The following is a 57,553-nucleotide window of genomic DNA, read 5'->3' on the forward strand; positions in this document are numbered from 1 at the left end:
TGGCCCTGGGGGTCGGCGGGTGTGCCGGCTGGGGTGGCGGTCCCAGCGGAGGCGGGCCGGACACCATCAACGTGCTGATGGTCAACAACCCGCAGATGGTCGACCTGCAGCAGCTCACCGCGGAGCACTTCACCGCCGAGACCGGCATCTCCGTCAACTACACGGTGCTGCCGGAGAACGACGTCCGGGACAAGATCAGCCAGGAGTTCTCCAGCCAGGCGGGGCAGTACGACGTCGCGACGCTGAGCAACTTCGAGATCCCCATCTACGCGCGGAGCGAGTGGATCGCGCCGCTGGACGAGTACGTCGCGGCGGATGCGGAGTTCGACCAGGACGACGTGCTGGGGCCGTTGACGGCGTCGCTGTCCGGGGACGACGGCCGGTTGTACGGCGAGCCGTTCTACGGCGAGTCCTCGTTCCTGATGTACCGCAAGGACGTCCTGGAGGCCGCCGGCATCGAGATGCCGGCGAACCCGACGTGGCAGGAGGTCGCCGGCATCGCGGCCGAGGTCGACGGCGTCGAGCCCGGGATGGCCGGCATCTGCCTGCGCGGCCAGCCCGGGTGGGGTCAGCTGTTCGCGCCGCTGACCACCGTGGTCAACACCTTCGGCGGCACCTGGTTCACCGAGGACTGGCAGCCCCAGGTCGACGGCGAGGAGTTCCGCGAGGCCACCCGGTTCTACGTGGACCTCGTCCGGGAGCACGGCGAGGTCGGTGCGCCGCAGGCGGGCTTCACCGAGTGCCTGAACAACGTGGTCCAGGGCAACGCCGCCATGTGGTACGACGCGACCTCGGCCGCCGGCTCCCTCGAGGCCGCCGACTCGCCGGTCAAGGGCAAGATGGGCTACGTCGCCGCTCCCGTGGTCGAGACCGACAGCTCGGGCTGGCTCTACGCGTGGTCCTGGAGCATCCAGCAGGCCAGTGCGAAGAAGGACGCGGCGTGGGAGTTCATCTCCTGGGCGTCCAGCCGGGAGTACGAGGAGCTCGTCGGTGCGGAGCTCGGCTGGTCGAAGGTCCCCGCCGGCAAGCGGGCGTCGACCTACTCCAACCCGGACTACCTCGCGGAGGCCTCGGCGTTCGCCGAGCCCACGCTGGCGGCCATCGAGGCCGCCGACCCGAACGACCCCGGCGTGCAGCCCCGTCCCGCACCCGGCATCCAGTTCATGGGGATCCCGGAGTTCCCGGACCTGGCCACCCAGGTGTCGCAGGACGTCAGCTCCGCGATCGCCGGGCGGATGACCGTGGACGAGGCGCTCCAGCGCGGGCAGCAGCTCGCCGAGGACGTGGCCGAGCGCTACCGGGATCGGGAGTCGAAGTGATCGAGCCGGCAGGACGACGCGAGGGGAAGGCAGCGGGATGAGCACCACTCTCGAGACCAGCCGCGGGCGCGGTCAGCAACCGCCGACACCGCCTCCGCCGTCACCCACGCCGTCGCCGGGTGGAGCGCTCCGCCGGTCCTCGGACTGGGCCCGCCGGGCGCCGCTGCTGCCCGCGCTGGTGTTCACGATCATCGTCACCCAGCTGCCGTTCGTGGTCACGCTGATCGTCTCGTTCATGGACTGGAACGCCTACTACCCCGACGAGCGCGGCTTCGCCGGGTTGAGCAACTACGCGAGCGTGCTGACCGACGTCAACATGCGCCAGGCCATCCTCACCACGGTCATCCTGACCGCGGTCGTCGTCCTGGTCAGCCTGCTGCTGGGGATGGTCATCGCGCTGCTGCTGGACCGGCAGTTCCGCGGCCGGGGCGTGGTGCGCACCATGATGATCACGCCGTTCCTCATCGTCCCGGTGGCCGCGGCGCTGCTGTGGAAGCACGCGCTGTTCAACCCCGAGTACGGACTGCTCAACGGAACGCTGACCGCGATCTGGCGGCTGTTCGGCTCCGACAACGCGCCGCAGCCGGACTGGATCACCGCGGCGCCGCTGGTCTCGGTCGAGGTCGCCCTCATCTGGCAGTGGACGCCGTTCATGATGCTGATCCTGCTGGCCGGGCTGCAGAGCCGGCCGCTGGACGTCATCGAGGCGGCGCGCATCGACGGCGCGAGCAGCTGGCAGATCTTCCGCTACATGACCTTCCCGCACCTGCGCCGCTACCTCGAGCTCGGCGGGCTGCTGGGGTCGATCTACATCGTGCAGAACTTCGACGCGGTCTTCACGATCACCTCGGGCGGCCTCGGCACGGCGAACCTCCCGTACGTGATCTACCAGACCTTCTACCAGGCCCACGACTACGGCCGGGCGTCCGCCGCCGGCGTCGTCGTCGTCATCGGCACGATCGTCATCGCCACGCTGGCGCTGCGGACGGTGTCGACGCTGTTCCAGGAGGAGAACGCGCGATGAGCTCCGTCACCGATGTCGCACCCGTCGCCGCCACCCGCACGCCCGAGGGCGCACCCCGCCGGCCGCGCAAGCCGCGGTCCGGTGCCCTGCTGGGGCTGGCCGCCTGGTTGATCGGCTTCCTGTTCGTCGTGCCCGTGCTGTGGATGGTGCTGACGTCGTTCCACAGCGAGGAGGCCGCGGCCACCAACCCGCCCTCGCTGCTCGCGCCGCTGACCTTCGCCGGCTACCGGGAGTTCTTCGGCGTCGGCACGGGCACCAGCCCGTGGCCGTCGCTGCTCAACTCGCTGACCGCCAGCGTGGTCTCGACGATCATCGTGCTGCTGCTGGCCATCCCGGCCGCCTACGCGCTGTCGATCAAGCCGGTGCGCAAGTGGACCGACGTGATGTTCTTCTTCCTGTCCACCCGGATGCTGCCGATCGTCGCCGGATTGCTCCCGATCTACCTGTTCGCCCAGTGGAGCGGCCTGCTGGACAACATCTGGCTGCTCATCGTCCTGTACACGGCCATGAACCTGCCGATCGCGGTCTGGATGATGCGCTCGTTCCTGGCCGAGGTCCCCGTCGAAATCCTCGAGGCGGCCTCGATGGACGGCGCCGGGCTGCTGCTGACCCTCCGCCAGGTGGTGGCGCCCATCGTCCTGCCGGGCATCGCCGCCACCTCGCTGATCTGCTTCATCTTCAGCTGGAACGAGCTGCTGCTGGCCCGGACCCTGACCGGCACCGTGGCCGGCACCGCGCCGGTCTACCTGACCGGCTTCGTCACCAGCCAGGGGCTCTTCCTCGCGCAGGTCTGCGCGGCCGCCTTCGTGGTGTCGCTGCCGGTGCTCGTCGCCGGCTTCGCCGCCCAGGACAAGCTGGTGCAGGGCCTGTCGCTGGGAGCGGTCAAGTGAGCGCAGCGACCGGGACGGTCCCGGGGACCGGGCACCTCGGTCCGGCGGCCACGATGCGCGCCTCGGTCCTGCGCGGGCCCGGCGACGTGGTCGTGGAGGAGCGGGCCGTCCCGCAGCCGGGGCCCGGCGAGGTGGTGGTCCGCGTCTCCTCGGTCGGGGTCTGCGGATCGGACACGCACTACTACGACCACGGACGCATCGGCCGGTTCGTCGTCGAGTCCCCGCTCGTGCTGGGACACGAGGCAGCGGGGGAGGTGGCCGCCCTCGGCCCCGGCGTCTCCACGCTCGCCGTCGGACAGCGGGTGTCGGTCGAGCCCGGGGTCCCGGACCTGACCTGCCCGCAGTGCCTGGCCGGGCGCTACAACCTCTGTCCGAACATGCGCTTCTTCGCGACCCCGCCGATCGACGGCGCCTTCGCCGAGTACGTCGTCGTGCACGCGGCCTTCGCCCACCCGGTGCCCGAGACGATCAGCGACGACGCCGCCGCACTGCTGGAACCCCTGTCGGTCGGCATCTGGGCCTGTCGCAGGGGCCGGGTGGGTGCCGGCTCCCGGGTGCTGATCACCGGGGCCGGACCGATCGGGCTGGTCAGCGTCCAGGCGGCGCTGGCCTTCGGTGCCACCGAGGTCGTCGTGTCCGACGTCAACCCCGCACGGCTGGCCCTGGCCCGTGACCTCGGGGCCACCGAGGTCGTCGACGCCCGGACCGCGAGGGTCACCGACCTGCCCCGCCCGCCCGAGGTGCTGCTGGAGTGCTCCGGTCACCCCGCGGCGACAGGCGAGGCCATCCGCGCGCTCGACCGGGCGGGCCGGGCGGTGCTCGTCGGCATGGGCGGGGACGAGCTGGCCCTGCCGTTGTCGGTGGTGCAGGAGCGCGAGCTCGAGGTGACCGGCACCTTCCGCTACGCCGGGACCTGGCCGACGGCGATCGCGCTGGTCGGCGCCGGACGGATCGACCTCGACCGCCTGGTCACCGGCACCTACCGCCTCGACCAGGCCGAGGACGCCCTGACGGCCGGTCGCCGCGACCCACAGTCGGTGAAGGTCGTCGTCCACCCCCAGACCTGACGTCCCCCTGACCTCTGGCTCCAGCAAGGAGAGATCCCATGGCCTCCGTCACCTACGATCGGGCGAGCCGCATCTACCCCGGCTCCGACAAGCCCGCGGTCGACGCCCTCGACCTCGAGATCGCCGACGGCGAGTTCCTCGTCCTGGTCGGCCCCTCCGGCTGCGGCAAGTCCACCAGCCTCCGGATGCTCGCCGGACTGGAGGACATCGACGACGGCGCGATCCGCATCGGGGACCGGGACGTCACGCACCTGAAGTCCAAGGACCGGGACATCGCCATGGTGTTCCAGAGCTACGCGCTCTACCCGCACATGACGGTGGCCGACAACATGGGCTTCGCGCTCAAGATCGCCGGGGTCGGCAAAGAGGAGATCGCCCAGCGGGTCCGGGAGGCGGCGAAGATCCTCGACCTCGAGACCTTCCTGGACCGCAAGCCCAAGGCCCTCTCCGGCGGTCAGCGCCAGCGCGTCGCCATGGGCCGGGCGATCGTGCGCTCGCCGCAGGTGTTCCTCATGGACGAGCCGCTGTCCAACCTCGACGCCAAGCTGCGCGTGCAGACCCGCACGCAGATCGCCGCACTGCAGCGTCGGCTGGGGACCACGACGGTCTACGTCACCCACGACCAGGTCGAGGCGATGACGATGGGGGACCGCGTGGCCGTGCTGCGGGCCGGCGTCCTCGAGCAGTGCGACACGCCCCTGCGGCTCTACCAGGAGCCGGTCAACGTCTTCGTCGCCGGGTTCATCGGTTCCCCCGGCATGAACATCGCCGAGTTCCGGCTGGACGACGGGCACGCGGTGCTCGGGAGCGCCCGCCTCCCGCTGACCACCACAGCCCTGAGCGCGCTCTCGGCGGAAGGGGCCGACCGCGTCGTCGTCGGCTTCCGGCCGGAGGCCCTCGACCTCGCCACGGAGCACGACGCCGGCGCCTTCGCCGTGGACGTCGGGGTGGTGGAGGAACTCGGCTCCGACGCGTTCCTGCACGGGACGTTGCCGGAACTGGTGGAGGCATCGGGCCCGCTCGGCGAGAACATCGTCGCGCGGGTCGACCCCGCCCGGCCACCCGCGAAGGGGGAGCGGGTGCACCTGCGAATCCAGCCGGGCAAGGAGCACCTCTTCTCCCCGTCGACCGGACACCGGATCCCCTCCTGAACGCGGCAGGAGGACCAGCCGTGCAAGAGCTCAGCACCGCGAACCTGACGGCCCTCGCCGGCTCGCTGCCCGTGCCGTCCTACGACCGGTCGCAGGTGCGGACCGGGATCGTGCACCTGGGGGTAGGGGCGTTCCACCGGTCCCACCAGGCCATGTACGTCGACCGGCTCCTGGAGCAGGGGGAGGCGCAGGACTGGGGCATCTGCGGTGTCGGCGTGCTGCCGTCCGACCGCCGGATGGCCGAGGTGATGGCGGCCCACGACTGCCTCTACACGCTGGTCGTCAAGCACCCCGACGGCGCCATGGAGCCGCGGGTCGTGGGCTCGATCGTCGAGTACCTCCTCGCGCCCGACGACCCCGAGGCGGTCGTGGAGAAGATGGCGGCCGAGACGACGCGGATCGTGTCGCTGACGGTCACCGAGGGCGGCTACAACATCGCCGCGATCACCGACGAGTTCGACGCGACCCATCCCGACATCGTCTCCGACCTCCGGCCGGGCGCTGCGCTGCGGACGTCGTTCGGCCTGGTGACCGAGGCGCTGGTGCGCCGGCGCGACCGCGGTCTGGCGCCGTTCACCGTGGTGTCCTGCGACAACATCCAGCACAACGGCGACGTGGCCCGCCGCAGCTTCGCCGCCTTCGCCGCCCTGCGGGACCCCGACCTCGGTGCCTGGGTGCAACGGGAGGTGCCCTTCCCCAACTCCATGGTCGACCGGATCACCCCCGCGACCACCGACGACGACCGGGCGGAGGTGGCCCGGCGGTTCGGCGTCGCCGACGGGTGGCCGGTGGTCTGCGAGCCCTTCACCCAGTGGGTCCTCGAGGACCGCTTCAGCCTCGGGCGCCCGCCGCTGGAGGACGCCGGTGTCCAGATCGTCGACGACGTGGACCCCTACGAGCGGATGAAGCTGCGGCTGCTCAACGCCGGCCACCAGGGGCTGGCCTACCTCGGTCGGCTCGCCGGCTACCGGCTGGTCCACGACGCGGCGCAGGACCCGCTGTTCCAGGCGTTCCTGCTCGGCTACATGGAGGAGGAGGCGACCCCGACCCTGCTGCCGGTCCCCGGCATCGACCTCGACGACTACCGGCGGGAGCTCATCGCCCGCTTCTCCAACCCCGCCGTCCGCGACACGCTCGCGCGGCTGGCCTTCGACGGCTCGGAACGGCTGACCAAGTGGCTGCTCCCGGTCGTCCAGGACAACCTGGCCGCCGGCGGCGAGGTGCGCCGGTCGGCCGCGGTCGTCGCCGGCTGGGCGCGGTACTCCGAGGGCGTGGACGAGCAGGGCGAGCCGATCGAGATCGCCGACCGGAGGCGGGAGTCGCTCAGGGCCGCCGCCCTCCGCCAGCGGGAGGACCCGCTCGCCTTCATCGCCGACCGGGAGCTGTTCGGGAACCTGGTCGACGACGAGCGGTTCACCGGCCCCTACCTCGCGGCGCTGACCTCGCTGTACGAGCGCGGGGCCCGGGCCACCCTCGAGGCGTTGGTCGAGCAGGGGCGGACGCCGTCGACCGCGCTGGGCAGCACCGGGCGCTGACACCGGTATTCGTCGTCGTCGGGGAGGCGCTGGTCGACCTGGTCGGGGAGCAGGGCAGCCGCGCGTTCGTCGCGCACCCCGGCGGGAGCCCGGCCAACGTCGCCCTCGGTCTGTCCCGGCTGGGCGAGGCCGTCACGCTGGTGACCCGGCTGGGCGCGGATCCCTTCGGGAAGATGGTGTCCGCCCACCTGCGGGCCAGTGGCGTCCGGGTCGACGCGGATCCCCGGCCGGGGACCAGGACCAGCCTGGCCATCGCCACTCTCGCGGCGGGCAGCGCCACCTACGACTTCCGCATCGAGTGGGACGTCGGGGACCTCGGGCCCCTCCCGGACGAGACCCTCTGCCTGCACACCGGCTCCCTCGCCACGGCACTGGCGCCCGGGAGCGGCCGCGTCGTCGAGCTCCTCGAGCGCGAGCGGCAGGAGGGCCGGGTGACGATCTCGTACGACCCCAACGTGCGGCCGGCGCTGCTGGGCGAGCCGGACGACGCCCGACCCGGCATCGAGCACGTCGTCGGGCTGTCCGATGTCGTCAAGGTCAGCGACGAGGACCTGGCGTGGCTCTACCCGGACCGCAGGGACGAGGACGTCGCACACGACTGGCTGGGCGCGGGACCGGGTCTCGTCGTGGTGACCCGGGGCGCGGGCGGTGTCCTCGCGGTGAACGCCGAGGTGCGAGTGGAGCTGCCCGCGAGGCCGGTCGAGCTGGTGGACACCGTGGGGGCAGGGGACTCCTTCACCGCCGGGCTGCTGCACTCGCTGCGCCGTGCGGACCTCCTCGGCGGTCCGCAGCGCGAGGCGCTGGCGGCGGTCGACGAGACGACGCTGACCGGCGTCCTGGCCGAGGCCGGCCGGGTGGCGGCGATCACGTGCTCCCGCCCGGGGGCCGATCCGCCGACCCGAGCCGAACTCGACGCCATGTGACCATTCACCGACTCCCGGGTCGCACAGCGGCGGGGTGCCGGATCCAGCGGTGCGGGAGCCCGGCCGGTGAGGCGCGCGCCGGTGACCGGCCGCAGCGCACGGGGACCCGGGTGCACTCAGTCCCACTGCCACCACTGGGGGGATCGGGGCTCGAACCCACGACCCAGGGATCATGAGGACGTTCAGGCAGCCGGATCGGGGATGGGTCTGCCGTGGGGACGGAGGAGGCCGAGGTGACCGAGACGACGGTCGCTCAGGTGATGGCCGAGCTGGCCGAGCTCGAGGACCCGAGGATCCGCGAGGCCAACGAAAGCACGGTGGCGACCACGGGGTGAACCTCGGCGAGCTGCGCGCGCTCGCAAGCGCCTGAAGACGCAGCAGGAACTCGCGCGCCGGCTCTGGGCGACGGATGACACCGCGGCGAGACTGCTGGCGCTCCTGATCTGCCGCCCCAAGGCGTTCGAGCGGGACGAGCTGGACGTCATGGTGCGCGAGGCGCGCTCTCCCAAGGTGCACGACTGGTTCGTGAACCACGTGGTGAAGAAGCACCCGCACGCCGAGGAGCTGCGCCTGACCTGGTCCGCCGATCCGGATCCGGTGGTCGCGAGTGCCGGTTGGGCGCTGACCACCGAGCGGGTGAGGAGGAGGCCTGAGGGCCTCGACCTCGCCGGACTGCTCGACGTCATCGAGGCGGAGATGAAGGACGCCCCGGATCGCCTGCAGTGGGCGATGAACGAGTGCCTGGGGCACATCGGGATCGAGCACGCCGAGCACCGCGCCCGTGCGATCGACATCGGTGAGCGCCTGAAGGTGCTCGAGGACTACCCGACGTCCCCGGCTGCACGTCTCCGTTCGTGCCCATCTGGATCGCCGAGATGGTCCGCCGCCAGCACGACCAGTAGCAACGTCCGCGCTCATGCTCGTGCCGGATCGGCTGACGGCCTCCCACCGGCGCACGCAGGACGACTGCCGTGGGCGGGTGGGCTCGAACCCACGACCAGGGATCAAGGACCCGCAGAGGTCCAGCATCGGCTCCGCTGGCTGTGGACCCCCGGTCCGGCCCGGCACACGGGGGAGCAGGGACGACACCCGCTCCTCCGTCGTGGATCGTCAGGCCGACGTAGCGCTCCGTCGCGGCGATCGCTCGGACGGGACGGCTGTGGCCGCCGGGCGGGAAGCGTCGTAGGTCTCCCGGTCCAGGAGGACCTGGCCCATGTCCGATTCGGCCCAGTCCTCCGATCCGCGCATGACGTGATGGAGCGACAGGCCGAGGTCGGTCAGCGCGTACGAGACCGTCACCGGCACCCGCGGGGAAGCGGGCAGGAGTGTGGACGCGCCGAGTCGTCGGGACCCAGGACGGGACCACCGACGACGTCCAGCGCGCAAGATCATGATCGGGATGGAGTCATCAGACAGTCGGTGGTCCGCCTCGACCGTTACGCTGGCCTTGCGTCGCAGAATGCGGAGGTAGGTCATGCGGTCACGCATCGGCTGGACTCTGCAGCGGATCGCCGTTCTCGAGAATGTTGCCGACGATGATGTGATCGGTCGTCGGACGTTTCGTCAGGCCGGGCTGAGACTCGATGACGGACCCATCGCGGTACTGAACGAGGGTGAAGGCTGCCACCGGCCCAGCTACTCGACAAGCAGAGGTCCGCCCTGCGCGCCAAGGAGATCGACCTCGAGATAGCTCGCAAACAGCGCAAGCTGGCCGAAACCGAGATCGAGGGCTTCGAACGCCGCCGGCTCGCGGGGCAGGACTCCAGCTCCGCGCAGGACCATCAAGGACCTGCGATCCCATCAGTGACCTGCGATCCACTGATCAAGGAAGTGGCATCATGAAGCGGACCATCATCTGGGCCCTGATAGTCGGCGCCGTCGTGGCACTCATCCTGGTCGTCACGGCCGTCAGCATGTCGGCATCGGGCTTCCGGCTCGACGTGGAGCGCTGGGTGCTCATCGGCGCTTTCCTGGTTGTCATCTCCATGGCGACTGCCGTGATGGTGTCAGTGCTTACCACGCTCCAGGATGTCCGGCAACAGACAGCTGGAAACACCACCGGACGCAGGACTGGAAACGACAGCGGGGACGATGAGTCCGGCAAGCTCTAGGGATGCCCGCGCCCCTTCGGGCGCTCGATGGCGTCCATGAGACAAACGAGTTGCACCGGCAGCTCATGCACATCATCAGGGCTATCAGGTACCGGAAGCGGTCGGTGTGCCGTGTGACTGGCACCAGGCTCGAGTCCGGACCCCTTCTGTGACCCCACCCGCAAGAATTCCTACGCGGCATCGTGGGCCCTGATGGACCCCACGGCCATGATCAGGGCGCCAGGAAGGTGCGCCATCCGTCGGGAGGTGGTTGACCCGGCGAGAGCGTCCGCAGCCGGGCGAGCGTGGTCGGGTCCTGGGCTTCCAGCCAGGCGACGAGTTGGCGGAAGGACACCAGGCGGACGTCAGGCTGTTCGGCCATCTGGCGCAGGGCCTCCTCGACGGCGTCCATGTAGATGCCGCCGTTCCACTGCTCGAAGTGGTTGCCGATGAACAGCGGCGCCCGGTTGCTGGTGTAGGCGCGTTGGAAGCCCGCGAGGTAGGCGTCGCGGGCCTGGGCTCGCCAGGTCGGGTACATGCCCGGGTCGCCGTCCGTATCGCCGTTGGTCTGCTTGTACATGATGTTGTAGTCCATCGCCAGGGCGTGGCGGGCCTTACCGGCGGGGGCATCGGGGAACGGCACAGCCTGCAGTGGGAAGTCCCACAGGCCCGACCGCCGACCGGGCCAGACCTGCACTCCACCGGGTGAGCTGGCGTCGTACTTCCAGCCCAGCGCGGCGGCGGTGGGCAGCAACCCCTCCCGGCCCTGCAGGCAGGGGGTGCGGCCGCCGATGAGCTCACGCTCGTAGTCGAAGGGGAGCGGCGCCACGTCGGGTCGGCCGGTCAGCCCGGTGGTGGTCTTCCAGGTCTGCACGAACCGCTTGGCCTGGGCGATCTCCTCGGCCCAGTCGGCCGGCGTCCACAGCGCGACCCCGTTGTCCCCACAGAAGTGCCCGTTGAAGTGGGTGCCGATCTCGTGGCCGTCCAGCCACGCGGCGCGGACCTCGCTCATGGTGGCGACGACCTCGGCGGTGGACAGGAACTCGATGTCCGAGGCGCCCACCGGATGCCGTGGCGGGGCGTACAGCATCCGGTGTTCGGACGGCAGGGCGTAAATGCCGCTGAGGAAGAAGGTCATCGCCGCGCCGTACTCGGCCGCCAGCGAGCGGAACCGCGGGAACAGCCCGGTCTCCAGGTTGGCGGCTCCGTCCCAGGAGAAGACGACGAACTGCGGCGGCGTCTGTCCTGGCTCCAGCCGCTGGGGCACGGGCTGGTTGGGCTGGGGACCTGTGTCGGCGGTCGACCCGTCGCCGATGAGCCGCTCGGTTCTGCCACTGCTCTCGGCAGCAGGGTGGTGCCCGGTCAAGCCACGACCCAGGCCGATCCCCAGCACTGCTACCGACGCATATTCCAGGAACTCCCGCCGAGACAACCCGCTCATGTGGCCGAGCCCCTTCCGCTTGGCATCGTGTGCGGATGTCGAGTCCGACCGGGCTCGAACGGCATCCGCAGGTCGGCCGCCACCATCAGCGCGGCCAGCTGCTCGTGGACGAAGCGGTCGCGGGGCCATCGTTCACGCGCTCCAGCGTCAGCCGGTGGTGACGCGCCGAGCATCTGGACGACTGTCCACGAACCCGTCACGAGGTGTCCTCGTCGACATGGACCGTTCATCGACGCGTGTCGGCCGTGTCGTCTCAGAACGCGTCTCGGAACTCGCTCACCGTGCTTGCCGATCCAGGCCAGGGTGCGTTCCACGACTCAGCGGTGGGGCATGACCTGGCAGCCGGTCAGGTCATCGGTGCGCTCGACGATGCTGACGGTGAGCGCGAGCACCGTCTGCGCCCAGCGCACCAGGCGTCCGGCGTAGCCGCTGTCGGCCCAGATCAGGACGATGGTGGAGGACTTGGCGCGCAGCGCGGCCCGCAGCCGGACCGCGCCGTCGCGGTCCTGGATGCCGGCGATGGTGACCACGACCGTCAGCAGCAGCCCGCCGGTGTCGACGGCCAGGTGCCGCTCGCGGCCGTTGATGCGCTTGCCGGCGTCGTAGCCGCGCGAGCGGGCGGGGCACGGTGTCCGCGCCACGGACCGAGGCGGAGTCGATGGCCGCCGCGGTCGGGTCCGGGTGCCGTCCGGCCCGGATGCGGGCCCGGTCGCGCAGCGCGTCATGGATGCGGGCCCACGCGCCGGCGGCCGCCAACGACAGAACAGCCCGTAGACGGTCTTGGCGGAAACTCCGCGGGTAGCTGCCGCCAGGCCAGCCCGCCGCGGACCAGGTGGAAGATCGCATCCAGCATCCGGCGGCGCGGCTGCTGCCAGGGCCGTCTCACCGTGGCCGGCGGTGTTGCCCGGCGCCGGGAGCAGCAGCGGCTCCAGCAGCGCCCACCGAGGTCTTCTCACCAGGTCCGTGCCCGTTGAAGGCTGCGAGCGACGCCGTTGGCCAGGCCTGCAGCGAGTCGTCAGTGACTTCCAGCGCGGCCCCTCGGAACAGGATCCCGCCAAGAAGCACTCGGCGCTCGGCCGTCTCGCGGCGCTGACCTGCAGAGATGCCTCTCTGGCCCGTCCGTGGACGGCGAATCCTGGTGAGAAGACCTCACTACCTCAGTCCAACGAACGAGGCACCGAGTACCTATTCGAACGAACAAGGTAGTGAGTGGTGGTTCGCGATGGGGCGGGTGGGGCTCGAACCCACGACCCAGGGATTATGAGTGCTCACGCACTGTGCGCTGTGCTCAGCTGGGAAGACGCAGGTCAGCGTGGAGCGACAGGCGTCGAGTACTCGGGTCTTCTGACAGACGGCGACGAACCTCGAGGGCAAACGACAGCGATCGAAAGGATCCTGACCCGGCTCCAGTCGTACTTGACGACGGGACGCCGTGGTGACGTTCCGGTGACGCGGTGGACTCACACTCGGAGGGGGAGTAACCCCTCCCTACAGGGACCAAGAAGGTCGGTGGACCGATGAAGCAGCCTACTCGTCGCACCAAGGCTTTGGTGGTGTTCCTCACCCTAGCGTCACCCCTAATTGCCGCCCCTTCCTGCGGTGGTGCTGGCAGCAGAGTGTTGGACTCCGGGATCACCCTAATTGAGAATGGGGATGCTGTCATTCGCGATCATCCTGGAGGAGCAGGCGCCGGAGGCCTCGGCACCGGCGGCGCATACTGCGGGGTGTCAGGGGATTGCGACTGATAACAGCCATAGAGCTGGGCGCCGCACTGGCACCGCAAGAATACCTAAGCGCCATGAACCAGTCCTCGGCGCAAGACAAAGACGTCTTCATCAGTTATCGCCGAGCGGAGTCCGATCCCGCAGGGCGGCTGTACGAGCATCTTTTGGGACGCCACCTCGGTTGGAACCTGTTCTTTGATGTCGATACAGCAGAACCCGGTTCAAACTTTCTACATCAGATTGACCAGTTCCTGAGAGGTATCGATCATCCTCTTGATCGCGGCGTTCTGGTTCTCGCGCTGATTGGGCACCAGTGGAACCCTATTGTTGACGAGGTTCGCGGACGGCGGCGGTTGAACAGCGATCGCGACTACGTACGGCATGAACTGGAGGTTGCGCTAAACCGAGGCGTCCCAATATTGCCTATCCTGTTCGAAGACGCAAGGATGCCTGGCCCGGACGAGCTTCCTGATTCACTCAGCGAGCTATCTCTGATAAGTGCTCTACAGTTACGTCACCGAAGCTATAAGAGTGATATGGACGAAATTGTAAGTAGAGCCAGCGCGATTCTTGATAAGCAGCAGGGGAAGTCGGTTAAGGTAAAGCTTGAGCATAGCGACTCGCGCAGCCGGTCTGTGACTGTGATCCTTCGCCGAGAGCAACACCTGATCTATTACCGGACTCTACACTCGGGCAGGCATTTCCTATCAGTCGATGGCCGCGCACTGACCGAACCTGAGTTGCACACTGCGAGCGCCGGGCAACGACTTCTGTATCGCATCGCATGGAACAGATTCGAGCTCAGCGATGGCCCAACCTCAGTATTAGGGGAAGTGAATGTTCGATACATGACGGACTTTCTGCGAATCCGGGCCTTTGAAGTAAAGATCGACCAAAAAATCGTCTACTCGGAAGGGAAGGTCACTTGATCACACGTGGACGTGTCAGTCCTCAGGCTTACCCTTATGCGTACCAGCAATCGAGCTCCTCCGCCTGTGGAAGCTGCCGTGGTCCAACTTGCTTACGGCCCGATAAGGACTCGGGCGTCATATCCGAGTTGTGCAACTTCCTCTGACGGAGCTTGCGCCGCCGCCCTGCGTTGGATGGCTCGGTACGGTGATGACTCACGGGCAGCTGTGAGGGTGGTACCCGACTGGCGCGCTGCACTTCCCATCCTCAGGTGTCAGGTGGTCCGCTGGGCGATCACCTCGAAGTGGTGCACCAGTTGGCCGACGATGTGCGGCTAGACTTCGCCCTGGAGCTCCAACGTCATGCCGCGCCAGCGCACCGCGTCGGCCGGGGTGATGTCAGTGGCCGACGCGGGCAGGAACACCCGGTAGCGGGTGGACACCGGCCCCTCGATGGGCTCCTGCGACCCGAGCGGGCGCACCTCCGCCGCGTAGGGGTGGCCTGCGCAGCGAGGTCGCGGTGGTGCGGCCACCAGGAGCTGCGTTGGCTGGTCGGGCCCAACCATCGAGCCTGGCCCGACGAGCTACTCCTCGGGCTCCTCGAACTCGGAGGTAGCTCGTTCGGCAGGGGACCCGTTTGGTGGCAGGCTCGTGGCCTGCGCCCGGTGCTCGTCGGGCTCAAGCACACCGCGTTCCTCGTCCACCACCGTGGGGGGCTTGCGCCGCGCCCGTGCCGACCGCAGGGCAAGGCGTGCGAAGCAGGCCTTGCCCTGCGGTCGGCCCGACGTGCCCGCTCGGCCGGTGACAACACGCCATCAGGGTCGACCCGGCGCTCAAGCCGGTCCAACAGGGCACGACGCGCTGCGGCTGTCCGCGCACTGGGGTCAGCGGTGTTGGCCCACGACTCATGTGCAGCGAGTCGCGCGATGAGGGAGCGGTCGGCGGTCATGTCTCAGAGGCTTGCCGCCCCTCTCCAGCTCTTCTCCAGGGACTTCGAGAGCGCAGGCGGCGACGCCGACTTGCTGGTGGATTCTCCGGTTCGTCTCCGGTTTCTCTCTTCCTTTCCTGACCTACCCCTCGCAGCACGCCGCTTCCCTCCAGGGAGAAGGCCGCTGGCCGCGACTCAGGGAATTTTGGGAGAAACGGCTGTCAGCGCAGCCCTCGACCATCCCTGAAGCTCGTCGCTACGCTGGCGATCGGCTCTCGGCTGTGCGGGTGAGAAGCGTAACCGACCGAGTGCTTCAGTTCGGCGTGAAGAACTAGAGACATACTGGAGGGCGTCGCTCAACCGGCGGTCCGCTCCTCGGTCAAGGCGTCGATCGCGGAGATGCTGCGCGGCTCGCCGTAGTGGCGGGCGTACCGCTCGATAACGCCTCTGCGTGACGACCACCTTGGCCTTGCGCTCGACCTGTGAAGCCGAGGCCGCCGTAGATGGGGCAGCGGATTACGCCCTTCACCCTCGAAGGGCCAACGTGACCTGTAACAGCACGGCGAACGCAGTCTCACCGGCGTGGCGGCCCCAGTCGCTCAGAGGATCCTGGCGCTCACCGCCGACATCTGGCACGGCCACGCCACGGGCCAGCCAATCCCCCGATCACTGCTTGCCTACGACCAGTGACCGACCTTCAGACTTGTTCGTCATAGGCGGCACGCCACGCAAACCGGAATGAAACGCCGAGCGGTCCGGGGTCATCGCCGCCGGCATGTGGAGGTTCCGTTGCAACAGGCCTGCAATGGAATCCGCGTAGTCCCCCGACGCTTGCCGTCGTACTTGGCATACAACGAGCATTACGGTCAAACGCCCGGACAGCCGCCGTCACCCAAGCCCGCCTCGAGCTCCTCAAGCGCCGGGAGATACGAGGGCGGTGCGGTGTACTCGGCTGCCGCCTCGTCGATCCATAGGTACTCAGCATGGAAGGCACGCCAACGCGCGTACACGGCGCAGTAGTCCGCCGACGACACGTTCTTGATGCAGTGCCAGAATTTCGTTGCAGGGTGGTTTGCTTGCCAACTCGGGGGTGTGAAGTTCATGTAGCTATCAAGCTTCCCCTCGAACGACATGAACGTGTCGGCGAGGTCGATCATCGGCTCAGGGAAGTCAGTACCTGGATTCTGAACGACATACAGGCCTCTGTCGTGAACGTATGCGTAGATCGCGCCATAGTAGCCTTCATCATCGGCGTCGCCCGAATGCATCTCGTCAAAGAAGAATCCCTGCAGCGTGGGGTAACGCTGGAGGTACAAGTCGATCTCGTCCCGGACGTTCTGTATATTCTCAGGCGAGCGCGATATTCCTAGCATGTGCCTTCCGCCGCCGTCGGTACTGATGGCCTCCGAATTACCGGCGAGAGCATTGGGTTGGCTGTCTGCTAACCGGAACCTCTCCGCGGTCGCATCAGGGATTACCCAGTAGTTGGTCCGCTCCGTCAGCCCCGAAGGGAGCGCCCCCTCGGAGGTGACCCAGACCGGGCCAAAGCCCGCAGGCAGGCCGTGCTCTACGGGCTGGAGGTTGCCGCTCCCGTCCTCCCTAAGCGCCGTGAAGCTGTCGGTCGCGTGGCTGGCGGCGAACCAGAACTGCCGCTGAACATCGAGCTGATGATCATGATAGTTCGTCGTGACATATGCCAGTACCGTATGGCCGAGGCGCTGCGAGTCAACAATTTGGCCTGTGTATGCCGTGTGGGTCGAACCCCCCTCGGTGAAGGCTCTACCGTAGCCTGGCCCCGAGTTGGGGTTGATGATCAGCCAAGCCATGACCCGGGGGTCGACGTTGTCGCTGACCGCTTCCCACTTGGAGCCACCAGGAAAGTAATACGACACCGCGGCCAACATCTACCCTCGCCTCACAGATCTCATCTCCGGAGAAATCGGCACTAGCCTCACCTGTGTCGAGGACGGGGCGAGGCCAGCGCGGCGCCGCAGGTCTAGCAGGCAGTAGACATCCTCCTGCGACTACATCACCGCGGCGTCACGTAGCCGTCACCGCCGGGCAGGAACCGGAGGCTGGCTGCCGACCCAGTACTGGGAACAGGCAGGGTCCCATGGCATGCCGTTCGCCTTGCGATGACCGTCCCTTATGACCCGCCTGATGTGGAGTCGCGTACGGGGACGTAAACCGGCACGCATGCCGTGGGCTGGCCGTGGTGCTGGCCGTGATCGCTTCACTGTCGAGCGCGGCCTTGTGAACGGTGCTGGGTGGTAAGCCGAGGCCGGCCGCCAGCCCGGCCCGGACTTGCCGTCGTCGTGGTCGTCGGGCTGACCCTGGCCGTGGCGCGCGCCCTATGCCAGGGCCAGTGGGTGGTCGGGGAGTGCTGGCCCTCGTCGGACTAGCGGCGGTGCTCTGTCCCTTGGCGGACGCCGCGATCAGCCGACGGTCCGAGTTCGCCGCCGACCGGTTCGCCGCCGATCACGGCCTCGCACTAGATTCGGCTGCCGCGGTCCATGCATTGAATGACGGCAGCGCTGCCTGCGGATGGTCGCGGCGGCTTCTGGCATCCCACCCGACCCCCGATCGGCGGATCAGCGCGATCTTGACGACGACCGTCTACCGGCACGCCTGACCCTCGTGTTGGAGGAGCGGGTCGCTGCGTGATGTCGCGGTCCCACGGCTCCCCGCTGCCGTCCCCAACGCGGCCATAGGAGTGCCCGCCGAGCGTGGTGACCTGAGGTCAATGTTTGCCGCTGTGTGCCAGCGGAGCTTGTCCACCACAGTCCCGGCAGGTTCCTTGTCGTCCGGGCGGGCTCATTCACCTGGGGATTCGATTTATGTTGACCTACCAGGAATTGCGGCCCTTCGAACTGTTAAATCACAGGTTAGTGGTTTCGTACCCCGTCGCTCAATGTCGGCGTTGCCGGTTGGGTCGCTGGTCGCAATCTAGAGTCGATCCCCAAGCGCCGCTCGATGGAACGCGGCGCGGGCGCGCTCGTCCGCGGCGCTGGCCGCGTACCGGCCGACCATCTCTCGCGATCGCCAACCGGCCAGCCGCATCAAGTCCTGCTCCTGACCGCCGCTGGCCAGCCAAGTGTGGGCGTAGGTGTGTCGAAACCGGTGCGGGTGGACGTTCGGGACGCCGGCCTCGGCGGCCCGGCGCTCGAGGATCTGCCGAACGCCGGAGTCGGTGACCCTGCCCTTCTTCCCGAGCCACAACGCGGTAAGGGCGGCCTGGGGATGCTGTGTGCGGGCACGGAGGTACCGGCGTAACGCGTCGGCGGTCTTGGCCCCGTAGGGGACCGCTCGGCCGCGGCGCCCCTTTCCCATCACGAGCGCCACGCTGGTCTTGCTGTCGAGGTCCCCCAGATTGAGCCCGGCCAGCTTCCCGGCGCGCATCCCGGTGTCGATCAGCATGCGCAGGATCGCCATGTCGCGACGGTTCTCGAAGGTGTTGCCGCGGCAAGTGTCGAGTAGGGCACGCAGTTCGTCGTCGCTGAAGATGTCGACCGGCTGCTCGGGAGCCGCGGGCGGGCGCATCCGCTCCATCGGCGAGCGCGGGATCTCGCCGTCCTCGACCAGCCACCGGAACAGCTGCTGCATCGACCGGTAGTGCTTGGCGACGGTGGCGGGAGAGACGCGCTCAGTCAGCGCAGCCAGGAAGCCCTCGAGGTGCTCCCGTGCGATGCCGGACGCCGTTGTCGGCATCCCGGCCTCGGTGAGCCACGCCAGCAGGTTCTCGCCGACACGGAGATAGTTCGCGATCGTGCTCGGCGCGACATTGCGGGCCCGCAGGTGGGTCCGCCAGTCGGGCAGGAGGACGGAGAGGTCATCGACAGCAATGGAGGCGGTGCGCGCATGCGCCATGTCCGCCCTCGTGGCACAGTCCCCGGCTGTTCGAGCGCTGTGCGGGACTGAGTACCTGTGTATTGCCTGGTGGTGGGGCGGGTGGGGCTCGAACCCACGACCCAGGGATTATGAGTCCCATGCTCTGACCGGCTGAGCTACCGCCCCTCGGCGCCCCAGCCTGCCAGACGCTGGGGCCGTCTCAGGACGCGGTGCCGATGGCGTCGATCGCCGTTCGGGCCTGGTCCCGGAGCGCGTCGGAGATCGGCGCGGAGCCGGCCACCTCGGCGGCCGCGGCCTGGCCGTCCTCGCTCGTCACGTACGTCATGAAGTCGGCGACCAGGTCGGCGGTCGGCGCATCCTCGTACTCGATGCAGCCCAGGTGATAACTGACCAGCACGATCGGGTAGCTGCCGGACTCGGTCGTCGTCCGCTCGAGCTCCAGGGCGAAGTCGTACGGACCGCGGCCGGGCAGCGGCTCGGACCGCTCGACGACGGCCGCCGCGGCCTCCGGGGTCGGCGCGACGAAGTCCTCGCCGACGCCGATGCGTGCCACGCCGAGGTCGCCGGCCTGGGAGAGGTCGGCGTAGCCGACGGTCCCCGCGCCGCTGGCTACGGCGGCCACCACGCCGGAGTTGCCCTGGGCGGACTCGCCGCCCTGCACCGGCCACTCGCCGTCCGGCTCGAACGGCCAGGCGTCGCCGGCTGCGGCGGCCAGGTACTCGGTGAAGTTCTCCGTCGTCCCCGACTCGTCGGACCGGTTGACCGGGGTGATCGGCAGGGCGGGCAGCGCGACGCCGGGGTTGTCCGCGGCGATCGCGGGGTCGCCCCAGGTCGTGATCTGCCGGGCGAAGACCCCGGCCAGCGTCGCGGAGGAGAGGGCGAGATCCGCGACCCCTGGGACGTTGTGCACCACCGCGATCGGCGAGATGTAGTTCGGCAGCTCGAACACCTCTCCGCCGCAGCGCTCGCGTGCAGTGACGAGCTCCTCCTCGTCGAGCGGAGCGTCGGAACCGGCGAAGTCGATGCCACCGGCGGTGAACTGCTCGCGGCCGCCGCCGGAGCCGACGGGGTCGTAGTCCACGGTCACGCCCGGCTGCACGGCCGAGTACCCGGCGGTCCAGCCCTGCATCGCTGCCTGCTGGCTGCTCGCCCCGGCGCCCACGAGGGCGCCGCTGAGGTCCCCGGTGGCCACGGCGCCCTGGCCGCGTTCGTTCGGGGGCACGTACTGCGACAGCGCCACCGCCGCGCCGGCCACCGCGGCGACCCCGACGGCAGCGGCGACCTTCCTCCGGGCCGACACCCGTGTCCTCCCGCCATCCGGCCCCGCGCTCCGCGCCGGGCGTCCTGGCACGACCCTAGGGCGTGCCTGGCGGACCGCCAGCCTCGCACGAGCCCGTCGGATACGCCCTGGGCGTCGCCCCCGGCCCCTGACGATCGGCACCCGCAGGTGCCGCTACACGGGTTCCGCGTCCGGCGCCGGGGCCTGTGGACGACGCTCGGACGGCGTCCACAGGCCCCCGATCGGATCAATTCGTGCGCGGCATCACAGCGAACACGGGGTGTCAGAGCCCGTCCGGCCGGGAATCCGCAGCATCTTGGTGTTCCTGCTGGTCGTCTCGCGAGTCACGGCTGCACCAGCGGTCACTGCTCCGCGCTCGGGTGCTGACGCCGCGTAGTGAAGACGGTGCCCGCACGGCGAGCGGCACCCTCGGTCCGTTACTCGATCGTGACCAGAGCCCGGGATCCGTGTAGCTTCTCCGACGGCCCTGCCGGGCTCAGCTCCTCGGGAACCGAGGGCCTCGGCACGGCCCCGCCGAACCGCCGGCGTCCCGATCCGGGACCGAGGCGGACCGGGGACCCACCGAACTCCTGGGGTGAGTCCTGCCTGCGCAGGTGCTGCGCAGGCAGGTAGGGCGCCGTCCGGCCCGAACCCGTCAGCTAACTCGGTAGGCGGTCGCGAGGATGGGAGAACCGTCGCCTTGGCGACCCTGCACCGCCTGAACGCCGTGGTCCGCTGCGCCACCTCACCCCGCAGCCGCTTGCGCTCCCCGCGCCGGGCCGTCGTCGTCGCCGCCGCCGTGGCCGGGCTGCTGGCCGGCACCCCCGTCGTCGCCGGTGCCGCGCCCGCCGCCCCGGGGCAGGCCTCGCTCGAGGAGCAGGTCGCCGCCATCGAGGAGCAGGTCAGGGCCGCCGAGGAGCAGCTCCAGCGGATGACCGTCGAGGCCGAGGCCGCCGCCGACACCGCCCTCGTCGCCCGCGCCCAGCTCGCCCACGGCCAGGCCGAGGCCGAGCGGACCGCCGCCGAGCTCGCTGCCGCCCAGGCCGACGTCGCCCAGGCCGAGGAGGACATCGCCGAGCTCGGCCGCGAGGCCTACATGGGCGCCGACGACCGCTACGGCGACCTCGAGCTGCTGCTCGACGCGCAGAGCCCCACCGAGCTGCTGCAGCAGGCCGCCACCATGGAGCAGCTCGGCGACCACCGCGCCGACCAGCTGCAGGAGTTCCTCACCGTCCAGGCGCGCGTCGAGGAGGCCGACCGCGCCGCCAAGGCCGCCGTCGCCCAGCTCGGCGAGCTCGCCCGCAAGGCCGACGAGGCCGAGCGCGCCGCCAACGAGCACCTCGCCCGGGCGCAGGCCGACTACGACGCCCGCGCGGCGGAGAAGGCCCGCCTCGACGAGGAGCTCCGTCTGGCCGGCGAGCGGCTGCTCGCCTCGCAGGGTGCCGCGGACCCCGGCGCCGCCTGGAGCGCCCGCCAGGCGCTGGCCAGCTCGGCCGACGTCTCCGGCATGCCGACGGCCGGGCGGCTGACCTCCTGCTACGGCCCGCGCTGGGGGACCATGCACCAAGGCGTCGACATCGCCGCGCCCATCGGCACCCCGATCTACGTGCCCGAGGACGGCGTCGTCCTGCAGGCCGGCCCGGCCAGCGGCTTCGGCCAGGCCGTCTACGTGCAGCACGGCGACGGGCAGATCACCCTCTACGGGCACGTCAACCAGTTCTTCGTCGGCGCCGGCCAGGTCGTGCAGGCCGGGGACCACATCGCCGACGTCGGGAACAAGGGCCAGTCCACCGGGCCGCACCTGCACTTCGAGGTGCACCAGGGCGGGCTCTACGCCAGCCGGGTCAACCCGATGCCGTGGCTCAAGGCGCACGGCATCTCGCTGGGCGCCTGCTGAAGAAGGACCCGTCCTCCTCCCGGAGGAGCTCGCGGCCGGCCTCTGGACGGGGCCTGGTGCGGGCCCGGGCATCCTCCGTCAGCGCCGTCCGCGCAGCCGGCCCAGCAGCCCGCCCACGCCGCCGAGGGTCTGTGCCGCCAGCGCCAGGATGGGGCCGCCGGGGATGCCCGGCGCCGACTGCACGATCGGCGCCAGGGCCATCAGGCCGCCCAGCTCGTGCACCCGCAGCCTGCGCCGGGCCAGCGCGGCGACCGGGTTCACCCGGCCCGAGGCGGCCTCCAGGAGCAGGTCCGCCGGCGCCTCCACCGCGGTGCCGCGGACGTCGCCCGCGGGGATCCGGCGCACCGTCCAGCCGGAGTCGTCGGCGGCGAAGGCCCAGCCGCCCTCCGGCGTCGCCAGCGTCGCCCCGCCGCTGACCCCCTCGCGGGCCGCCAGCGCGCCGGTCACGTCGGCCAGCGCGGCCAGCCCGGACTGCAGCACCGCGGGCGGGGGAGGGGCCGCCCCGCAGGGCACCAGGTCCAGGCCGTGCACCGCCAGCTCGTAGGCCTGCCCGAGGACCACGCTGAGCAGCGGCAGCCGGCCGACGACGGCGACCGCCGGTGCGGTGTCGAGCTCCGCAGGCTCCTCCGCCAGGTAGCGCGCGGTGGCCTCCCGGTTGCGGCACAGCGCGGCCAGCACCTCCTCCCGGGAGGCGTCCCGGTGCGCGGCGGTCACCCGCGCGTTCGTCGCGTCGACGTCCGGAGGTGTCCCCGCCCCTCCGGCCCGCGCCGAGGCGATGAGGTCGGGCAGGGCGGCGTGGTCGTCCCAGCAGCCCAGGTGCACGCAGACCTCGTGCGCGCGCCACCCGGGCAGCCGGGTCGGCCGCTCGAGGTCGACGGCCGCCGCCTGCTCGAGGAAGGCGTCCCACGCGCCGAGCACCATCGGCCCGACGGTGTCGCGGCCGGCGTCGGCCATGCCCCGGTGCTGGGTGTCCCCGGTCAGCGCCATGGCCGCCTCCTACCCCGGGACGACGGCGGCAGGCGTGGCGTGGGTCTCGCCGCGCTCGGGTCGGCCCCCTCGGCGGGGTGAGGGTGGTCAAGGTGGAGTCGGTCCACGTCGATGGTGCGTCCATGGACGAGAGGCCGGTGGCGGACCGCCGCTCCCGCCGCGACGACGTGCGGAGCGGCCGCTGGACCGCGCTCCGCGCCGCGCTGTACCGCCAGCTGGCCGACGACGACGACCGCGCCGCCTACTGGGTCCGCCACGTGCGGCTGGGCGTCTGGCTCACCGAGGCGTCCGCCCTGGCGGTGGTCGGTTACACGCTCCTGACCCCGGGCACCGTCACGCGCACCGTCGTGCTCCTCGCCCTCGCCGGCATCGCGATCCTCGCCGGGCCGCTGCTGCTCCTGCTCCCGGTGGCCGCGATGGTGCGCGACCGCCGCGGCAGCCTGCTGTTCTACGGCTGGAGCCTCGCGGTCACCGGCCTGGTCACCGTCGGCTCCCGGGTGGACGGCGGAGCGGCCAGCCCGCTGTTCGCACTGCTGTTCATCACCCTCGGCTTCCTGGCGGTGGCCTACCCGCCGTGGGGCGTCCTCGCGATGGGTGCGGTCATGACCGGGGCCTACCTGGTCTGCGTCGCCGGCAGCGACCTGGACACCGCGGCGTCCTTCATCGGGGCCGTCATGGCCACCTACGTCGGGCTGTGCGCGATGGCCTCGGCCAACCAGTGGGAGTCCTACGAGCGGCAGCAGCTGCTGCTGCGCACCTCCGAGGTGCTCGCCGCCACCGACCCGCTGACCGGGTGCCTCAACCGCCGCGCCTTCCTCGACCGGCTGGACCGCGCGGCGGCCGCCGGTGCCGGCTGGGTGGTCTGCCTGGTCGACCTCGACGGGTTCAAGGGGGTCAACGACCGCAGCGGCCACGCCGCCGGGGACGCCGTCCTTCGGGCGGTCGCCGTCGCGATGAGCGGCGTGGTGCGGGGGACCGACACGGTGGCCCGGCTGGGAGGTGACGAGTTCGCCGTCCTCGCGCAGGCCGACGCGGGCGGGAGCGAGGCCCTGGCCGTCCGGCTGCGCGAGGCCGTGGCCCGCGCCGGGGCCGACACCGGCGTCACCGCGAGCGTCGGCGTCACCGAGGTCCGCCCCGGCGACGAGGGGGACGAGGTGCTCAGCCGTGCCGACCAGGCCATGTACCGGGCCAAGGGTGCCGGCGGCGACCGGGTGACCGTGCTCGCCACCTGACCTCCGGCCTGGCGAAACGGGTCCCGTCCACGGACCGCGGCTACGCTGCGTGAGCGTTTTCCGGTACGGGTCCGTTCGTAGGGTCACCGTCTGTGGACCCGCGGGGGAGATCCTGTGGACGGTGTGTGGGGTGGCGGTGGATCCGCCGCCAGTGGGTCCGATCGTCCGGTACCGCCGCTGACCAGCACGTAGGGCCGGAGGGCGAGACCGTCCCGTCACATCGGTCCCAACTGTCCCGCCCGCACTGGCGCGATCGGGTGACCATCGTGCACACTGTCACCAGGACCCCTGGTCCGAGATCGCCAAACACAGCCTGTCACCGAATCGATCGTCCGTTGGGGAAGACGAGACCGATCGAGTCGATGGAGGTGCCTCGTGCAGCGACGGTCTACCCAGGGTGTCGTCTTCGTGCACGCGTGCCCGAAGGCGCTCTGCCAGCACGTCGAGTGGGCGCTCGAGCGCGTCATCGGCGCGCCGGTCTCCCTGTCGTGGGCCGACCAGCCCGCGGCACACGGTTCCTTCCGTGCCGAGGTCGCCTGGACCGGGGCTCCCGGTACGGGCGCCAAGCTGGTCGCTGCGCTGCGCGCGTGGCCGATGCTGCGCTTCGAGGTCACCGAAGAGGCCAGCTACGGCAACGACGGTGAGCGCATGTCGTACGTGCCCGGCCACGGTGTCTTCCGCGCGCCCACGAGCGCCAACGGCGACCTCGTCGTGAGCGAGCAGCAGCTGCGCAACCTCGCGGCCAACGCCACGTCCATCGAGGCGTTCCGGCACGGCGTCGACGAGCTGCTCGGCGCCGCCTGGGACGCCGACCTCGAGGTCTACCGGCACGCCGGCGACGGCAGCCCGGTCACCTGGCTGCACCAGGTCGTCTAACGGCCCGGCCAGAGGCTCGCCTCGAGCTCGCGAGGGGTGAGGGGGCAGGGGTCCACCGACTTCATCACAAAGCGGCCACGACCGGGCGGCGGCCCCGTACCTCCCGTCGTAGGCTCACAGCGGTCGTCCGGACGTCGTCGGGGAAGCGGCGTCCGGACGACCTGACTCCCCCACACGACCGGGCCCGGGACCTCCGCGGAGGTCCTGGGCCCGGTCGCGTGCGCTCACAGCGGGATGTTGCCGTGCGCCCCGCGGCCGGGCGGCGCCGCCGCCAGGGCGGCCACCAGCCGCCGCTTCGTCCGTGCCGGGTCCACCACCTCGTCGACCACGCCGATCTCCAGGGCGCGGTTCACGCCGCCGGCGATCCGCTCGTGCTCGGCGGCCAGCTCGGCGTGCAACGCCTCGCGCTCGCCGGGCGGGACGGCGGCCAGCTTCTTGCGGTGCAGGATGCCGACGGCGGCCTTGGCGCCCATGACCGCGACCTCGGCCCCCGGCCAGGCGAAGACCGTCGTCGCGCCGAGCGAGCGGGCGTTCATCGCGATGTAGGCACCGCCGTAGGACTTGCGGGTCACCAGCGTCACGCGGGGCACCACCGCCTCGGCGAAGGCGTGCAGCAGCTTGGCGCCGCGGCGCACCACGCCGTCCCACTCCTGGCCGACACCGGGCAGGTAGCCGGGGACGTCGACGAGCACCACCAGGGGGACGCCGAACGCGTCGCACATGCGCACGAAACGGGCCGCCTTCTCCGCCGAGGCGGAGTCCAGGCACCCGCCCAGCCGCAGCGGGTTGTTGGCGATCACGCCGACCGTCCGGCCGGCGAGCCGGCCCAGCGCGGTGACGACGTTCGGCGCCCAGCGCGGGTGCAGCTCCAACGACGGGCCGTCGAGGACGGCGGCCACGAGCGGCTTGACGTCGTACGCGCGATTGGCCTGCTCGGGCAGCAGCGCCCGCAGGTCGACGTCCGGCTCGCACTCGGCCGGGGCGAAGACGCCCTGGGCCGCCAGCAGGTCGACGGCCTGCCGCGCGGTCTCCAGCGCCGCCTGCTCGGAGTCGGTCACCACGTGCACGACGCCGCTGCGCCGGCCGTGGGTGTCCGGCCCGCCCAGGCTCTCCATGTCGACGTCCTCGCCGGTCACCGACCGGACCACGTCCGGGCCCGTGACGAACACCCGGCCGGCCGGGCCCATGATCACCAGGTCGGTGAGCGCCGGGCCGTACGCGGCGCCGCCGGCGGCCGGGCCGAGGACCACCGAGATCTGCGGAACGCGTCCCGAGGCGCGGACCATCGCCTCGAAGACCTCGCCCACCGCGTGCAGCGCCGTGACGCCCTCGGCCAGCCGGGCGCCACCGGAGTGCCAGACGCCGACGACCGGCATCCGCTCGCGCAGCGCCGTGTCGATGGCATCGACGATGTGCCGGCAGCCGTCGACGCCCATGGCGCCGCCCATGACGGTGGCGTCGGTGCAGAAGGCGACCGCCCGCGTGCCCGACACCGTGCCCCGGGCCGCCACCACGCCGGACGTGTCGCGCGGCGCCAGCAGGCACATCGAGCCGGTGTCGAAGAACCGCGCCAGGCGGTCCTCGGGGTCGCGCGGGTCGGCGGTGGTCTGGGGAGCGGCTTGCAGCGTGGTCATGGGACCTCTCCGGGCCGGACGCGGGCGTGCGGGGACGGCCCGGGCGGGTGCGGCCCGCCCGGGCGCTGTGGCCCCGTCCGGAGGCTCGCCCCGAGCCTGCGAGGGGTGAGAGGGACGGGGTCCTCTTTCAGGCGGTGGTGAAGACCAGCGCGATGTTGTGGCCGCCGAAGCCGAACGAGTCGTTGACCGCGGCGGTGAGCTGGGCGCGCCGCGGCTCGCGGCGCACGATGTCGAGGGACTGGACGGCCGCGTCGTCGTCCGGGTCGTCGAGGTTCGCGGTGGCCGGCACCAGCTGCTCGCGCAGCGCGAGCACGGTGAAGATCGACTCCAGCGCCCCGGCCGCGCCGAGCAGGTGGCCGGTCTGGCTCTTGGTCGCCGTGACCAGGGTGTGGTCGCCCACGGTGTTCCGGATGGCCGCGGCCTCCGCAGTGTCGCCCACCGGCGTCGAGGTGGCGTGCGCGTTGACGTGGCCGATGTCGGCGGGCGTGAGACCGGCGTCGCGGACGGCGGCGGCGATGGCCCGGCCGGCGCCCTCACCCTCGGGGTGCGGGGCGACCAGGTCGTAGCCGTCGGCGGTGCCGCCGGCGCCGGCCAGCCGGGCGTGGATGCGGGCGCCGCGGGCGCGGGCCGCGTCGCCGCGCTCGAGCACCAGCGCGCCGGCGCCCTCGCCGAGCACGAACCCGTCACGGGCCTTGTCGAACGGGCGGGAGGCGCGCTCGGGCTCGTCGTTGCGGGTGCTCATCGCCCGCATCGCCGCGAAGCCGGCCATCGGCAGCGGGTGCACGCAGGCCTCCGCGCCGCCGACCAGCACGACGTCCGCGCGGTCGAAGCGCAGCAGGTCCAGGCCCCAGCGGATGGCCTCGGCGCCGGAGGCGCAGGCGCTCACCGGGGCGTGCACGCCGCCTTTGGCGCCGACGGCCAGCCCGACCGCGGCGGCCGGACCGTTGGGCATGAGCATCGGGATGGTGAAGGGGGAGACGCGCTTGGGGCCCTTGTCCTCCAGGACGTCGTCCTGCCCGAGCAGGGTCAGCGCGCCGCCGATGCCGGTACCGAAGACGACGGCGACCCGCTCGGGTGCGACGCCGGCGTCGGCGGCCCCGGAGTCGCGCCAGGCCTCCTCCGCGGCGACCACGGCCACCTGTTGGCTGCGGTCCAGCCGGCGGGCGCGGACGCGGTCGAGCTGCCCGGCCGGGTCGGCGGCCAGCCGGGCGACGAGCTGGGCCGGGAAGTCCTTGACCCAGTCGTCGGTGATCCGGCTGACCCCCGACCGCCCGGCCAGCAGCGCGTCCCACGTGCTCGCGACGTCGCTCCCGAGCGGCGTGGTGGCACCGAGACCGGTGACGACGACGTCGCCGACGGACGTGCTCATGACGGGTTCCTCCTGGGACGTGCGGCCGGGGGCCGGGGGTGGTGACCGGGCTCGGTCAGGCCTTGTTCTTCTGGATGTAGCTCATGGCGTCGCCGACGGTCTTGATGTTGGCCAGCTCGTCGTCGGGGATGGCGACGCCGAACTTGTCCTCGACCGCGGTGGCGATCTCGACCATCGACAGCGAGTCGACGTCGAGGTCCTCGGTGAACGACTTCTCCGGGGTGGCGTCCGCGGGCGCCACGCCCGCGACCTCCTCCAGGATCTCGGCCAGTCCGGTCTGGATGTCCTCGCTCACGCGCGGTCCTCTCTCTCGGGTGGGGCGGGGGCTCCCGCCGTCGGGCCTCTGTGGCCCGGGGTCTGTGGGGCCGGTCAGGGCAGGACGACGACCTGGCCGGCGAAGGTGAGACCGGCGCCGTACCCCAGGAGCAGGGCGAGGTCACCGCTCTTGGCCTCACCGGACTCCAGCAGCGCCGACAGCGCCAGCGGGACCGAGGCCGAGGAGGTGTTGCCCGACCGCACGATGTCGCGGGCGATGACGGTGCGCTCGGGCAGCTTCAAGCGCTTGGCCATCAGCTCGACGATGCGCAGGTTCGCCTGGTGGGGGGCGAAGACGTCGATGTCCTCGGGGCCGACGCCGGCGCGCTCCATCGCCGTCAGCAGCGTGGCGGTGAGCCGGGTGGTGGCCCAGCGGTACACGGCCTGGCCGGCCATGCTCATCGCCTTCTCACCCTCGGGGATGGCGATGGCGCTGGACTGGTCGCCGTCGCTGCCCCAGACGACCGGCCCGACGCCGGGGGTGTCCGACGGCCCTAGGACGGCGGCGCCCGCACCGTCGGCGAAGATCACCGCGGTCGTGCGGTCGGTGAGGTCGGTGTAGTCGGTCAGCCGCTCGCCGCCGATCACCAGGGCGTTGCGCGCCGAGCCGCCGCGGATGGCGTCGGCGGCGGCGCTGAGCGCGTAGCACCAGCCGGCGCACCCGGCGTTGAGGTCGAAGGCGCCGGGGCGCTGGGCGCCGAGCCGGTGCGCGACCTCGGGCGCCAGGCCGGGGATCGGCCGCGGCAGGCTGGCCGAGGCGAGCAGGACCAGGTCGACCTCGGAGACGTCCAGGCCTGCGGCAGCCAGGGCCTTGCCGCCGGCGGCGACGCTCATCTCCAGCAGCGTCTCGTCGGGCTCGGCCCAGCGGCGCTCGGCGATGCCGACCCGGGCCTGGATCCACTCGTCGCTGGTCTCCATGGACTGCGCGAGCTCGTCGTTGGTGACCCGGCGGCGCGGCCGGTAGCTGCCGAAGCCGAGGATGCGTGCGCCGGGCGCCCCCGTGGTCAGCTGGAGTCCGCTCATGCCTGCACCTCCGGGTAGAGCCGCGCGATCGGGTCGCCGGCGTCGACGAGGTCGCCCTCCTGGACCAGCCACTCGGCGAGGACGCCGTCGTACGCCGCGGACACGTCGGCCTCCGCGCGCCGGCTGCTGATGCGGCCCAGCGGCGTGCCGGCCGGCAGGCGGGTGCCCTCGGCGATGGCGGCGGGACTGACCGTGCCGCGCACGGGGGAGACGACGACCCGCCAGTCGGGCAGGTGATCGGGCTCGGGGCGGCCGCGCTCGGCCTCGATGAGGGCGCGGGCGCGGTCGAGGTCGGCCGGGCCGCTCACCGCCAGGACCTCGATGTCGCTGCCCTTCCACTCACGCTTGGCCAGTCCGGCCAGCGCGCCGGCAGGAGGCAGCTCGATGACCGCGGTGACGCCGAGATCGCGCAGGGTCGCGAGGCACGCGTCGAACCGCACCGGGCTGGTGACCTGGCTGACCAGCCGGGACAGCACCTCCCGGCCGCTGGTCACCGCGGCGCCATCGGCGTTGGAGAGCAGCAGCCGGCTGGGCTCGGCCGGGCGCAGGCCGCCGACCAGGCCCTCGAGCTGCATCCGGGCCGGTGCCATGTACTCGGTGTGGAAGGCGCCGGCCACCGACAGCGCCATCACCCGGGCCTTGGCCGGGGGGTCGGCCTTGAGCGCGGCCAAGCCCTCGAGCGGACCGGCCGCGACGACCTGCCCGCCGCCGTTCAGATTGGCGGCCGTCAGCCCGTGCTTCTCCAGGACCGGGGTGAGCTCGTCGGGGTCGCCGCCGAGGACGGCGGACATCCCGGTCGGCGTCTGCGCGCACGCGGCGGCCATCGCCCGGCCGCGGACGGCGGTCAGGGCGATCGCCGCCTCGACGCTCAGCACCCCGGCGAGGGCGGCCGCGGTGAGCTCGCCGACGCTGTGCCCGGTGATGACGACGTCCCGGCCGGCCTGGGGCGTGTGCGCCACCGGGCCGGGCAGGCCGCCGAGCTCGCGGGCCACGAACAGGCTCATCGCCACCACCAGCGGCTGGGTGACCGCGGTGTCCTTGATGGCCTCGGCGTCTCCGGTGGTGCCGAGCGCGAGCAGGTCGGCGTCGGCGATCGCACCGGCCCAGCGGAAGAAGGACTCGGCTCCGGGGAGCTCGAGCCAGTCGGTCAGCATCCCGGGCTTCTGGGCACCCTGTCCGGGAGCGAGGACGGCCAGCACCACCTCACCGTGCCAGGGTCGGTGGAGCCGCGTACTGGCGAGCGGTACGAAAGCGCACCGCTGGTCTTTGGAGGGTTCCTACAACAGGACCGGGTTCGAGCGGAGTGTCGGACGGGTCGTCGTGGTGGGAACCGCACTGTGCGCCGTGCGGCCCCCCTCCTCGCAGGTGGGAGGACCCCTCCTCCCCACCGTGGGAGGACACCGTCCTCCTCACCCCTCGCCGGCTCGGGGCGAGCCTCGGGACGGGGCCGCGGCGGTGCCCGGGAGGGGGCCGATCGCGGCGGGGGGAGGAGGAGGTCCTCGGTCAGTGCCAGAGGGAGCGGTCCGGGTCCAGGGCCGCCAGGGCGAGGGCCACCTGCACGGTCCACCCGCCGCGCGGGTCGGTGGCCGACACCCCGGTGAGCTCGGTGGCCCGCCTCAGCCGGTACCGGACGGTGTTGGGGTGCACGAACAGCGCGCGGGCGCTGGCCTCCAGGTTGCCCCCGCTGGCGAGCACCGCCCGCACCGTCTCAAGGACCTCGCCGCCGGCGCCCTGCAGCGGCAGCGCGATCCGCTCCTGCAGCGTCGCGCGGGCGGCCGGGTCGCCGTCCAGGGCGCGCTCGGGCAGCAGCGCATCGGCGGCCACCGGGCGCGGTGCGCCCGGCCAGGCGCGCACCGCGCGGAGCCCGGCGAGCGCGGCGCCGGCCGAGTCGCCGGCCCGGCCGAGGCCGTCGACCACCGGTCCCATGACCACCGGGCCGGAGCCGAACTCGTCGCTGACCCGCTCGACCGCCGACTGCAGGTCCGGTGACCCCCCGAGGACGACGACCAGCTGGTCGGCGTGCACACCCACGAGCACCTCGCTGCGCACCTGCCGCGCGGCCCGGCGGGTGGCGCCGTGCACGTCGCCGTCCGGCGGCGCCGCGCCGACCAGCACGGTCACCGGGCTCATCGCGGCCCAGCCCAGCGCCGAGGCCCGGCCGGAGAGCTCCTCGGAGCGCTCCCCGCGCACCAGGGCGTCGACGAGCAGGGCCTCCAGGCGGGCGTCCCACGCGCCGCGGCGCTCCGCGAAGCTGGCGTAGACGTGCGCGGTGGCGAAGGCGACCTCGCGGCTGTACTGCAGCACCGCCAGCCGCAGCACGTCGGCGTCCCCCGGCTCGGCGACCGTGCCGACGAAGTCGTCCATCACCTCGACGGTCACCCGGACCAGGTCGACGGTGTGCTTGAGCGGCACGACGCGGGCCAGCTCGCGGGGTGCGGCGCCGAAGACCTCGCCGGTCAGCCGCGGCGGGCGGTCGGGGCTGCGGCACCACTCGACGAAGGAGGCGAGCCCGGCCTGCGCCACCAGCATGACCCAGGAGCGCTGGTCGGCGGGCATGGTGCGGAACCAGGGCAGCTCGTCGTCCATCCGGGCCACCGCGCGGGTCGACAGCGAGCCCGACGCGCGCTCCAGCCGCCGCAGGGTGGCTGCGGAGGGCGGGCGCCTGCTGACCCGGTCGGACACGCGGCCAGCGTGGCACGCGGGTCGCCGTGAGGGAGAGTGGGGGAGTGGACGTGCTGCAGCGGGACCCCCGGCGGACGACCGTCCGGCGGGCGCTCGCCGCGGCCGGGGCGGGCGTCGCGGTGGTGCTCGCCCTGGGCGCCGGGGTGCTGGCCGGCTGGGCGCCGCAGGTCCGGCTCGACGACGCGGTCAGCCGTGCGCTCTACGCCGGCGACGACCGCTCCGCCGTCACCGGCGGGCTGCTGGAGGTGCTGACCACACCGGGCGTCGCGTGGTTCCGGGTGGTGGTCTCGCTGCCCGTGCTGTTCTGGCTGGGCACCCGGAAGGCGTGGCGGACGGCGGGCTGGGTGGTCGCGGCCAACGTCCTGGTCGCCCCCGTCACCGTCCTGCTCAAGGAGGCGTTCGGCCGGCTGCGCCCGGCGTTCGAGAACGGCGGCGCCGCCTACGAGGGCCTGAGCTACCCCAGCGGCCACTCCTCGGGCATCGCCACGATCGTCGTCATCGCCCTCGTGCTCGCCTGGCCGCGGCTGGGCGCGCAGCAGCGCCGGCTCGCCGTCGCGGCCGGGGTGGGGCTCGTCGTCCTCGTCGGGCTGACCCGGATGTGGCTGGGCGTGCACTTCCTCTCCGACGTCGTCGGCGGCTGGGCCCTGGGGGCGGCCTGGACGCTGCTGGTCGCCGTCGCCTTCGACGCGCTGCCGGGTGGCCGCGGCGCCCTCCCGCCCCAGGAGGCCCCGTGACCGGCCCGGTTTCCGACGTCCTGCTGGAGCCCGACGACGGCTCGCTGGGCCCGCTGCTGCGGATGGCCGACGACCGGCTGGCACCCGGCACCGGCTACGGGCGACACCCGCACCGGGCGGTCGACGTCGTGGCCGTGGTGCTGGCGGGCTCGCTGCGGCACGCGTGGGGAGGTGGCGCGGTGCTGGTCACCGGCGACGTCGCCGTCCTGCGCGCCGGCACCGGCCTGGAGCACGACGAGGTCGCCGGGGACGACGGCGCGCACGTGCTGCAGACGTACCTGCGCAGCGCCCGCCCGGGGGACGACGCCGCGCACGAGGTGCACGCGAACGCGGACGGCTGGGTGGACCTCGGCCGGCCCGACGCCCGGCTCTGGATCGAGACGGTGGCGGGCGGGACGTCGGCGACCGTGCCGCCGGGGCTGCTCGTGCTGACCGGTCCCGGCGGCACCCGCGTCGAACGGCAGGACGGCGGACCGGTGCAGGGCCCCGCGACCGCCGTGGTGTGGCAGCTGGACGCCACCCGGCCGGCCTGGGCCCGCGACTGAAGGAGGACCACCCTTCCCCCCGCGCCTCGGTGGAGGCCCCCGTCCTCCCCACCCTCCGCGGGCTCGGGGCCGGGCCCGGGACGGGGCCACGCCGGGCCGTGTGAGAGTGGCGGCATGAGCAGTCCCGCCGCCGCCCTGCTGGCCGCCGCCCGTGCCGACGCCGACCGCACCGTGGAGCTGCGTCGTCGGCTGCACCGCACCCCGGAGATCGGGCTGCACCTGCCGCGCACGCAGGCCACGGTGCTCGAGGAGCTCGCCGACCTGCCGGTGGAGGTGACGGTCGGGTCGAGCACCACCTCGGTGGTGGGTGTGCTGCGCGGCGCCCGCCCCGGGCCCACGTACCTGCTGCGCGCCGACTTGGACGCGCTGCCGGTGCACGAGGACACCGGCCTGCCGTTCGCCTCCGAGGTGCCCGGCGCGATGCACGCCTGCGGCCACGACCTGCACACCGCGATGCTGCTGGGTGCCGCCCGGCTGCTGGCCGAGCGCCGGGAGCAGATCGCCGGCCAGGTCGTGCTCATGCTGCAACCCGGCGAGGAGGGCTTCCACGGGGCCCGCTACATGCTCGAGGAGGGCCTGCTGGACGTCGTCCCGGAGGCCCCGGTGGTCGGCGCGTTCGCGCTGCACGTCTTCGCCAACCAGCCCAGCGGGGTGGTGAGCGTCCGGCCCGGCCCCATGATGGCCGCCGCCGACCACTGGGAGGTGACCGTCCGCGGCCGGGGCGGGCACGCCTCGATGCCGCACGCCGCCGCCGACCCGGTGCCGGTGGCCGCGGAGATCGTCCTGGCACTGCAGGCCATGGTCACCCGCCGCGCGCCGGTGTTCGACCCGGCGGTGGTGACGGTGGCGCAGGTGACGGCGGGCTCGACGGACAACGTCATCCCGGACACCGCCCACCTGCAGGGCACGATCCGCACCCTCTCGCCCGAACGGCGGGCCGACGTCGTCGCCTCGGTGCGGCGGGTGGCCACCCACGTGGCCGCCGCGCACGACATGGGGGTCGACGTCGTCCACCGGGAGGGGTACCCGGTCACGGCCAACGACCCGGAGGTGGCGGCGCGGGTGCAGCGGGCGGCGGGCGAGCTGGTCGGCCCGGAGCGCAGCGTGCTCGCCGCCGAGCCGCTCATGGGTGCAGAGGACTTCGCCTACGTGCTGCAGCGGGTGCCCGGCGCGATGGCGTTCCTGGGCGCCTGCCCGCCGGGTGCCGATACGGCGACCGCCGCCGGCAACCACTCCAACCTGGTGGTCTTCGACGAGGACGTGCTGCCCACCGGGGCCGCTCTGTACGCCGCGATGGCGCTGGAGGCCCTCGCCGGCTGAGGGACCCCGGCCGGCGCAGCGGCCCGACGGCTCAGGCGGAGGCCCGGCGGACCAGGTGGGTCGGGCAGACCCGCGCCTGGACCTCCTCGTCGCCCTCGACCTGGCGCATCAGCAGCTCGGTCATGAGGCGGGTCATCTCGCCGAGCGGCTGGGCGACCGTGGTGAGCGGCGGGTCGCAGGTGGCGGCCTCCGCCGCGTCGTCGAAGCCGACCACGGCGACGTCGCCGGGTACCGATCGGCCGGCCTCCCGGAGCGTCCGGAGCGCACCGACGGCCATGGGGTCGGAGGCGACGAAGACCGCGTCGAGGTCGGGCGCCTGCTGCAGCAGGGCCGCCATCGCGCGGGCCCCGCCGGCCTCGGTGAAGTCCCCCTCGGCGACCAGCTCCGGGGCCTCGGCCAGACCCGCGTGCGCCAGCGCCTCGCGGTACCCCTCGTACCGGTCGATGCCGGCGATCATGTCGCGGGGGCCGGTCACCGTGGCCACCCGTCGTCGTCCGCCCGCCAGCAGGTGCTCGGTGGCCGCTCGCGCGCCGCCGGCGTTGTCGGCGTCGACGTAGCACACCCGGCGGCCGTCCAGCGGCCGGCCGGAGAGCACCAGCGGCACCCGCGCGTCGGCGAGGACGTCGGGCAGCGTGTCGTCCCTGTGCAGGGACATGAGGATGACCCCGTCGACGTGCCCCTGCCGCACGTACCGGCCGACCTTCGCCTGCTCCCGCTCGTCCCGCGCGGTCAGGAGCACCAGGTTCATGTCGGTGTCCGCGAGCGCACCGGACAGCTCGCGGACGACGCGGGCGAAGAACGGGTCGGAGAACACCTGGGTGTTCGACTCCGAGAGCAGCAGGGCGATCGTGTCGGTGCGCCGGGTGACCAGGCTGCGGGCCGCGGGGTTGGGCACGTAGCGCAGCTCGGCGATCGCGGCCTCGACCGCCCGGCGGGCCTCCGGACTCACCCGCGGGGAGTCGTTGACGACCCGGGACACCGTGGCCCGGGAGACCCCGGCGAGCTCGGCGACCTCGTCCAGCGTGGGCGAGGGGCCGCGACCGTGGACCGTCGTCATCCGTTCCGCCTCCCCCGGTGCCGCGCCGTTCGTGAGGAGCAGGGTAGGCGCTCGACCGGGTTCATGGAAGCGCTCCCATGAACCCTTGACAGTCGACTGTGACCTGCACCACTCTCTGCCGCAGCCGTTGTGGAAGCGCTCTCACGGCGATCACCGCCCCGGGGACGGGGACCGACACAGGAGGACCGATGACCGTTTCCACCAGACGCCGGGCGGGGCTTGCCGCTGCGCTCGCCGCGACCCTGCTGGCCGCCGGCTGCGGGGCCGACTCCGGCGACGACGGCACCATCACGCTCGACGTGGGCCTGTTCGGCACCTTCGGCTTCGAGGAGGCCGGGCTCTACGAGGAGTACATGCGGCTGCACCCGGAGATCCGCATCGTCGAGGGGTCGGTCGAGCGGTCGGCCGACTACTACCGGGCGCTGCAGACCCGGCTGGCGGCGAACTCCGGCCTGGCCGACGTCCAGGGCATCGAGATCGGCTTCGTCGCCGACATCGTCGCCAACCACGCCGACTCGTTCGTCGACTTCGCCGCGACCGAGAACGCCGACCAGACGCTCGGGCACTTCTACGACTGGAAGGTCGAGGAGGCCACGACCCCCGACGGCCGTGTGGTCGGACTGGGCACCGACGCCGGACCGGAGGCGATGTGCTTCCGCCGGGACCTCTTCGAGCAGGCCGGCCTGCCCACCGACCGGGCGCAGCTCGGCACGCTCTGGGCGGACTGGGAGGGCTACCTGGAGCTGGGCCGGCAGTACGAGGCCTCGCCCACCAAGCCGGAGGGCAGCTCGTTCGCCGACAGCCCGGCCAGCATCTTCTCCGCGGCGGTCTACCAGGGTGAGACCGCCTACGACGACGCCGACGGCAACCCCATCCCGGAGTCCAGCGACGGCGTGCAGGGGGCGTGGGAGGACGCCAGTTCGGCGGCCGCCGAGGGGCTGACGGCCAACCTCACCCAGTTCGGCGACGAGTGGAACTCCGCCTTCGTCAACGGGGCGTTCGCGACCATCGCCTGCCCGGCCTGGATGCTCAGCTACATCACCACGCAGGCCGGCCCGGACGCCGCGGGCACCTGGGACGTCGCCCCGCTGCCCGGCAAGGCCAGCAACTGGGGTGGCTCCTGGCTCGGCGTCCCCGAGTCCAGCGAGCACCGCGAGGAGGCCATCGCCCTCGTCGAGTGGCTGACCGCGCCCGAGCAGCAGGTCACCATGTTCACCTCCCAGCAGCACTTCCCCTCGAGCCGGACGGCGGCCGAGGACCCGGCGGTGGCGACGGCGACCAGCGACTACTTCAGCGGCGCACCGGTCGGCCAGCTGTTCGCCGACTCCGCGGCCAACCTGCGGTTCACGCCCATCGGGCCGTTCGACACCCAGATCCAGGAGGCGTTCACCAACGCGCTGACCACGGTCGGGTCGGGGGAGCGGGAGCCGGACGACGCGCTGACCGACGCCCTCGAGGAGATCGACCAGATCATCGGCTGATCCCGGGCCGGTCGCCCGAACGGCCGCGACCCCACGGCGGTGCCCGGGGCTGACCACCCCGCCCCGGGCACCGGCCGTGGCCAGGCTCCCGGCCACACCTCGCCCATACCCGCCCACCCAGTGAGGCCACGCGCATGACCATCGCCACCGATGACCCCAGGGTCGGAGCGGTCGCCGCCCCGCCGCCGGCCCCGGACCCCGCGCCTCCGCGCCGGCGGCGCTCCCGGCTCGGTTCCAACCGCTGGGGCTACGCCTACGTCGCCCCGTTCTTCGCCCTCTTCGCCTGCTTCAGCCTCTACCCCTTCCTCTACACCGCCTGGATCTCGCTGCACGAGGTGCGGCTCTCCGACATCGACGGCGCCGAGTTCGTCGGGCTGGGGAACTACCGCGAGCTGCTGCAGAACGAGTTCTTCTGGAACGCCGCGAGGAACACCCTGACCATCGGCATCCTGGCCACGGTCCCGCAGCTGTGCATGGCCCTCGGCCTGGCGCACCTGCTCAACTACCGGATGCGCGGCCGGACCTTCTTCCGGGTCGCCATGCTCATGCCGTACGCGACCAGCATCGCCGCGGCGACCCTGGTGTTCGCGCAGCTGTTCGGCCGCGACTACGGGCTGATCAACGCCGGCCTGCAGGCGATCGGGTTCGACCGCGTCGACTGGGAGGGCGGCAGCTGGACCAGTCAGTTCGCCATCTCGGTCATCGTCACCTGGCGCTGGACCGGGTACAACGCGCTGATCTACCTCGCCGCCATGCAGGCCATCCCCGGCGACCTGTACGAGGCGGCCACCCTCGACGGCGCCAGCCGCTGGCAGCAGTTCCTGCACGTGACCATCCCGTCGCTGCGGCCGACGATCCTCTTCACGATCGTCGTCTCCACGATCGGCGCGGTGCAGCTGTTCGGTGAGCCGCTGCTGTTCAGCGGCAACGGCATGACCAACGGCGGGGCGTCCAACCAGTACCAGACGCTCGGCCTGCTCATGTACGACCAGGGGTGGACCAACTTCCACCTCGGTCAGGCCGCCGCCACCGCGTGGGCCATGTTCCTGATCATCCTCGTCGTCGTCGGGGCGTACGCGCTCGTCGCCCGCCGGCGCGCCCGGGCCGAGCGCTAGGAGCTCCCGTGACGACCCTCGTGCCCACGCCGGAGGAAACCGTGCCCGTCCCGGTCGGCGTCCCCGCCCCGCACCGCCGGCGCGCCCGTGCCGCCGGCCGGACCCACCGCGCCGGCCCGGTCACCTACGTGCTGCTGGCGCTGACCGCCCTCGTGTCGGTGTTCCCGCTGTACTGGACGGTGGTGGCCGGCTCGCACACCAACGCCGAGATCGCCGCCACCCCGCCGCCGTTCCTCCCGGACGCCGACCTGTTCACCAACATCGGCCGGGCGATGGAGCAGGCGCCGATCGGCCTGGCGATCGTCAACTCGTTCGTCGTCGCCGGCTGCATCACCGTCGGCACCGTCCTGTGCAGCACGCTGGCCGGGTTCGCCTTCGCCAAGCTCCGCTTCCGCGGCAACGGCGTGCTGCTGGCCCTGGTCGTCGGCACGATGATGGTGCCGACCCAGCTGGCGATCATCCCGCTGTTCATCCTCATCGCCGAGCTCCAGTGGGTCGACCAGCTGCAGGCGGTGGTCCTGCCCACCCTGGTCAGCGCGTTCGGCGTCTTCTTCATGCGCCAGTTCCTCAGCCAGGCGGTGCCCGACGAGCTGCTCGAGGCCGGCCGGGTCGACGGTGCCTCGACGCTGCGCATCTTCTGCTCGATCGTCGTCCCGATCGCGCGGCCGGCCATGGCGGTGCTGGCGATGCTGACCTTCCTCACCGCCTGGAACGACTTCTTCTGGCCGATCATCGCGCTGACCACCGGCAACCCCACCGTCCAGGTCGCGCTGGCCGGGCTCGGCGGCGGTTACGTCCCCGAGCGCGCGGTGATCATGGCCGGGACCCTCCTCGGCACGCTGCCCGTGCTGGTCGTCTTCGTGGTCCTCGGCAAGCAGATCGTCGGCGGGATCATGCAGGGCGCGGTGAAGGGATGAGACCTCCCGGCACACGTCCGAACCCCCTCCCTCCCCACCTCCCGAGAGGCACCTGAGCCATGGCCACCGTGACCTTCCAGCAGGCGACCCGCATCTACCCCAAGGCCGAGCGGCCGGCCGTCGACACCCTGGACCTGCAGATCGCCGACGGGGAGTTCCTCGTCCTCGTCGGCCCGTCCGGCTGCGGCAAGTCCACCTCGCTGCGCATGCTCGCCGGGCTCGAGGAGGTGGACGCCGGCCGCATCCTCATCGGCGACCGCGACGTCACCGACGCTCCGCCCAAGAGCCGCGACATCGCGATGGTGTTCCAGAACTACGCGCTCTACCCGCACATGACCGTCGAGGAGAACATGGGCTTCGCGCTGAAGCTGGCCGGCGTCGGCAAGGCCGAGATCGGCCGCCGGGTGACCGAGGCGGCACGGATCCTCGACCTCGAGCCGTACCTGCGCCGGCGTCCGCGGGCGCTCTCGGGCGGTCAGCGGCAGCGGGTCGCGATGGGCCGGGCCATCGTGCGCAGCCCGCAGGTCTTCCTCATGGACGAACCGCTGTCCAACCTCGACGCCAAGCTGCGGGTGCAGACCCGCACCCAGATCGCCGCCCTCGTGCAGCGGCTGGGCACCACCACCGTCTACGTCACCCACGACCAGGTCGAGGCCATGACGATGGGCGACCGGGTGGCCGTCCTGCGCGACGGCGTCCTCCAGCAGTGCGACACGCCGGGGACCCTCTACGACCGGCCGGCCAACGTCTTCGTCGCGGGCTTCATCGGCTCGCCGGCGATGAACGTCGTCACCGGCCCGGTCGTCGACGGCGGCGTCCGGCTCGGCGGGGCGGTGCTGCCGGTACCCCGCGAGCGGCTCGAGCGGGCCGCGGCCGACAACGGCCGGGTCACCGTCGGCTTCCGCCCCGAGGCGCTCGAGCCGGCGGCGCCGGGCGACGGCGTGCCGGTCGTGGTCAACGTGGTGGAGCAGCTGGGCGCCGACGCCTTCCTCTACGCCACCCTCGGCAGCTCCGACGACGGCGACGTGCTGCACACCGCCGACGTCGTGGTCCGCACCGAACCGCGGCGTGCCGCGGCCGTCGGGGAGACCCTCTGGCTGCGGGTGCGCGAGGGCTGCCTGCACGTCTTCGACCCGGTCACGCAGCTGCGCGTCGACTGATCCGCCCCCCGACCCTGCGAAGGAGCAGCACCGCCATGACCACCACCGACGCCCGCGAGGACCTCCTCGCCGGCCTGTCCTTCCCACCCGGCTTCGTCTTCGGCGCCGCGACCGCGGCCTACCAGATCGAGGGCGCCGTCACCGAGGACGGCCGGGGACCGTCGATCTGGGACACCTTCAGCCACACCCCCGGCCGCACGTTCGGCGGCCACACCGGTGACGTGGCGGTCGAGCACTACCACCGCTACCGCGAGGACGTCGCGCTGATGTCCGACCTCGGGCTGTCGGCCTACCGGTTCTCCGTGGCCTGGCCGCGGGTGCTGCCCGAGGGCGCCGGCCGGGTGGAGCAGCGCGGTCTGGACTTCTACCGGCGGCTGGTCGACGAGCTGCTCGCGGCCGGCATCGACCCCTGGCTCACCCTCTACCACTGGGACCTGCCGCAGGCGCTGCAGGACCGGGGCGGCTGGGCCGACCGGGACACGGCGGCCCGCTTCGCCGACTACGCCGCGGTCGTCGTCGACGCCCTCGGGGACCGGGTGCGGCACTGGTCGACGCTCAACGAACCGATGTGCAGCGCCCTGATCGGGCACCGCTCGGGGCAGCACGCACCCGGCCTGCAGGACCCGGTGGCCGCGGCCCGCGCGGTGCACCACCTGCTGCTCGGCCACGGTCTGGCCGCCGCGCGGCTGCGGGAGGCCGGCGTCGGTTCGCTGGGGATCACGCTGAACTTCACGCCGATGACCCCGGCCAGCGACGACCCGGCCGACCTCGACGCCGCCCGCCGGCTCGACGGTCAGCAGAACCGCGTGTTCCTCGAGCCGGTGGTGCACGGCGCCTACCCCGCCGACGTGGTGGCCGACCTCGAGGCGGCCGGGGCGCCGCTGCCGGTGCACGACGGCGACCTGGCGGTCATCGCGGCCCCGCTGGACTGGCTGGGCGTCAACTACTACTTCGAGCAGACCGTGCGGGCCGGTACCCGTCCGCCGGGCAGGCCGCCGACGTCGTTCATCGGCGGGGAGCAGGTCGTCGAGCTCGAGCCGGAGGGGCCCACGACGACGATGGGCTGGGGGGTCAGCCCGGGTGCGTTCACCGACCTGCTGCTCCGGCTGCGGGACCGCGCCCCCGGCCTGCCGCTGGTGGTCACGGAGAACGGCTCGGCGTGGGACGACGAGGTCGACGGCGAGGGCGCGGTGCACGACCCCGAGCGCGTCGGCTACCTGCTGCGCCACCTCGCCGCGGTGGTGGAGGCCGTGGACCGCGGGGCCGACGTCCGGGGGTACTTCGCCTGGTCGCTGCTGGACAACTACGAGTGGGCCCGGGGGTACGCGCAGCGCTTCGGTCTGGTCCACGTCGACTACGCGACCCAGCGGCGGACGGTGAAGGACAGCGGGCACACCTACGCCGAGGTGCTGCGCCGGCACCGCGCCGCGGGCTGAGCGGCGTGCGGGAGCGCAGGATCCCTGTGCTCCCGCACTCCGCTCAGGCTCAGACCAGCGCGGCGACGTCGGCCGCGCACCCCCAGGACAGGGTCACGCCGGCGCCGCCGTGCCCGTAGCAGGCGACCACTGACCGCCCGCCGAGATCCAGCCGCTCCAGCCGGACGGTGGGCCGGCCCGGCCGCAGGCCCACCGCCCGCGACAGCACCGGCTGTCCGCGCAGCCCCGGGACCAGCGCGCACGCCCTCGCCAGCACCGCGGCCTCGACCGCCGGGTCGGGCTCGGTGCCGGTGGCGCCCTCCACCGCCGTGCCGCCGCAGACGACGTCCCGCCCGCGGGGGACGACGTAGGTCAGCCCCTCCGGGTGGTCGTCGTCCAGCACCCAGCCGGTCAGGCCGGGGTCGGCCAGCCGCACCACCTGGCCCTGCACGGGCACGCAGGAGTCGTCGCCGAGGAGCTGCCCCGAGGCCAGGCCCGCCGCCACCACGACGGCGTTCCCGGCCACCTCGTCGAGCGCGGCCACCCGGCCGGGGACCGTCTCGACCCCGGCCGCCGAGCAGGCGGCGGCCAGCCAGGGCAGGTAGCGGCCGGTGTCGACGACCGGCAGCGTGCAGCGGGTGCCGGCGGGGGCGCCGGGCGGGAGCTCCTCCTGGGTCGCCGGTCGGACGTCGGCCACGCCGGGCGTCCACCAGAGGTCGGGGTGCGGGGTGCGGTGCACGAACGTCCCCGGCCGGAGCGCCACCCCGGTCGCGGGGTCGGCGGCCAACCGCGTGAGGACCTCCAGGGAGGCGGCGCCCCACCGCAGGACGGCGTCCGCGGGTGCCGCCCGGTACGGGAACCAGATCGCGGCGGCCACCGCGGAGGTGGTCGCCTCCAGCGGATCGGCGGTGTGCACCCGGACCCGGTGACCGGCGCGGGCGAGCTCCAGCGCGCAGGTCAGTCCCACCACCCCGCCGCCGAGGACGGCCACCTCACGGCGGCCGTCCTCGGCGGCGGTCGGTGGCCCCGTCCCTGGCCCCGCCCCGAGCTCGCGAAGGGTGGGGCCAGGGACGGGGTCCTCCATCAGGTGGCCGGGCTCGGGTCCGACCGCTCCTCCGCGGGCGCGGCCTGCACGTCGCGGATCTGGTACTTCTCCACCGCCTGGCGGACGACGTCCCGGTCGACCTCGCCGCGCTGGGCCAGCGAGGCCAGCACCCGGACGACGACCGACTCGGCGTCGACGTGGAAGTGCCGCCGCAGCGCCGGACGGGTGTCGGAGAGGCCGAACCCGTCGGTGCCCAGCGTCGCCATCCCGCCGGGGACGTACGGCGCGATGAGGTCGGGCACGGCCCGCATCCAGTCCGACACCGCCACGACCGGCCCGGGGGCGTCCTGCAGCCGCTGGGTCACGTACGGGACCTGCGGCTCGTCCTCCGGGTGCAGCAGGTTGTGCTCCTCGGCCGCGTCGGCCTGCCGCCGCAGCTCGTTCCACGACGTCACCGACCACACGTCGGCCGACACCCCCCAGTCGTTCGCCAGCAGCTCCTGCGCGCGCAGCGCCCACGGCACCGCGACGCCGGAGGCGAGCACCTGAGCCTTGTGGCCGTCGCCCTGGCCCTGCGCGTAGCGGTACATGCCCGCGAGCAGGCCCTGGAGGTCCAGACCCTCGGGCTCGGCCGGCTGGTTGTACGGCTCGTTGTAGACCGTCAGGTAGTACATGACGTCGGGCGAGCGGGAGCCGCCCAGCGGGGCGCCCGGGTCGTCGCCGTACATGCGCGCCAGCGCGTCCTTGGTGATGTGCCCGACCTCGTAGGAGAACGCGGGGTCGTAGCAGACGACGGCCGGGTTGGTGTGCGCCAGCAGCAGCGAGTGGCCGTCCTCGTGCTGGAGGCCCTCGCCGTTGAGCGTCGTCCGGCCGGCGGTGGCGCCGAGGACGAAGCCGCGGGTCATCTGGTCGGCGGCCGCCCAGAAGGAGTCGCCGGTCCGCTGGAACCCGAACATCGAGTAGAAGATGTAGATCGGGACCATCGGCTCGCCGTGCGTGGCGTAGGACGTGCCGACGGCGGTGAACGACGCCGTGGAGCCCGCCTCGTTGATGCCCTCGTGCAGGATCACGCCCTGCTCGGACTCCTTGTACGCCAGCATCAGCTCGCGGTCGACCGAGGTGTAGCGCTGGCCGGCCGGGTTGTAGATCTTCTGCGACGGGAAGAGGGAGTCCATCCCGAACGTGCGTGCCTCGTCCGGGATGATCGGCACGAAGCGCGGGCCGAGCTCCTTGTCCTTGAGCAGCTCCTTGAGCAGGCGGACGAACGCCATCGTCGTCGCCACCTCCTGCTTGCCGGAGCCGCGCCGCAGGACGTCGAGGGCCTTGTCCTCGGGCGCCTTGAGCGTCTTGAACTCCGACCGGCGCCGGGGCACCGCGCCGCCCAGCTGCCGGCGCCGCTCGAGCATGTACTGCATCTCGTCGGAGTCCGGGTCCGGCTTGTAGTACGGCGGCAGGGTCTTGTCGAGCTGCTCGTCGGGGATCGGCAGGTAGAGCCGGTCGCGGAACGCGGCGAGGTCCTCCGCGGTCAGCTTCTTCATCTGGTGGGTGGAGTTGCGGCCCTCGAAGTGGCTGCCGAGGGTCCAACCCTTGATGGTCTTGGCGAGGATGACCGTGGGCTGCCCCTTGTGCTCCACCGCCGCCTTGAACGCCGCGTAGACCTTGCGGTAGTCGTGCCCGCCGCGGGAGAGGTTCCAGATCTCCTTGTCGCTCATGTTCTCCACGAGCTTGCGGGTGCGGGGGTCCCGGCCGAAGAAGTGCTCGCGGACGAAGGCGCCGTCCTCGGCCTTGTAGGTCTGGTAGTCGCCGTCCGGCGTCTGGTTCATGAGGTTGACCAGCGCGCCGTCGCGGTCGGCGGCCAGCAGCGGGTCCCACTCCCGGCCCCAGATCACCTTGACGACGTTCCACCCGGCGCCGCGGAAGAAGGACTCCAGCTCCTGGATGACCTTGCCGTTGCCGCGCACCGGGCCGTCGAGCCGCTGCAGGTTGCAGTTGATGACGAAGGTGAGGTTGTCCAGCTCCTCGCGGGCGGCCAGGCCGATCACGCCCAGCGACTCGGGCTCGTCCATCTCGCCGTCGCCCAGGAAGGCCCACACGTGCTGGTCGGAGGTGTCCTTGATGCCGCGCGCGTGCAGGTAGCGGTTGAACCGTGCCTGGTAGACCGCGTTCATCGGCCCGAGGCCCATCGAGACGGTCGGGAACTCCCAGAAGTCCGGCATCAGCCGCGGGTGCGGGTAGCTCGACAGCCCGCCGCCGGGGTGGCTGACCTCCTGCCGGAAGCCGTCGAGCTGATCCTCGGTGAGCCGGCCCTCGAGGAACGCGCGGGCGTAGATGCCGGGGGAGGCGTGGCCCTGGAACCAGATCTGGTCGCCACCGCCGGGGTGGTCCTTGCCGCGGAAGAAGTGGTTGAAGCCGACCTCGTACAGGGAGGCCGAGGAGGCGTAGGAGGAGATGTGGCCGCCGACGCCGATCCCCGGCCGCTGCGCGCGGTGCACCATGATCGCGGCGTTCCACCGGATGTAGGCGCGGATCCGGCGCTCGACGTGCTCGTCGCCGGGGAACCACGGCTCCCGCTCCGGCGCGATGGTGTTGATGTAGTCGGTGCTGCGCAGGGACGGCACGCCGACCTGCTGCTGCCGGCTGCGCTCCAGCATGCGGAGCATCAGGTACCGGGCCCGGCCGCGGCCGGCGTGGTCGACGACGGCGTCGAGGGACTCCAGCCACTCGGAGGTCTCGTCGGGGTCGGTGTCGACCAGTTGGCTGGGGAGACCGTCGGTGATGACCGCGCGGGCCCGTCCGGTCTCGTTGCCGGCGTCGCGGGCGGGGTCGCCGCCCGACTGCTGCGGAGCACTCATGCGCACATCGTCCCCCGCCGGTGGGGTGCGCGTCACGCATCCCGCTCACCTGGCGGGACGACGGCGCCCGCGGGCCGCTCTCCGACGCACTTGCACGTGACCAGGCATGCCCTACGCTTCCGCCTACGCCGGCCGTGGCCTCGGACGACCGAGGCGGGGAGGACCGGTGCGGACGGGAAGGGGTGACATGGCCGGGCTGCGGGGGAGATCTCCCGCTGGTCGTGTCCTGCCCCGCTGCCGTCCGCCGCACCTCGCACACCCGGCCGCGCATCCCGTCCCCACGACACCCCGCCGGCGCGGACACGGACGTGCCCCCCGGTCAGCATCGGAACCCATGGAGGAACAGCAGGGATGAGCGTCGACTCGGGCAGCGCCAGCATGGCGGCCCGGCTGGGCATCAAGCCGGGCATGGTCGTGCAGGAGCTCGGCTGGGACGAGGACGCCGACGAGGACCTGCGGGACTCCATCGTCGAGGTCTCCGGCAGCGAGATGGTCGACGAGGACACCGACGAGGTGGCCGACGTCGTGCTCCTGTGGTGGCGGGAGGACGACGGCGACCTCTTCGACGCGTTGACCGACGCGATCACGTCGCTGGCAGACGACGGTGTCGTGTGGTTGCTGGTGCCCAAGTCCGGTCGCCCCGGCCACGTCGAGCCCGGCGACGTCACCGAGGTCGCCCCCACCGCGGGCCTGTCGCAGACCAGCAGCGTCTCGGCGGCCAAGGACTGGTCGGGCATCCGCCTGGTCACCCCCAAGGCGGCGCGCAGCCGCCGCTGAAAAAGGACCACCCTTCCCCCCACGCCTCGCAGGCTCGGCGCGGGCCCCTGAGGGGTGGCCGTTCCAGTGGGTCACCGGGGCCCTGCGAGGGGGCCGTCCCAGCACGTCACCACGTGGGGCACGATCAGCCCATGAGCATCTCCGTCGGCGACGTCGCGCCCGAGTTCAGCCTGCCCGACCAGGACCGCCAGGTCGTCTCACTGGCCGACCTGCGCGGGACGCCGGTCCTGCTGGTCTTCTACCCCTTCGCCTTCTCCCGGATCTGCACCGGCGAGCTGTGCCAGCTGCGCGACGAGCTGTCGACCTACACCGACGCGGGCGTGCGGGTGCTGGCGATCAGCACCGACCCGGCCCCCGCCCTCAAGGCGTGGCGCGAGCAGGAGGGCTTCGAGTTCGCCCTGCTGTCGGACTTCTGGCCGCACGGCGCCGTCGCGCAGGCCTACGACGTGTTCAACGACCGGGCCGGCATGGCCGTCCGCGGCACCTTCCTGGTCGACGAGGAGGGTCGCATCGCCTTCGCCGAGGTCAACGGCCCGGGGGATGCTCGCGAGCAGTCCGGCTGGAAGGACGCGGTGGCCCAGCTGGCCGCCTGAGGAGGACCACGTCCTCCTCACTCCTTGCACGCCCGGGGTGAGCCCCGGGACGGGGCCGGAGGGGGCCGCGCGGCCGGGGCACATACCCTGGGCGCGCGGGGCGCGTAGCTCAGCGGGAGAGCTCTCGCCTTACAAGCGAGCGGTCGCCGGTTCGATCCCGGCCGCGCCCACCCTGCATCTTTGACCTGCACGTTTGCCAGCGGAGCGTAACGCGCTGGCGGTTGACGGTGCCCAGTGACGACGTAACAGTGCGCGCCATGGAACAGGAATGGACGGCGCTGCGACGCGACTTCGCCACCACCCTGCGAGCGGAGAACAAGTCGCCTAACACGGTGCGGCTGTACACCGGAGCCGTCGACAAGCTTTCGGCCTGGTGCATGGAAACCGGTGGACCTGCGTCCCCGCTGGCGGTGACGCGCGGAGACCTCACCCGGTTCATGGCCGACATGCAGACGGAGTGGAAGCCGGGCACGTGCAGCCTGGTGTACCGAGCGCTGCAGCAGTTCTTCGGGTGGATGGTGCGTGAGGAAGAGATCGAGAAGTCCCCGATGGAGGGAATGCGTCCGCCGCACACGCCCGAGGTGCCCGTGCCGGTGCTGACAGACCTGCAGCTGCTTGAACTGCTTGCAACGTGCAACGGCAGGAGCTTCATGGACAGGCGTGACCACGCCATGATCCGGCTGTTCGTGGACACCGGATGCCGTCGGGCAGAAATCGCCGAGCTGGCGGTGGACAGCGTGGACCTGGCGAACCAGACCATCCAGGTGCTCGGCAAGGGACGCCGGATCCGGGTGGTCCCGTTCGGCTCCAGGACGGCGCAGGCGCTCGGTAGGTACCTCCGGATGCGGGACAAGGACCCGTGGGCCCACACGGGGCATCTGTGGCTGTCCGAGAAGGGCCGTGGACCGCTGTCACCGGGTGGGATCGTGCAGATGCTGGAGCGCAGAGGGTGTTCGGTCGGCATCACGAACCTGCACGCCCACCAGTTCCGTCACACCGCTGCCCACAGATGGGGAGCCAACGGTGGATCCGAGACAGACCTCATGCGTCTCATGGGCTGGCGGTCACCGCAGATGCTTCGCCGGTACGCCGCCAGCACCGCCGATGAGAGAGCGAGGGACGCGCACCAGCGAATGGCCCTGGGTGATCAGCTCTGACATTTGCCCTCAGCGCCTCTAGTGCTCCGTTGCGGTGATCTTGATGTCATCCGGGTCGGGGGCGGCCATGAGCAATGGTCACTCCGACCGCGGATCACATCAAGGAGTATTGCTACGGAGCACTAGCGGCTATAACTCCCTCAAACCCGGGGGAGGCTGCGGCTCGACGCCCCAGCGCCGTCGCCTCGTCGGCGGACGAACCGCCGGGTCGCTCTGACCTGGGCAGGAGGAGGTCGCTCTGACCTGGGCAGGAGGAGAACGCCCCAGCTGCGGGTCCGAGCCACAGAGGTTTCTGCAGAGGCTGGGCGAGGGCGCCGGTCAGGATCACCGCAGGTTGAGCCCACGATTCTGACTTTGCCTCGGCCCTGCTCCTCACCCGATCACCTCATTCCTTACGTGGACAGTGATCCGTGCGTAGTCCCCGCCCTCGTCCTGGTTATCGACCCTCAAGTACCGTTCTACGGTTTGGCCGTTAGGGATAGAAAACCACTCTGTTTCAGCAGTGCCATCCAACTCGGTGGAACCACAGGTACTTGTCGTGTTCTCGTACAGCCTCAGTTCGATTCTCGCTTGAGCCGCGCCATTCCCATTACCCCGAACTGGTACCCAAAGGTCAATCCCAACTTCACTACCCCTAGGGTCGCAAAACGAGTGGGGGCTGCCGGGATAGCGCCATCTCACATCGCCGGGCAGGGAAACGTCGAATGTCTTCGCCGGGACGCCGACGTTGCCTCCACCCTCGCCATCGTTATAGATATAGATCTGGTCGTCCGTGGCCGAAACCGTGATCCGGTGTTTACCCATCGACTTCTCCTGTGATAGGCGCGATCGTTTTCTCGATCGCGGTGCGCATCGGGCGGTACCGCCGAGGATGGGGGTCGTGCGTCACCACCTCGTCACATTGCCGTCACCGCAGGATGGTCCCGTGCGCAGGGCTGCTGCAAAGGCGTGAGATGAGCCCGTCAGCTGCCCGGAGCACGGCAACCCGGCCCGTGACCGGCCTCGGCGATAGGTCGTCCTTGCGGCGGTTCCGCACCAACGGCCCGGTCGAGGCTCGCCAACCAGCGGCGCCAAGCGTGAGCGGCATCGCTGCATCACGCTCGACGAGAACCTTGCCTTCGGCCTGCGCCCCGCTCACGGCCGTCACTGGCTGCTCCATGCCGACATCGCTTGTAGGCCTAGCACTCCAGCGCCGTGACGCTGGGGCACCGGGGGTGTCATGACCGGGAGGGTCCCACAGGGGACCGACGCCGTCTTGGCATTGGCCGGGCGACTCATCGATCAGGGTTAGCGATTGCGCTCCAGGCGGTCCGGGGCTCCTGATCAAGCGAAGTAGGCCGTGACGGCGTAGGTGGCGTGGCGGTCGAGGGACTCCCGGGAGCGGTCGTAGCGCATGGTGGTGCGAGGGTCGGCGTGTCCCATGGCCGCATGCACGTCCCGCAGCGCCACCCCGGCATCCAGTGCCGCTGTGGCGAAGGTGTGCCGAGCGCTGTGCAGCGTGATTGCCGCTGCGCTGCGCAGTCCCGCCTCCTGTGCCAGGCGGCGCATGACCCGCCCGGCGTGACGGCGGCCCCAGCGAGCACCGGTGGCCGTGACGAAGATCGGCCCCTCGGTGCGCTCGCCGATGCAGGCGCCGAGCACCTCGGCCGTGGCCGGGGCCAGCGGGGCGGTCTGGACCCGCCCACCTTTGCGCTCCAGGCGCAGCGTGCGGTGTCCCCGCTCCCAACCCAGGTGGCCGATGTCTCGGCTCAGCGCCTCGGTGATGCGCAGCCCGTTGTGCAGCAGGAGCGCCACCAGGGCATGAGAACGTGCCCCGTCGGCAGCGGCCGCCGAGCGCAGGGCAGCGGCCTCGTCTCGGGTGAGCCCCACCGAGGTCGACTCGTTGCTGATCTTCGGCCGAGACACCGCTACGAAGGGCGACTCGGCCAGCAGTCGGGCCTGCACCACGTAGCGGTAAAAGCTGGCACAGGCGGCCAGACGTCGGGCGACCGAGGAGGGCGACAACTGGCTCTTCGACGAGCACCCGGGCGAAGGCGTCGGCATGGTCGAGTCCGGCGGCGAGGGGATGGACGCCGAGGCGGGTACAGAAGGCGGCCCACTCGGCGAGGTCCCTCCGGTAGGCGGCCCGGGTGTTGGGGCCGAAGCGGAGCAGGAACCGACCCACCAGCGCCTCGTAAGCATCGATCCCCGGTGGTAGCTCTCCCAGGCGCACCCGGGGCGGCGGTGCAGGCACTCCCGCCGCCGGCTGCACCGCTGCTCGTTCCAACTCGGCCGGGCCGGGCCGGAGAGGGAAGGGACGGGGTTGGCCGTTATCTCGAACATGGGCTGCGGTAGCCCAGAAAGGGCGTATGGGGCACGGTCGGGACCGTAGTCGGAGGGTGCGACAGCGCCGGTGGCGACTCGTCCATTCGATGCCATAGAGCGGCGAAGGCTCGCCAGTCGGCGTCGGGCCAACACACCAGCTCCAGATGCCCGTCGTTCACCCAGCCCTCGGCTACCACCTCACCGTCTCGCATCAGCACGTAGGGAGACGGCGCCGGCGTAGTTGCGGGCGTGCTTGTCGGAGCGGGTCGCCAGCCCGTCGTATCAGGGCGGGGCTGTGGCTGCTCCTCTTCATCGGAGCCGCACGGGCGGTGAGCTGGTGAGGCGAGGACGGCCTGCTCCTCCGGCCGGTTCGGTTGGCTTCTGTCCCCGCACGTTCCGGCAGCGACCGTGCCGGGAGGCAGGGTCCCCCCGTTTCCTTCCCATCGAGGAGCTTGTCGATGACGCCGATGTCTGGTCCACGACGCCGGTATCTGCGGCCGCTGCCCTGGCTGGCAGCCACCATCGTGCCCGCGTTCATCCTCACCGCACCTGCCGTCCTGGCGGCACAGGCAACCCCCAACGATTCGGACTGCGCCCCAGCGACCCTGCGTGGCACGGACGACAACAACAGTGGCTCGGGCAGCTTGGAAATCCCGGGCAACCTGACCGGCACGCCGGGGGTCGACCGCATCGACGGCCTCGGCGGTGACGACTTCCTCTCCGGCCTCGGCGGCGACGACGAGCTGTGCGGCAACGACGGGAGGGACAACCTCCTCGGCGGGAACGGCAGGGACGTCCTCAAGGGCGACCGGGACAACGTGGTCGACGAACCGGACGACACCCTATTCTTCGACGACTCCCTCTTCGGCGGGGGGAGCGACGACTTGCTGCAGGGCGGGATCGGCCGCGATTTCCTCAACGGCGGGGACGGCAGGGACAGCCTCCAAGGAGGCGAGGACGCCGACACGATCGACGGCGGGAACGGCGACGACTTCCTCGTCGACGGCGAAGCCGGGGACGACGTGATCAACGGCAACGCCGGCAGGGACGAGATCATCGGCGGGGCCGGCGCCGACACCGTCAACGGCGGTACCGAGGGCGACCTAGTCAACGGCCGCGCAGGCGTCGACACGATCGACGGCGGGGACGGGGACGACGTGGTCAACGGCGAGGGCGGGACCGACCGCATCTCCGGAGGCGACGGCAATGACGCCCTCCGTGGCGGGCCCAGCAACGACACGCTAATCGGCGGCCCGGGGACCGACATCCTGAACGGCGGCGCGGGCATCGACGCCTGCATCGGCAATTCCTCCGTCGACACCTTCGTCAACTGCGAGTTTATCCAGGCCGGCTGACGTGCGGCCGCCGTCGCCGTCGCCGTCAACGGATGGGACCTGGCGTTGCCCGCTAGTGCTGCGTAGCGGTACTCCTTGATGTGATCCGCAGTCGGAGTAACCATTGCTCATGGCCGCGCACGTGCGGACCGTGGAAGTGTCCGACGCCGATCGGCGGCAGCTGCAACGGCGGGTCCGGGGCAAGGGAGCGCCGGCCCGGGAGGTCGAACGCGCCCGGATCGTGCTGCTCGCCGCTGGAGGCGTGCCGGGCAAGCAGATCGCCGCGATCGTCGGCTGCGCCGAGCCGACCGTGGTCACCTGGCGACGGCGCTACGCCGAACGCGGGCTGGCCGGCCTGGCGGACCTGCCCCGGCCGGGCAAACCGGCGCAGCTGCCCAAGGCGCTGCGCGATCGGGTGCTGGAGCTGACGCTGACCTCACCGCCGACCCAGTTCGGCGCCTCCCACTGGTCTTCGCGGCTGCTGGCCTCGGCGCTGGCCGGCGAGGGGACGCCGATCTCGCACACCACCATCGCCCGGATCTGGCGCCGCTTCGGCGTGCAGCCGTGGCGGGCGCAGACGTTCAAGTTCTCCACCGACCCCCAACTGGAGGGCAAGGTCCGCGACGTCGTCGGGCTCTACCTGCATCCGCCGGAGAAGGCGGTCGTGCTCTGCGTCGACGAGAAGCCGCAGATCCAGGCGCTGCAGCGCACCGCCCCGACCCTGCCGGTGCGGCCCGGGCATCCGGAGGTGGCCAGCTTCGACTACGTCCGACACGGCACCACCACGCTGTTCGCCGCGCTGGGGGTGGCCACCGGCAAGGTGACCGAGGCGTGCACCGAGCGCCAGCGCCACCCAGAAGTTCCTGGCCTTCCTGCGCCAGGTCGCTCGGACCTATCCGCGCCGCCGCTTGCACGTCGTCTGCAACAACCTGGCCACCCACAAGCATCCGGCGGTGCGCGCCTGGCTCGAGCGCCACCCTCGGGTGACCCTGCACTTCACGCCGACCTCGGGATCGTGGCTGAACCTGGTCGAGGCCTTCTTCTCGATCATCACCCGCCAGGCGCTACGTCGGGGCAACTTCCCGACCGTGGCCGACCTCCGCCGCCATCGAGCGCTTCATCGCCGCCTGGAACGACCGCTGCCGGCCGTTCACCTGGACCAAGGACCCCGACACGGTCATCGCCAGGGCCACCGACCCGCGACGCCGCAAGGCACAAACGACGTCAGTTGCGGAGCACTAGGAGCTTCGCAAAAGCCAAGACTATGTATTCCAGGCGGAGGACCCTGTCTGCGCCCGGCAGAGGCGCTTTCAGGGCGATTCTGAACGGTGAGACGTCGTGAGGACATCTTGCGAAAAGCGCGCATGGGCACGCAGGCAGGGGAACTGACGTGGGCGCGCAAGATTTTCAGAATTTGAGGAAGCCCCTAAAGAGGAAGTTGATCTTGAAGCCGGCGATCCGGGCCTCAATGTCGCGGTGAATGAGGACGCCGACGGCGAATCGAGCCGGAGAGCAGGACGAGGACCACGAAATAGCGCCTGCGGCCAAGGACGACGGCTCTCCGGTCACTGAGCCTTTCCCAGTAGCCGAGGGTTGGTAGGTCAGGCGGGACACGTCGAGGGGTGGGCGGATGACCGGGAGGAGCGCAGGAACTCGGCAGGAGGGACATCTTCTCACGGATCGTCTTCCCCACCCGAGGTCCTGCTGTGTCCGATTCTGTCAGCTACACCGCCGTGCTTCTCCTCGCCGAGCAGACGGTGCAGTTCGTGTTGGGCCTGCTGGCCGCCGAGCGCCGTCGCCGGGAACCCGAGGTCGACGCCGGGCGCTGGGCTGTTACCGGCAGGCGGTGCTGATCTTGCGCTGGTTTCTCGATGGCACCCGGCTGGCGCAGCCGGCCTGCGACCACCGGATCGGCCGCTCGACGGCCTACCGGTATCTGCACGAGGGCATCGACGCCCTCGGCGGTCCGGCTGACCAACGCCCACGGGCAGTGACCCTCGATGCGCGTAGATGATGGCGGCCGTGACGAAGTGGCTCCGATGAGCCCTGCGCTCCCCGGTCGTCTAACCACCATGACCACACAGACAGCCACGCTCACGGGGATCTCGACCGTCGCCATCGCCGTGTCGGATCAGGACGCCACGAAGCGGCTCTTCGAGGAGCTGGGTTTCGAGACACGGTTCGACGGGGACGTCAATGTCGACTTTCGCTGGATCGACATGGCTCCACCTAGTGGAGGCACCACGCTGAGCGTGATCGCAACCATCGACGCACTGCCCACCGGCATCGACACCGGCATCCGCTTCATCACCCCTGATGCCCGTGCGGCGCATGCCCGTCTCGTCGACCTCGGACTGAGGGTCGGTGACCTCCTCGATTGGCCCACAGCACCGTTGATGTTCGAGTTCTGGGACCTCGACGGGAACACGATGTACGTGGCCGAGCCAGAGTGAGCAGTCAAGGTCTCCCCGGCAAAGCCGGACCACATGATCAACACGCAGGCCGAGCCGTTGCTGGGAATGGCTCACTGAGCCATTCCCAGTAACGGGTGCCACAGATTGCTAATAGGATTGCTGGTATGTTGACCCGAGTTCATTCCAGACCCGGCGCTTGGGGCGCCTGACCGGGGCTTCTGCGGCACTCCTGGGCCCGCCTGAGCACACCGGTAACATTCGGCGTCAACTTTCGAGCAATCCCTTCAGTACGCGTTCCGAGCTAACAGTGGCGACGCGCTTCTTCAAGCCCTTCTTGTGGCATTAGGCGCCGCGCCCGGCGCTAAGACTGACGAACCCGCAACCACCGAGGCGCCGACGGCAATACATCTTCATGATTAACGAAGTAGGCGACAGGAACGAATAGGGACATACCCCTCCCTGACGTAGAGGGTCGGGAGTACGGGATGGAGTCTGCTGACGTGGCGTAGCAGGGGCGGTCACATCCTGTAATCTGTCAAGTCGGGCACTGTACGCTGGACTAGTAGACCGTCAATGCGATCCTTGAAGTTACCCACGGACGTGAAGCGGGGGCGAATCTCAAGCGGCGCCTGACATAGTCGCCCGTCTAGCGGATCCCATCACTTCGAAGACCACATATACGGTCAACTAGCGCTTGCAGTACTAGGATTTCGCCTCCCTTTGGGAACCAGTGTCCCCCGTGTTCGGTCATCCTCTTGGTACTCGACACGCCACCCGTCAGGCCATACCCGACGCCCGTCCTTACTGAGGTCGAAATCGTCGATGTGCAGAATGTCCACCTTATCGAACGACGCGTCACCAGAGAACGTCGCCGCCCCGAAAAACGCGAAACTGGCAAAGGTCACCTCATCGAACGAGGTGTCGCCATAGAACTGGGCGCCTTTGAACCGGGCTTGGTCGTGGAAGGTTGCTAGGTTGAACCCGGCGTCGCCGAAAAACTGCGCCGAGTCGAAATCGGCTAGGGTAAAGAACCGCACCCTATGGAAGTCGTGGCGCTGACCGTCGGAAAACTTAGCCCCGCTGAACGAGGCGCCCAAGGGAGAGGATGAGGAGAAGGACGACTCGCCAAACTTGGCTTCGCCGCAGAACCTCGCCTTGATGAATGAGGCGCCATTGTCGAAAACTGCATCCTTGAACAAGGCTTCGCCTTCGAATACTACTCCACCGAAGTCGGCGCTGCCAAAAAACTTCGCATCATCGAAATGGGCGTTGCCGTAGAAGGTCGCCCCGTCGAACTGGGCGCCGTCGCAGAAGGTCGCCCCGTCGAACTGGGCATCGCCGCAGAACCTCGCTTTGGTGAAGGCTGCGTGGACGACTGAAATCCTCGTCAGGTTGAGGTCGACCAGGGTGGCACCGGTGAGGTCGAGGCTGATACCCGGCCAGAAAATCTCCTCGGGGGACTCCTGGATGTCCTGGGCGGCCTGGCCCGACCTGCCCTGCGGAGGACGGAGGTAGTCGGCGAGGAGGCGCTGGGCGGTCTGGCGGACCAGCAGCTCCTCGGCTGCGCTCCGTTCCGACTCTTGGTCGGGGGCATCTGACGGGGACGGATTCCCGGGGTCCTCGCTCCGTGACTCGGTGGCCGGCTCATACCGCTTGGGGGGCTTGAAGGGCATCCGCAGGTAGGCGCAGAGCACATCGACGACGGCAGGGCGAAGCTCGAGGTTGTCCTGGGCGAGGCGCACAAGCGAATACATGGCACCTAGCCGGACAGGGGCGTTGGCATGGCCGAGCTGCTCGGACGCCTTGGCGTACCGGTCGCGTCGATCGGTCTGGCGGTTTGCCTTCTGTGTCTCCTCTAACGCCCGCCGGGCCCGTTCGCCGGCTTCCCGGTTCTCCTTCTGTGTCTCCTTCAACGTGTGCGCGGTGAAGTACAGCCCGGCCCCGGCGGCAGTTGCCGCGATCAGTGCTGCGGCAACAGTGAGAATCCCGCCCCGGGTAGTGGCTGTGGCTTGCGCCGCGCCGGCTTGCGCCGCGCCGTCCTTTGCTCGATACAGGTCCGGGGCTCTGATCCATAAGATCACCAGTCCGGTGATCAGCAGCAATGCCAGCAGCCCGGCCGCGATCCACCACCCTCGGTGCTGCGAGCGAGGCTCGTCGGTCGGCCCGTCGGCTGTCATGGTCACTTGTTCTACCGTGACGTCCCTCGATTGTCAGCGCGCCCGAGTCCACCGGCTCCACGGCCGGCGTGTTCCACACAACCGTCCGGATTTGCTTTCGGCCGGGACGGGCCCCATAGGACCATTGGCAGGCTGACTTGAGTCAACCCCCGGATCCGGCGCATGCACGGCATCACCTGGGTTCTTGGCCGACCCTGGCTTGCTCCGTGTCACCGGTGCCAGTCGGAGTCGACCTACCAGCAATCCTTTTAGGAGACGTTGCGGAAGTCCGATTCGGTCCACCCAGCCGACAGCAGGCGCAGGTGAGGCGGCCGTGGCGGCGTGGCGACTCCGCTGGCCCACTTCCGCAACGGCTTCTTAGTAGGAGGACACGCCGACGCGAGCACATGAGGGGAGACGGCGCAAGACCCCCGGTAGGAGAGACGTCATCTCACGGACCGCCTTCCCACCCGAGGTCGTGGGCGTGTCCGGTCCTGTCGCCTACACCGCCGTGCTTCCGGTCTCCGAGCGACGTGCTCTTCATAGACGGCCTGCTCGCCGCCGCCGAGCTTGGGCGGGAGATGATCGCGTAGCGAACCCGTGACGGCCCGTGGTGGCGACCGCTGGTGGCCGTCCTCGCACACCTGCGGCCGGTGGCGCGACGGCTGCCTACCGGGCCGGTGCGCCGGTCTCCACCATCGCTGCGCACGGTCGCTGGGCCCCCACGTCGCCGAGCGTGCTCGGCTACATCCGGGCGGTTGACCAGTGGGCCGACAACCCGCTGCGCGGGGCCGGTCCGTGAGGCCGGCCTGCTGAGGGGCCCAGTGTCAAACACCAGGGGTCAGGAGGTCGACGGCCAAATCAAAGCCGCCTTGAGGAGCCTCAGGGCGTTGGGAGGCGTATGAGGTGACTGTTCAGGTGGGGGAGTCCGGGGGGTGCGCGCCGCGCTCGTCGTCCTCCACCCGCCGCATGTTGACTTGGGACAGGCCCGACAGCCGCTCCGCCACTGCACTCATTGGCCACTTGAGATTGGT

At 71.2% G+C, this 57,553-nt stretch carries 47 protein-coding genes, 2 tRNA genes, 3 pseudogenes and 1 riboswitch (1 of these 53 running past the window's edge); of the genes and pseudogenes, 31 read left to right on the forward strand and 21 right to left on the reverse strand.

Annotated features, from left to right (window positions below; all coding sequences use genetic code 11):
- The 8 genes from ACWIX3_RS12780 to ACWIX3_RS12815 form a co-directional block, all read left to right on the forward strand.
- On the forward strand, positions 1-1,319 hold the 3' portion of the coding sequence (locus ACWIX3_RS12780; protein WP_448607735.1) for an ABC transporter substrate-binding protein. Its footprint begins 37 nt before the window's first position; the window shows 1,319 of its 1,356 coding nt (coding positions 38-1,356); the start codon falls outside the window, past its left edge; its stop codon occupies positions 1,317-1,319.
- A gap of 37 nt (positions 1,320-1,356) precedes the next feature.
- The gene (locus ACWIX3_RS12785) at positions 1,357-2,343 is read left to right on the forward strand and encodes a carbohydrate ABC transporter permease (RefSeq protein ID WP_448607736.1); all 987 of its coding nucleotides are present in this window, start codon (positions 1,357-1,359) and stop codon (positions 2,341-2,343) included.
- Positions 2,340-3,233: a carbohydrate ABC transporter permease gene (locus ACWIX3_RS12790; protein WP_448607737.1), complete on the forward strand. Its 894-nt coding sequence runs from the start codon at positions 2,340-2,342 to the stop codon at positions 3,231-3,233. The genes ACWIX3_RS12785 and ACWIX3_RS12790 overlap by 4 nt, the downstream gene beginning before the upstream one ends.
- Positions 3,230-4,300 (forward strand): NAD(P)-dependent alcohol dehydrogenase, encoded by a 1,071-nt coding sequence (locus ACWIX3_RS12795; RefSeq protein WP_448607738.1) that lies wholly within the window; start codon positions 3,230-3,232, stop codon positions 4,298-4,300. Before ACWIX3_RS12790 ends, ACWIX3_RS12795 begins: the two co-directional genes overlap by 4 nt.
- 38 nt (positions 4,301-4,338) lie before the next feature.
- Positions 4,339-5,451, forward strand: coding sequence for an ABC transporter ATP-binding protein (locus ACWIX3_RS12800; protein ID WP_448607739.1), 1,113 nt, complete (start codon positions 4,339-4,341; stop codon positions 5,449-5,451).
- Between the two features lie 20 nt (positions 5,452-5,471).
- Complete coding sequence (locus ACWIX3_RS12805; RefSeq protein ID WP_448607740.1) at positions 5,472-6,986, forward strand: mannitol dehydrogenase family protein; 1,515 nt, start codon at positions 5,472-5,474, stop codon at positions 6,984-6,986.
- Positions 6,983-7,909, forward strand: a complete 927-nt coding sequence (locus ACWIX3_RS12810; protein ID WP_448612467.1) for a carbohydrate kinase family protein — start codon at positions 6,983-6,985, stop codon at positions 7,907-7,909. The genes ACWIX3_RS12805 and ACWIX3_RS12810 overlap by 4 nt, the downstream gene beginning before the upstream one ends.
- 366 nt (positions 7,910-8,275) lie before the next feature.
- Positions 8,276-9,448 (forward strand): DNA alkylation repair protein, encoded by a 1,173-nt coding sequence (locus ACWIX3_RS12815; RefSeq protein ID WP_448612468.1) that lies wholly within the window; start codon positions 8,276-8,278, stop codon positions 9,446-9,448.
- Here ACWIX3_RS12815 and ACWIX3_RS12820 read toward each other — a convergent pair.
- Positions 9,390-9,536: a hypothetical protein gene (locus ACWIX3_RS12820; protein WP_448607741.1), complete on the reverse strand. Its 147-nt coding sequence runs from the start codon at positions 9,534-9,536 to the stop codon at positions 9,390-9,392. The two genes, ACWIX3_RS12815 and ACWIX3_RS12820, sit on opposite strands and share 59 nt — an antisense overlap.
- Before the next feature lie 211 nt (positions 9,537-9,747).
- Here ACWIX3_RS12820 and ACWIX3_RS12825 point away from each other — a divergent pair, with 211 nt between their 5' ends.
- Positions 9,748-10,020, forward strand: a complete 273-nt coding sequence (locus ACWIX3_RS12825; RefSeq protein WP_448607742.1) for a hypothetical protein — start codon at positions 9,748-9,750, stop codon at positions 10,018-10,020.
- Positions 10,021-10,231: 211 nt separating this feature from the next.
- Here the strand turns inward: ACWIX3_RS12825 and ACWIX3_RS12830 are convergent, their stop codons facing one another.
- From ACWIX3_RS12830 to ACWIX3_RS12840, 3 genes are all read right to left on the reverse strand, one after another.
- Complete coding sequence (locus ACWIX3_RS12830) at positions 10,232-11,266, reverse strand: hypothetical protein (RefSeq protein ID WP_448607743.1); 1,035 nt, start codon at positions 11,264-11,266, stop codon at positions 10,232-10,234.
- A gap of 491 nt (positions 11,267-11,757) precedes the next feature.
- Entirely contained in the window at positions 11,758-12,081 is a 324-nt protein-coding gene (locus ACWIX3_RS12835; protein WP_448607744.1) for a transposase, read from the reverse strand.
- A gap of 80 nt (positions 12,082-12,161) precedes the next feature.
- Positions 12,162-12,326 (reverse strand): transposase, encoded by a 165-nt coding sequence (locus ACWIX3_RS12840; RefSeq protein WP_448607745.1) that lies wholly within the window; start codon positions 12,324-12,326, stop codon positions 12,162-12,164.
- 912 nt (positions 12,327-13,238) lie between these two features.
- Between ACWIX3_RS12840 and ACWIX3_RS12845 the strand changes: the two genes are divergently transcribed.
- Entirely contained in the window at positions 13,239-14,093 is an 855-nt protein-coding gene (locus ACWIX3_RS12845) for a toll/interleukin-1 receptor domain-containing protein (RefSeq protein WP_448607746.1), read from the forward strand.
- A 314-nt stretch (positions 14,094-14,407) separates the two neighbouring features.
- Here ACWIX3_RS12845 and ACWIX3_RS12850 read toward each other — a convergent pair whose 3' ends face one another.
- Positions 14,408-14,554 (reverse strand): hypothetical protein, encoded by a 147-nt coding sequence (locus ACWIX3_RS12850; protein WP_448607747.1) that lies wholly within the window; start codon positions 14,552-14,554, stop codon positions 14,408-14,410.
- Between the two features lie 1,004 nt (positions 14,555-15,558).
- Between ACWIX3_RS12850 and ACWIX3_RS12855 the strand changes: the two are divergent.
- A pseudogene (locus ACWIX3_RS12855) lies at positions 15,559-15,690 on the forward strand (IS982 family transposase); the annotation flags it as partial.
- A 176-nt stretch (positions 15,691-15,866) separates the two neighbouring features.
- Here the strand turns inward: ACWIX3_RS12855 and ACWIX3_RS12860 are convergent.
- A complete protein-coding gene (locus ACWIX3_RS12860; RefSeq protein WP_448607748.1) occupies positions 15,867-16,904 on the reverse strand; it encodes a spherulation-specific family 4 protein in 1,038 nt (345 codons plus the stop codon).
- 449 nt (positions 16,905-17,353) lie between these two features.
- On the opposite strand from ACWIX3_RS12860, the gene ACWIX3_RS12865 reads away from it, so the two are divergent.
- Positions 17,354-17,632, forward strand: coding sequence for a M48 family metalloprotease (locus ACWIX3_RS12865; protein ID WP_448607749.1), 279 nt, complete (start codon positions 17,354-17,356; stop codon positions 17,630-17,632).
- A 314-nt stretch (positions 17,633-17,946) separates the two neighbouring features.
- Here the strand turns inward: ACWIX3_RS12865 and ACWIX3_RS12870 are convergent, their stop codons facing one another.
- From ACWIX3_RS12870 to pstS, 3 genes are all read right to left on the reverse strand, one after another.
- The gene (locus ACWIX3_RS12870) at positions 17,947-18,867 is read right to left on the reverse strand and encodes a tyrosine-type recombinase/integrase (RefSeq protein ID WP_448607750.1); all 921 of its coding nucleotides are present in this window, start codon (positions 18,865-18,867) and stop codon (positions 17,947-17,949) included.
- Positions 18,868-18,937: 70 nt separating this feature from the next.
- Positions 18,938-19,014 (reverse strand) — tRNA-Ile (locus ACWIX3_RS12875).
- Between the two features lie 34 nt (positions 19,015-19,048).
- On the reverse strand, positions 19,049-20,149 hold the full coding sequence (gene pstS, locus ACWIX3_RS12880) for a phosphate ABC transporter substrate-binding protein PstS (RefSeq protein WP_448607751.1): 1,101 nt from the start codon (positions 20,147-20,149) through the stop codon (positions 19,049-19,051).
- A gap of 529 nt (positions 20,150-20,678) precedes the next feature.
- Positions 20,679-20,800, forward strand: a riboswitch (cyclic di-AMP (ydaO/yuaA leader).
- A 28-nt stretch (positions 20,801-20,828) separates the two neighbouring features.
- On the opposite strand from pstS, the gene ACWIX3_RS12885 reads away from it, so the two are divergent.
- Entirely contained in the window at positions 20,829-22,025 is a 1,197-nt protein-coding gene (locus ACWIX3_RS12885) for a peptidoglycan DD-metalloendopeptidase family protein (RefSeq protein WP_448607752.1), read from the forward strand.
- A 78-nt stretch (positions 22,026-22,103) separates the two neighbouring features.
- Here the strand turns inward: ACWIX3_RS12885 and ACWIX3_RS12890 are convergent, their stop codons facing one another.
- Entirely contained in the window at positions 22,104-23,012 is a 909-nt protein-coding gene (locus tag ACWIX3_RS12890) for a maleylpyruvate isomerase family mycothiol-dependent enzyme (RefSeq protein WP_448607753.1), read from the reverse strand.
- A gap of 122 nt (positions 23,013-23,134) precedes the next feature.
- On the opposite strand from ACWIX3_RS12890, the gene ACWIX3_RS12895 reads away from it, so the two are divergent.
- Together ACWIX3_RS12895 and ACWIX3_RS12900 are read left to right on the forward strand one after the other, a co-directional pair.
- The gene (locus tag ACWIX3_RS12895) at positions 23,135-24,244 is read left to right on the forward strand and encodes a diguanylate cyclase (protein WP_448607754.1); all 1,110 of its coding nucleotides are present in this window, start codon (positions 23,135-23,137) and stop codon (positions 24,242-24,244) included.
- 375 nt (positions 24,245-24,619) lie between these two features.
- Positions 24,620-25,120: a DUF3145 domain-containing protein gene (locus tag ACWIX3_RS12900; RefSeq protein WP_448607755.1), complete on the forward strand. Its 501-nt coding sequence runs from the start codon at positions 24,620-24,622 to the stop codon at positions 25,118-25,120.
- Positions 25,121-25,344: 224 nt separating this feature from the next.
- On the opposite strand, the gene ACWIX3_RS12905 is transcribed toward ACWIX3_RS12900, so the two are convergent.
- The 6 genes from ACWIX3_RS12905 to ACWIX3_RS12930 form a co-directional block, all read right to left on the reverse strand.
- Positions 25,345-26,754 carry an acyl-CoA carboxylase subunit beta gene (locus ACWIX3_RS12905; RefSeq protein ID WP_448607756.1) on the reverse strand — a complete coding sequence of 470 codons (1,410 nt, stop codon included), beginning with the start codon at positions 26,752-26,754 and terminating at the stop codon, positions 25,345-25,347.
- 127 nt (positions 26,755-26,881) lie between these two features.
- Positions 26,882-28,123, reverse strand: a complete 1,242-nt coding sequence (locus ACWIX3_RS12910; protein ID WP_448607757.1) for a beta-ketoacyl-[acyl-carrier-protein] synthase family protein — start codon at positions 28,121-28,123, stop codon at positions 26,882-26,884.
- A 55-nt stretch (positions 28,124-28,178) separates the two neighbouring features.
- Complete coding sequence (locus ACWIX3_RS12915) at positions 28,179-28,418, reverse strand: acyl carrier protein (RefSeq protein ID WP_012949533.1); 240 nt, start codon at positions 28,416-28,418, stop codon at positions 28,179-28,181.
- Between the two features lie 74 nt (positions 28,419-28,492).
- Positions 28,493-29,461: a beta-ketoacyl-ACP synthase III gene (locus ACWIX3_RS12920; protein WP_448607758.1), complete on the reverse strand. Its 969-nt coding sequence runs from the start codon at positions 29,459-29,461 to the stop codon at positions 28,493-28,495.
- Positions 29,458-30,660, reverse strand: coding sequence for an acyltransferase domain-containing protein (locus tag ACWIX3_RS12925; protein WP_448607759.1), 1,203 nt, complete (start codon positions 30,658-30,660; stop codon positions 29,458-29,460). The genes ACWIX3_RS12920 and ACWIX3_RS12925 overlap by 4 nt, the downstream gene beginning before the upstream one ends.
- 304 nt (positions 30,661-30,964) lie before the next feature.
- Positions 30,965-32,143 (reverse strand): PucR family transcriptional regulator, encoded by a 1,179-nt coding sequence (locus tag ACWIX3_RS12930; RefSeq protein WP_448607760.1) that lies wholly within the window; start codon positions 32,141-32,143, stop codon positions 30,965-30,967.
- Between the two features lie 44 nt (positions 32,144-32,187).
- Between ACWIX3_RS12930 and ACWIX3_RS12935 the strand changes: the two genes are divergently transcribed.
- The 3 genes from ACWIX3_RS12935 (at position 32,188) to ACWIX3_RS12945 (ending at position 34,742) form a co-directional block, all read left to right on the forward strand.
- Positions 32,188-32,877: a phosphatase PAP2 family protein gene (locus tag ACWIX3_RS12935; RefSeq protein ID WP_448607761.1), complete on the forward strand. Its 690-nt coding sequence runs from the start codon at positions 32,188-32,190 to the stop codon at positions 32,875-32,877.
- A complete protein-coding gene (locus ACWIX3_RS12940) occupies positions 32,874-33,422 on the forward strand; it encodes a pirin family protein (protein WP_448607762.1) in 549 nt (182 codons plus the stop codon). Before ACWIX3_RS12935 ends, ACWIX3_RS12940 begins: the two co-directional genes overlap by 4 nt.
- 114 nt (positions 33,423-33,536) lie before the next feature.
- Positions 33,537-34,742 carry a M20 metallopeptidase family protein gene (locus tag ACWIX3_RS12945; RefSeq protein WP_448607763.1) on the forward strand — a complete coding sequence of 402 codons (1,206 nt, stop codon included), beginning with the start codon at positions 33,537-33,539 and terminating at the stop codon, positions 34,740-34,742.
- Positions 34,743-34,773: 31 nt separating this feature from the next.
- On the opposite strand, the gene ACWIX3_RS12950 is transcribed toward ACWIX3_RS12945, so the two are convergent.
- Complete coding sequence (locus ACWIX3_RS12950; RefSeq protein WP_448607764.1) at positions 34,774-35,799, reverse strand: LacI family DNA-binding transcriptional regulator; 1,026 nt, start codon at positions 35,797-35,799, stop codon at positions 34,774-34,776.
- A 188-nt stretch (positions 35,800-35,987) separates the two neighbouring features.
- Here ACWIX3_RS12950 and ACWIX3_RS12955 point away from each other — a divergent pair, with 188 nt between their 5' ends.
- From ACWIX3_RS12955 to ACWIX3_RS12975, 5 genes are all read left to right on the forward strand, one after another.
- Positions 35,988-37,280, forward strand: a complete 1,293-nt coding sequence (locus ACWIX3_RS12955; RefSeq protein ID WP_448607765.1) for an extracellular solute-binding protein — start codon at positions 35,988-35,990, stop codon at positions 37,278-37,280.
- A gap of 134 nt (positions 37,281-37,414) precedes the next feature.
- Positions 37,415-38,395, forward strand: coding sequence for a carbohydrate ABC transporter permease (locus tag ACWIX3_RS12960; RefSeq protein WP_448607766.1), 981 nt, complete (start codon positions 37,415-37,417; stop codon positions 38,393-38,395).
- 8 nt (positions 38,396-38,403) lie between these two features.
- On the forward strand, positions 38,404-39,312 hold the full coding sequence (locus ACWIX3_RS12965; RefSeq protein WP_448607767.1) for a carbohydrate ABC transporter permease: 909 nt from the start codon (positions 38,404-38,406) through the stop codon (positions 39,310-39,312).
- 59 nt (positions 39,313-39,371) lie between these two features.
- On the forward strand, positions 39,372-40,472 hold the full coding sequence (locus ACWIX3_RS12970; protein WP_448607768.1) for an ABC transporter ATP-binding protein: 1,101 nt from the start codon (positions 39,372-39,374) through the stop codon (positions 40,470-40,472).
- A 35-nt stretch (positions 40,473-40,507) separates the two neighbouring features.
- Positions 40,508-41,908: a GH1 family beta-glucosidase gene (locus tag ACWIX3_RS12975; protein ID WP_448607769.1), complete on the forward strand. Its 1,401-nt coding sequence runs from the start codon at positions 40,508-40,510 to the stop codon at positions 41,906-41,908.
- A gap of 49 nt (positions 41,909-41,957) precedes the next feature.
- On the opposite strand, the gene ACWIX3_RS12980 is transcribed toward ACWIX3_RS12975, so the two are convergent.
- Positions 41,958-42,878 (reverse strand): FAD-dependent oxidoreductase, encoded by a 921-nt coding sequence (locus tag ACWIX3_RS12980; protein ID WP_448607770.1) that lies wholly within the window; start codon positions 42,876-42,878, stop codon positions 41,958-41,960.
- A 92-nt stretch (positions 42,879-42,970) separates the two neighbouring features.
- Positions 42,971-45,784 carry a pyruvate dehydrogenase (acetyl-transferring), homodimeric type gene (gene aceE / locus ACWIX3_RS12985; RefSeq protein ID WP_448607771.1) on the reverse strand — a complete coding sequence of 938 codons (2,814 nt, stop codon included), beginning with the start codon at positions 45,782-45,784 and terminating at the stop codon, positions 42,971-42,973.
- A 351-nt stretch (positions 45,785-46,135) separates the two neighbouring features.
- On the opposite strand from aceE, the gene ACWIX3_RS12990 reads away from it, so the two are divergent.
- From ACWIX3_RS12990 to ACWIX3_RS13005, 4 genes are all read left to right on the forward strand, one after another.
- The gene (locus tag ACWIX3_RS12990) at positions 46,136-46,561 is read left to right on the forward strand and encodes a DUF3052 domain-containing protein (protein ID WP_012949524.1); all 426 of its coding nucleotides are present in this window, start codon (positions 46,136-46,138) and stop codon (positions 46,559-46,561) included.
- Positions 46,562-46,692: 131 nt separating this feature from the next.
- The gene (locus ACWIX3_RS12995) at positions 46,693-47,154 is read left to right on the forward strand and encodes a peroxiredoxin (protein ID WP_448607772.1); all 462 of its coding nucleotides are present in this window, start codon (positions 46,693-46,695) and stop codon (positions 47,152-47,154) included.
- 98 nt (positions 47,155-47,252) lie between these two features.
- A tRNA-Val gene (locus ACWIX3_RS13000) sits at positions 47,253-47,324 on the forward strand.
- Positions 47,325-47,411: 87 nt separating this feature from the next.
- Complete coding sequence (locus tag ACWIX3_RS13005) at positions 47,412-48,311, forward strand: tyrosine-type recombinase/integrase (protein WP_448612469.1); 900 nt, start codon at positions 47,412-47,414, stop codon at positions 48,309-48,311.
- A 1,323-nt stretch (positions 48,312-49,634) separates the two neighbouring features.
- On the opposite strand, the gene ACWIX3_RS13010 is transcribed toward ACWIX3_RS13005, so the two are convergent.
- Entirely contained in the window at positions 49,635-50,354 is a 720-nt protein-coding gene (locus tag ACWIX3_RS13010) for a tyrosine-type recombinase/integrase (RefSeq protein ID WP_448607773.1), read from the reverse strand.
- Positions 50,355-51,073: 719 nt separating this feature from the next.
- Here ACWIX3_RS13010 and ACWIX3_RS13015 point away from each other — a divergent pair.
- From ACWIX3_RS13015 to ACWIX3_RS13030, 4 genes and pseudogenes are all read left to right on the forward strand, one after another.
- Complete coding sequence (locus tag ACWIX3_RS13015; RefSeq protein WP_448612470.1) at positions 51,074-51,970, forward strand: calcium-binding protein; 897 nt, start codon at positions 51,074-51,076, stop codon at positions 51,968-51,970.
- A gap of 109 nt (positions 51,971-52,079) precedes the next feature.
- Positions 52,080-53,191, forward strand: a pseudogene (locus tag ACWIX3_RS13020) (IS630 family transposase).
- 491 nt (positions 53,192-53,682) lie between these two features.
- A pseudogene (locus tag ACWIX3_RS13025) lies at positions 53,683-53,921 on the forward strand (IS5/IS1182 family transposase); the annotation flags it as partial.
- A 100-nt stretch (positions 53,922-54,021) separates the two neighbouring features.
- Entirely contained in the window at positions 54,022-54,402 is a 381-nt protein-coding gene (locus tag ACWIX3_RS13030) for a VOC family protein (RefSeq protein ID WP_448607774.1), read from the forward strand.
- Positions 54,403-55,046: 644 nt separating this feature from the next.
- Here the strand turns inward: ACWIX3_RS13030 and ACWIX3_RS13035 are convergent.
- On the reverse strand, positions 55,047-56,540 hold the full coding sequence (locus ACWIX3_RS13035) for a pentapeptide repeat-containing protein (protein ID WP_448612471.1): 1,494 nt from the start codon (positions 56,538-56,540) through the stop codon (positions 55,047-55,049).
- Positions 56,541-57,553: the final 1,013 nt, after the last annotated feature.

The sequence above is a fragment of the Geodermatophilus sp. URMC 60 genome, assembly GCF_053502585.1.

Coding starts and splice junctions, on each gene's coding strand:
- ACWIX3_RS12785 (WP_448607736.1), top strand. CDS start 1,357: ATGAGCACCACTCTCGAGACCAGCCGCGGGCGCGGTCAGCAACCGCCG.
- ACWIX3_RS12790 (WP_448607737.1), top strand. CDS start 2,340: ATGAGCTCCGTCACCGATGTCGCACCCGTCGCCGCCACCCGCACGCCC.
- ACWIX3_RS12800 (WP_448607739.1), top strand. CDS start 4,339: ATGGCCTCCGTCACCTACGATCGGGCGAGCCGCATCTACCCCGGCTCC.
- ACWIX3_RS12825 (WP_448607742.1), top strand. CDS start 9,748: ATGAAGCGGACCATCATCTGGGCCCTGATAGTCGGCGCCGTCGTGGCA.
- ACWIX3_RS12845 (WP_448607746.1), top strand. CDS start 13,239: ATGAACCAGTCCTCGGCGCAAGACAAAGACGTCTTCATCAGTTATCGC.
- ACWIX3_RS12860 (WP_448607748.1), bottom strand. CDS start 16,904: ATGTTGGCCGCGGTGTCGTATTACTTTCCTGGTGGCTCCAAGTGGGAA.
- ACWIX3_RS12865 (WP_448607749.1), top strand. CDS start 17,354: ATGCCAGGGCCAGTGGGTGGTCGGGGAGTGCTGGCCCTCGTCGGACTA.
- ACWIX3_RS12870 (WP_448607750.1), bottom strand. CDS start 18,867: ATGGCGCATGCGCGCACCGCCTCCATTGCTGTCGATGACCTCTCCGTC.
- ACWIX3_RS12890 (WP_448607753.1), bottom strand. CDS start 23,012: ATGGCGCTGACCGGGGACACCCAGCACCGGGGCATGGCCGACGCCGGC.
- ACWIX3_RS12895 (WP_448607754.1), top strand. CDS start 23,135: ATGGACGAGAGGCCGGTGGCGGACCGCCGCTCCCGCCGCGACGACGTG.
- ACWIX3_RS12905 (WP_448607756.1), bottom strand. CDS start 26,754: ATGACCACGCTGCAAGCCGCTCCCCAGACCACCGCCGACCCGCGCGAC.
- ACWIX3_RS12910 (WP_448607757.1), bottom strand. CDS start 28,123: ATGAGCACGTCCGTCGGCGACGTCGTCGTCACCGGTCTCGGTGCCACC.
- ACWIX3_RS12920 (WP_448607758.1), bottom strand. CDS start 29,461: ATGAGCGGACTCCAGCTGACCACGGGGGCGCCCGGCGCACGCATCCTC.
- ACWIX3_RS12945 (WP_448607763.1), top strand. CDS start 33,537: ATGAGCAGTCCCGCCGCCGCCCTGCTGGCCGCCGCCCGTGCCGACGCC.
- ACWIX3_RS12950 (WP_448607764.1), bottom strand. CDS start 35,799: ATGACGACGGTCCACGGTCGCGGCCCCTCGCCCACGCTGGACGAGGTC.
- ACWIX3_RS12955 (WP_448607765.1), top strand. CDS start 35,988: ATGACCGTTTCCACCAGACGCCGGGCGGGGCTTGCCGCTGCGCTCGCC.
- ACWIX3_RS12960 (WP_448607766.1), top strand. CDS start 37,415: ATGACCATCGCCACCGATGACCCCAGGGTCGGAGCGGTCGCCGCCCCG.
- ACWIX3_RS12970 (WP_448607768.1), top strand. CDS start 39,372: ATGGCCACCGTGACCTTCCAGCAGGCGACCCGCATCTACCCCAAGGCC.
- ACWIX3_RS12975 (WP_448607769.1), top strand. CDS start 40,508: ATGACCACCACCGACGCCCGCGAGGACCTCCTCGCCGGCCTGTCCTTC.
- aceE (WP_448607771.1), bottom strand. CDS start 45,784: ATGAGTGCTCCGCAGCAGTCGGGCGGCGACCCCGCCCGCGACGCCGGC.
- ACWIX3_RS12990 (WP_012949524.1), top strand. CDS start 46,136: ATGAGCGTCGACTCGGGCAGCGCCAGCATGGCGGCCCGGCTGGGCATC.
- ACWIX3_RS12995 (WP_448607772.1), top strand. CDS start 46,693: ATGAGCATCTCCGTCGGCGACGTCGCGCCCGAGTTCAGCCTGCCCGAC.
- ACWIX3_RS13005 (WP_448612469.1), top strand. CDS start 47,412: ATGGAACAGGAATGGACGGCGCTGCGACGCGACTTCGCCACCACCCTG.
- ACWIX3_RS13010 (WP_448607773.1), bottom strand. CDS start 50,354: ATGCCGACGCCTTCGCCCGGGTGCTCGTCGAAGAGCCAGTTGTCGCCC.
- ACWIX3_RS13015 (WP_448612470.1), top strand. CDS start 51,074: ATGACGCCGATGTCTGGTCCACGACGCCGGTATCTGCGGCCGCTGCCC.
- ACWIX3_RS13030 (WP_448607774.1), top strand. CDS start 54,022: ATGACCACACAGACAGCCACGCTCACGGGGATCTCGACCGTCGCCATC.
- ACWIX3_RS13035 (WP_448612471.1), bottom strand. CDS start 56,540: ATGACAGCCGACGGGCCGACCGACGAGCCTCGCTCGCAGCACCGAGGG.